This is a genomic window from Marinobacterium aestuariivivens, from assembly GCF_042661465.1.
Lineage (GTDB): Bacteria > Pseudomonadota > Gammaproteobacteria > Pseudomonadales > Balneatricaceae > Marinobacterium_A > Marinobacterium_A aestuariivivens.
In genome coordinates, this window is sequence record NZ_JBHSWE010000001.1 from 1,079,076 (window position 1) to 1,136,746 (window position 57,671).

Annotated in this window: 48 protein-coding genes and 12 pseudogenes (2 of these 60 cut by a window edge); 10 read left to right on the plus strand and 50 right to left on the minus strand. The window is 62.0% G+C overall.

The features are described from left to right. The 21 genes and pseudogenes from ACFQDL_RS05625 to antA all read right to left on the minus strand — a co-directional run. Window positions 1–356: pseudogene (locus ACFQDL_RS05625) on the minus strand (amidohydrolase); it reaches 1,329 nt to the left of the window's first position. Window positions 357–402: 46 nt separating this feature from the next. Continuing rightward, window positions 403–1,658 (minus strand): annotated as a pseudogene (locus ACFQDL_RS05630) (TRAP transporter large permease). Then, window positions 1,655–2,203 carry a TRAP transporter small permease gene (locus tag ACFQDL_RS05635; protein WP_379908175.1) on the minus strand — a complete coding sequence of 183 codons (549 nt, stop codon included), beginning with the start codon at window positions 2,201–2,203 and terminating at the stop codon, window positions 1,655–1,657. Before ACFQDL_RS05635 ends, ACFQDL_RS05630 begins: the two are co-directional and overlap by 4 nt. Before the next feature lie 63 nt (window positions 2,204–2,266). Continuing rightward, window positions 2,267–3,139 (minus strand): TRAP transporter substrate-binding protein, encoded by an 873-nt coding sequence (locus tag ACFQDL_RS05640; protein ID WP_379912899.1) that lies wholly within the window; start codon window positions 3,137–3,139, stop codon window positions 2,267–2,269. Between the two features lie 543 nt (window positions 3,140–3,682). After that, window positions 3,683–3,946 carry a hypothetical protein gene (locus ACFQDL_RS05645; protein ID WP_379908177.1) on the minus strand — a complete coding sequence of 88 codons (264 nt, stop codon included), beginning with the start codon at window positions 3,944–3,946 and terminating at the stop codon, window positions 3,683–3,685. A 12-nt stretch (window positions 3,947–3,958) separates the two neighbouring features. After that, window positions 3,959–4,249: pseudogene (locus tag ACFQDL_RS05650) on the minus strand (DUF6537 domain-containing protein); the annotation flags it as partial. Further along, a pseudogene (locus tag ACFQDL_RS05655) lies at window positions 4,147–5,280 on the minus strand (indolepyruvate oxidoreductase subunit beta family protein); the annotation flags it as partial. The pseudogenes ACFQDL_RS05650 and ACFQDL_RS05655, both read right to left, overlap by 103 nt. Further along, entirely contained in the window at window positions 5,277–5,699 is a 423-nt protein-coding gene (locus ACFQDL_RS05660) for a hypothetical protein (RefSeq protein WP_379908178.1), read from the minus strand. The pseudogene ACFQDL_RS05655 and the gene ACFQDL_RS05660, both read right to left, overlap by 4 nt. Further along, a complete protein-coding gene (locus ACFQDL_RS05665; protein WP_379908179.1) occupies window positions 5,699–7,441 on the minus strand; it encodes a thiamine pyrophosphate-dependent enzyme in 1,743 nt (580 codons plus the stop codon). Before ACFQDL_RS05665 ends, ACFQDL_RS05660 begins: the two co-directional genes overlap by 1 nt. A gap of 21 nt (window positions 7,442–7,462) precedes the next feature. After that, a pseudogene (locus ACFQDL_RS05670) lies at window positions 7,463–8,661 on the minus strand (alpha-hydroxy acid oxidase). Between the two features lie 41 nt (window positions 8,662–8,702). Continuing rightward, complete coding sequence (gene dctP, locus ACFQDL_RS05675) at window positions 8,703–9,461, minus strand: TRAP transporter substrate-binding protein DctP (protein ID WP_379908180.1); 759 nt, start codon at window positions 9,459–9,461, stop codon at window positions 8,703–8,705. A 375-nt stretch (window positions 9,462–9,836) separates the two neighbouring features. Next, window positions 9,837–11,152: pseudogene (locus ACFQDL_RS05680) on the minus strand (TRAP transporter large permease). Then, window positions 11,152–11,673, minus strand: coding sequence for a TRAP transporter small permease (locus ACFQDL_RS05685; RefSeq protein WP_379908181.1), 522 nt, complete (start codon window positions 11,671–11,673; stop codon window positions 11,152–11,154). The pseudogene ACFQDL_RS05680 and the gene ACFQDL_RS05685 overlap by 1 nt, the downstream one beginning before the upstream one ends. 37 nt (window positions 11,674–11,710) lie before the next feature. Further along, window positions 11,711–12,139: an acyl-CoA thioesterase gene (locus tag ACFQDL_RS05690; RefSeq protein ID WP_379908182.1), complete on the minus strand. Its 429-nt coding sequence runs from the start codon at window positions 12,137–12,139 to the stop codon at window positions 11,711–11,713. A gap of 17 nt (window positions 12,140–12,156) precedes the next feature. Beyond that, a complete protein-coding gene (locus ACFQDL_RS05695; RefSeq protein ID WP_379908183.1) occupies window positions 12,157–12,600 on the minus strand; it encodes a MarR family winged helix-turn-helix transcriptional regulator in 444 nt (147 codons plus the stop codon). A gap of 208 nt (window positions 12,601–12,808) precedes the next feature. After that, window positions 12,809–13,731: pseudogene (locus ACFQDL_RS05700) on the minus strand (catechol 2,3-dioxygenase). A gap of 3 nt (window positions 13,732–13,734) precedes the next feature. Further along, window positions 13,735–14,109: a 2Fe-2S iron-sulfur cluster-binding protein gene (locus tag ACFQDL_RS05705; RefSeq protein WP_379908184.1), complete on the minus strand. Its 375-nt coding sequence runs from the start codon at window positions 14,107–14,109 to the stop codon at window positions 13,735–13,737. Next, on the minus strand, window positions 14,078–14,872 hold the full coding sequence (locus ACFQDL_RS05710) for an FAD-binding oxidoreductase (protein WP_379908185.1): 795 nt from the start codon (window positions 14,870–14,872) through the stop codon (window positions 14,078–14,080). The genes ACFQDL_RS05705 and ACFQDL_RS05710 overlap by 32 nt, the downstream gene beginning before the upstream one ends. After that, window positions 14,866–15,096: a 2Fe-2S iron-sulfur cluster-binding protein gene (locus tag ACFQDL_RS05715; RefSeq protein WP_379908186.1), complete on the minus strand. Its 231-nt coding sequence runs from the start codon at window positions 15,094–15,096 to the stop codon at window positions 14,866–14,868. Before ACFQDL_RS05715 ends, ACFQDL_RS05710 begins: the two co-directional genes overlap by 7 nt. A 33-nt stretch (window positions 15,097–15,129) precedes the next feature. Beyond that, window positions 15,130–15,618 carry an anthranilate 1,2-dioxygenase small subunit gene (antB, locus tag ACFQDL_RS05720; RefSeq protein ID WP_379908187.1) on the minus strand — a complete coding sequence of 163 codons (489 nt, stop codon included), beginning with the start codon at window positions 15,616–15,618 and terminating at the stop codon, window positions 15,130–15,132. 3 nt (window positions 15,619–15,621) lie between these two features. Further along, window positions 15,622–17,016, minus strand: coding sequence for an anthranilate 1,2-dioxygenase large subunit (antA, locus tag ACFQDL_RS05725; protein WP_379908188.1), 1,395 nt, complete (start codon window positions 17,014–17,016; stop codon window positions 15,622–15,624). Between the two features lie 291 nt (window positions 17,017–17,307). Here antA and ACFQDL_RS05730 point away from each other — a divergent pair, with 291 nt between their 5' ends. Continuing rightward, complete coding sequence (locus ACFQDL_RS05730; RefSeq protein WP_379908189.1) at window positions 17,308–18,315, plus strand: AraC family transcriptional regulator; 1,008 nt, start codon at window positions 17,308–17,310, stop codon at window positions 18,313–18,315. Between the two features lie 18 nt (window positions 18,316–18,333). On the opposite strand, the gene ACFQDL_RS05735 is transcribed toward ACFQDL_RS05730, so the two are convergent. From ACFQDL_RS05735 to bioB, 6 genes are all read right to left on the minus strand, one after another. After that, entirely contained in the window at window positions 18,334–18,546 is a 213-nt protein-coding gene (locus ACFQDL_RS05735; protein WP_379908190.1) for a hypothetical protein, read from the minus strand. 412 nt (window positions 18,547–18,958) lie between these two features. Beyond that, complete coding sequence (bioD, locus tag ACFQDL_RS05740) at window positions 18,959–19,648, minus strand: dethiobiotin synthase (RefSeq protein ID WP_379908191.1); 690 nt, start codon at window positions 19,646–19,648, stop codon at window positions 18,959–18,961. Window positions 19,649–19,790: 142 nt separating this feature from the next. After that, on the minus strand, window positions 19,791–20,630 hold the full coding sequence (locus ACFQDL_RS05745) for a methyltransferase domain-containing protein (RefSeq protein WP_379908192.1): 840 nt from the start codon (window positions 20,628–20,630) through the stop codon (window positions 19,791–19,793). Beyond that, window positions 20,563–21,402: an alpha/beta fold hydrolase gene (locus tag ACFQDL_RS05750; RefSeq protein WP_379908193.1), complete on the minus strand. Its 840-nt coding sequence runs from the start codon at window positions 21,400–21,402 to the stop codon at window positions 20,563–20,565. Before ACFQDL_RS05750 ends, ACFQDL_RS05745 begins: the two co-directional genes overlap by 68 nt. Beyond that, entirely contained in the window at window positions 21,399–22,565 is a 1,167-nt protein-coding gene (bioF, locus tag ACFQDL_RS05755; RefSeq protein ID WP_379908194.1) for an 8-amino-7-oxononanoate synthase, read from the minus strand. The genes ACFQDL_RS05750 and bioF overlap by 4 nt, the downstream gene beginning before the upstream one ends. An 18-nt stretch (window positions 22,566–22,583) precedes the next feature. After that, window positions 22,584–23,627: a biotin synthase BioB gene (gene bioB / locus ACFQDL_RS05760; RefSeq protein WP_379908195.1), complete on the minus strand. Its 1,044-nt coding sequence runs from the start codon at window positions 23,625–23,627 to the stop codon at window positions 22,584–22,586. A gap of 148 nt (window positions 23,628–23,775) precedes the next feature. Here bioB and ACFQDL_RS05765 point away from each other — a divergent pair, with 148 nt between their 5' ends. The 7 genes and pseudogenes from ACFQDL_RS05765 (at window position 23,776) to ACFQDL_RS05795 (ending at window position 30,626) form a co-directional block, all read left to right on the plus strand. Next, window positions 23,776–24,480, plus strand: a complete 705-nt coding sequence (locus ACFQDL_RS05765) for a ComF family protein (protein ID WP_379908196.1) — start codon at window positions 23,776–23,778, stop codon at window positions 24,478–24,480. 147 nt (window positions 24,481–24,627) lie between these two features. Further along, window positions 24,628–26,088 carry a Na/Pi cotransporter family protein gene (locus tag ACFQDL_RS05770; RefSeq protein WP_379908197.1) on the plus strand — a complete coding sequence of 487 codons (1,461 nt, stop codon included), beginning with the start codon at window positions 24,628–24,630 and terminating at the stop codon, window positions 26,086–26,088. A gap of 229 nt (window positions 26,089–26,317) precedes the next feature. After that, window positions 26,318–27,063 (plus strand): annotated as a pseudogene (locus ACFQDL_RS05775) (sulfite exporter TauE/SafE family protein). A 211-nt stretch (window positions 27,064–27,274) separates the two neighbouring features. Then, entirely contained in the window at window positions 27,275–27,988 is a 714-nt protein-coding gene (gene tsaA, locus ACFQDL_RS05780; RefSeq protein ID WP_379908198.1) for a tRNA (N6-threonylcarbamoyladenosine(37)-N6)-methyltransferase TrmO, read from the plus strand. A gap of 70 nt (window positions 27,989–28,058) precedes the next feature. Further along, complete coding sequence (bioA, locus tag ACFQDL_RS05785; RefSeq protein WP_379908199.1) at window positions 28,059–29,348, plus strand: adenosylmethionine--8-amino-7-oxononanoate transaminase; 1,290 nt, start codon at window positions 28,059–28,061, stop codon at window positions 29,346–29,348. Between the two features lie 211 nt (window positions 29,349–29,559). After that, window positions 29,560–30,099 carry a glycine zipper 2TM domain-containing protein gene (locus ACFQDL_RS05790; protein ID WP_379908200.1) on the plus strand — a complete coding sequence of 180 codons (540 nt, stop codon included), beginning with the start codon at window positions 29,560–29,562 and terminating at the stop codon, window positions 30,097–30,099. Between the two features lie 95 nt (window positions 30,100–30,194). Then, entirely contained in the window at window positions 30,195–30,626 is a 432-nt protein-coding gene (locus ACFQDL_RS05795; protein ID WP_379908201.1) for an acyl-CoA thioesterase, read from the plus strand. 60 nt (window positions 30,627–30,686) lie between these two features. Here ACFQDL_RS05795 and dnaB read toward each other — a convergent pair. The 9 genes and pseudogenes from dnaB to ACFQDL_RS05840 all read right to left on the minus strand — a co-directional run bounded on the left by dnaB (window position 30,687) and on the right by ACFQDL_RS05840 (window position 37,499). After that, window positions 30,687–32,083 (minus strand): annotated as a pseudogene (gene dnaB, locus ACFQDL_RS05800) (replicative DNA helicase). A 285-nt stretch (window positions 32,084–32,368) separates the two neighbouring features. Then, on the minus strand, window positions 32,369–32,815 hold the full coding sequence (rplI, locus tag ACFQDL_RS05805; RefSeq protein WP_379908202.1) for a 50S ribosomal protein L9: 447 nt from the start codon (window positions 32,813–32,815) through the stop codon (window positions 32,369–32,371). Window positions 32,816–32,853: 38 nt separating this feature from the next. Continuing rightward, window positions 32,854–33,702, minus strand: coding sequence for a hypothetical protein (locus ACFQDL_RS05810; protein ID WP_379908203.1), 849 nt, complete (start codon window positions 33,700–33,702; stop codon window positions 32,854–32,856). Window positions 33,703–33,717: 15 nt separating this feature from the next. Then, window positions 33,718–33,945 (minus strand): 30S ribosomal protein S18, encoded by a 228-nt coding sequence (gene rpsR / locus ACFQDL_RS05815; RefSeq protein ID WP_379908204.1) that lies wholly within the window; start codon window positions 33,943–33,945, stop codon window positions 33,718–33,720. Window positions 33,946–33,978: 33 nt separating this feature from the next. Further along, a complete protein-coding gene (gene rpsF / locus ACFQDL_RS05820; protein WP_379908205.1) occupies window positions 33,979–34,392 on the minus strand; it encodes a 30S ribosomal protein S6 in 414 nt (137 codons plus the stop codon). A gap of 218 nt (window positions 34,393–34,610) precedes the next feature. Beyond that, window positions 34,611–35,021 (minus strand): OsmC family protein, encoded by a 411-nt coding sequence (locus ACFQDL_RS05825; RefSeq protein WP_379912901.1) that lies wholly within the window; start codon window positions 35,019–35,021, stop codon window positions 34,611–34,613. Between the two features lie 24 nt (window positions 35,022–35,045). Further along, window positions 35,046–35,854: pseudogene (gene trpC / locus ACFQDL_RS05830) on the minus strand (indole-3-glycerol phosphate synthase TrpC). After that, complete coding sequence (gene trpD / locus ACFQDL_RS05835) at window positions 35,854–36,894, minus strand: anthranilate phosphoribosyltransferase (RefSeq protein WP_379908206.1); 1,041 nt, start codon at window positions 36,892–36,894, stop codon at window positions 35,854–35,856. The pseudogene trpC and the gene trpD overlap by 1 nt, the downstream one beginning before the upstream one ends. 11 nt (window positions 36,895–36,905) lie before the next feature. Then, the gene (locus tag ACFQDL_RS05840) at window positions 36,906–37,499 is read right to left on the minus strand and encodes an aminodeoxychorismate/anthranilate synthase component II (RefSeq protein WP_379912903.1); all 594 of its coding nucleotides are present in this window, start codon (window positions 37,497–37,499) and stop codon (window positions 36,906–36,908) included. 169 nt (window positions 37,500–37,668) lie between these two features. On the opposite strand from ACFQDL_RS05840, the pseudogene ACFQDL_RS05845 reads away from it, so the two are divergent. Further along, a pseudogene (locus ACFQDL_RS05845) lies at window positions 37,669–38,756 on the plus strand (zinc-binding metallopeptidase family protein). A 37-nt stretch (window positions 38,757–38,793) separates the two neighbouring features. Here the strand turns inward: ACFQDL_RS05845 and ACFQDL_RS05850 are convergent. From ACFQDL_RS05850 to rpe, 11 genes are all read right to left on the minus strand, one after another. After that, entirely contained in the window at window positions 38,794–43,095 is a 4,302-nt protein-coding gene (locus ACFQDL_RS05850; RefSeq protein WP_379912905.1) for a calcium-binding protein, read from the minus strand. A 592-nt stretch (window positions 43,096–43,687) separates the two neighbouring features. Then, entirely contained in the window at window positions 43,688–44,245 is a 558-nt protein-coding gene (locus tag ACFQDL_RS05855; RefSeq protein ID WP_379908207.1) for a hypothetical protein, read from the minus strand. A gap of 16 nt (window positions 44,246–44,261) precedes the next feature. Next, window positions 44,262–44,747: a beta-barrel domain-containing protein gene (locus ACFQDL_RS05860; RefSeq protein WP_465263949.1), complete on the minus strand. Its 486-nt coding sequence runs from the start codon at window positions 44,745–44,747 to the stop codon at window positions 44,262–44,264. Window positions 44,748–44,782: 35 nt separating this feature from the next. Further along, a complete protein-coding gene (locus tag ACFQDL_RS05865) occupies window positions 44,783–45,652 on the minus strand; it encodes a hypothetical protein (RefSeq protein WP_379908209.1) in 870 nt (289 codons plus the stop codon). 128 nt (window positions 45,653–45,780) lie between these two features. Further along, on the minus strand, window positions 45,781–47,808 hold the full coding sequence (locus tag ACFQDL_RS05870) for a type I secretion system permease/ATPase (protein WP_379908210.1): 2,028 nt from the start codon (window positions 47,806–47,808) through the stop codon (window positions 45,781–45,783). 214 nt (window positions 47,809–48,022) lie between these two features. After that, window positions 48,023–49,705 carry an electron transfer flavoprotein-ubiquinone oxidoreductase gene (locus tag ACFQDL_RS05875; protein WP_379908211.1) on the minus strand — a complete coding sequence of 561 codons (1,683 nt, stop codon included), beginning with the start codon at window positions 49,703–49,705 and terminating at the stop codon, window positions 48,023–48,025. A 329-nt stretch (window positions 49,706–50,034) separates the two neighbouring features. Beyond that, window positions 50,035–50,976, minus strand: a complete 942-nt coding sequence (locus tag ACFQDL_RS05880; protein ID WP_379908212.1) for an electron transfer flavoprotein subunit alpha/FixB family protein — start codon at window positions 50,974–50,976, stop codon at window positions 50,035–50,037. Continuing rightward, window positions 50,976–51,725 carry an electron transfer flavoprotein subunit beta/FixA family protein gene (locus ACFQDL_RS05885; protein ID WP_379908213.1) on the minus strand — a complete coding sequence of 250 codons (750 nt, stop codon included), beginning with the start codon at window positions 51,723–51,725 and terminating at the stop codon, window positions 50,976–50,978. The genes ACFQDL_RS05880 and ACFQDL_RS05885 overlap by 1 nt, the downstream gene beginning before the upstream one ends. Before the next feature lie 331 nt (window positions 51,726–52,056). Beyond that, the gene (gene trpE, locus ACFQDL_RS05890; protein WP_379908214.1) at window positions 52,057–53,538 is read right to left on the minus strand and encodes an anthranilate synthase component I; all 1,482 of its coding nucleotides are present in this window, start codon (window positions 53,536–53,538) and stop codon (window positions 52,057–52,059) included. A 185-nt stretch (window positions 53,539–53,723) separates the two neighbouring features. Further along, the gene (locus tag ACFQDL_RS05895; protein ID WP_379908215.1) at window positions 53,724–54,401 is read right to left on the minus strand and encodes a phosphoglycolate phosphatase; all 678 of its coding nucleotides are present in this window, start codon (window positions 54,399–54,401) and stop codon (window positions 53,724–53,726) included. After that, window positions 54,401–55,069 carry a ribulose-phosphate 3-epimerase gene (rpe, locus tag ACFQDL_RS05900; protein WP_379908217.1) on the minus strand — a complete coding sequence of 223 codons (669 nt, stop codon included), beginning with the start codon at window positions 55,067–55,069 and terminating at the stop codon, window positions 54,401–54,403. Before rpe ends, ACFQDL_RS05895 begins: the two co-directional genes overlap by 1 nt. Window positions 55,070–55,160: 91 nt before the next feature. On the opposite strand from rpe, the gene ACFQDL_RS05905 reads away from it, so the two are divergent. After that, on the plus strand, window positions 55,161–56,159 hold the full coding sequence (locus tag ACFQDL_RS05905) for a DUF3530 family protein (protein ID WP_379908218.1): 999 nt from the start codon (window positions 55,161–55,163) through the stop codon (window positions 56,157–56,159). A gap of 95 nt (window positions 56,160–56,254) precedes the next feature. On the opposite strand, the gene djlA is transcribed toward ACFQDL_RS05905, so the two are convergent. From djlA to ACFQDL_RS05920, 3 genes and pseudogenes are all read right to left on the minus strand, one after another. Continuing rightward, window positions 56,255–57,097 (minus strand): co-chaperone DjlA, encoded by an 843-nt coding sequence (djlA, locus tag ACFQDL_RS05910; RefSeq protein WP_379908219.1) that lies wholly within the window; start codon window positions 57,095–57,097, stop codon window positions 56,255–56,257. Then, on the minus strand, window positions 57,087–57,458 hold the full coding sequence (locus tag ACFQDL_RS05915) for a glycosyltransferase family protein (protein WP_379913478.1): 372 nt from the start codon (window positions 57,456–57,458) through the stop codon (window positions 57,087–57,089). Before ACFQDL_RS05915 ends, djlA begins: the two co-directional genes overlap by 11 nt. A gap of 89 nt (window positions 57,459–57,547) precedes the next feature. Beyond that, window positions 57,548–57,671, minus strand: a pseudogene (locus tag ACFQDL_RS05920) (nucleotidyltransferase family protein) (its annotated part continues 98 nt past the right edge of the window); the annotation flags it as partial.

A 57,671-nucleotide genomic window follows, 5' to 3' on the forward strand; every position in this document is an offset into this window, starting at 1 on the left:
GCGATTCGATCCAGCAACTGCGGCAGGGCTGTCAGATCACTAGTCTGTATCTTGCCGATATTCGCACCGACCTCGTCGAGGTGAACATGGGTATCGATAAGCCCCGGGACAACCACCTTGCCGTTGGCATCGATTCGCCGGGTGCCGGGGCCAGCCATGGCGAGTATGTCCCGATCGCTGCCAAGCGCCAGAATGTTTTCCCCTGCCACGGCGATGGCGGTGGTTTTGCCGCCACCGGGCTCCAGCGTGTGAACCCGCGCACTATGAACGATCAGATCGACGGTCGGCGCCGCCACGGCCTTTTGCAGCCCACCGAGCACCAGTAGCCCACCGAGCGTCAGCGTCAGTTTATTCATTCTTGTATGAGTCCCTGTTAACCATCCATATCGAAAGAAGCTGCGGTCAGAGCAGCATCGTCACCAGCTCGGCTTTCCAGCTCAGCAGCACCAGGGTCAGCAGGGTCGCGATCAGGAAAGGCGTCAGCGCACGGAAGATACGCATCGGCGAGGCGCCGGTCATGGTCGAGGCGATGAACAGTCCCGCGCCGACCGGTGGCGTCAGCAGGCCCAGCACCAGCGTCAGACAGACGACGACACCGAACTGGTAGGGGCTGATGCCGAACTGGGACTGGGCAATCGGCAGCAATATCGGCACCACCAGGATCAGTGCGGCGATGCCGTCGATCACCATGCCGACCAGCAGCAGAATGCCGACGACCATCATCAGGAACGTGAAGGGATCCGAAGTCTGGGCCGCGATCCAGATCGCCGCATTCTGCGGAATCTTCTCGAACACGATCACCCAGCCGAACACGCCGGCTGCCGCGATCAGCATGATCACCATGCCGGAGTTGAAGGCGGTTCGCTTGAGCACTTCGAACAGATGGGAGTACTTCAGGTCCTTGTAGACGTACTTGCCGATCAGCAGCGCGCCGAGCGACGCCAGCGCCGCCGATTCCGTCGGCGTCGCGAGCCCTGTCAGGATGCCGCCGATGATGATCAGCGGAATCAGCCCGGCCGGCAGTCCCATCACGAAATAGTCCCTTGCCTGGCGCCGGCTTGGCCATTCCCCTTTCGGATACTGATAGACAAGCCCCATCAGGCTGATGGCAAGGAAGAACAGGAACGCCATGATCAGGCCGGGGATGATGCCGGCAATGAACATTTCGGCAATCGGCACCTGGGCCAGCACGCCAAAGAGTACGAACAGCATCGACGGCGGAATGATCGGCGACAGCAGGCCGCCGGCGGCGGTGATAGCCGCGGCATAGGGCTTGTCGTACCCCTCTTTTTCCATCGCCGGCACCATGGCCCGCGACATGATGGCGATCTGCGATGCCGCCGACCCCATGATCGCTGCCATCATCATGTTGGCCACCAGATTGATGTAGGCCAGCCCCCGCGGAAGCCGCCGACCAGGATCCGTGCCAGGTTGATCAGCCGGGAAGTCAGCCCCTCGTTCATCAATTCACCGGCCAGCATGAACAGCGGAATCGCCAGCAGTCCATAACTTTCGATGGCGCCGAACAGCTGCTGCGGATAGGAGTCGAACAGCACCGCATTACCCGAATCATTGATGTACCACATGGCCGTCAGCGCCAGCACCAGCGAAATCGGCACGGCCGCGAACAGCAGAAGCAGGAAGACGGCAAAAGTCATACGGTTTCTCCCGCTACGGCAGGTGAGGGCCGCAGCTGATCAATCAGATTGCTCAGCGCATGGACCGACAGCGAAAATGAAAACAGCGGCAGCGCCAGCCATACCCAGAACTTCTTCAGTCCCAGGGTGTTGGTGTTTTCGGCATACATGAAGTTGAACGTCTGTGCCTGGAACGCCTGCAGGTCGAAGCCCTGCTGAATCAGCGTGAGCGGGTCGTACCATTTCCAGCACAGGTAGAACAGAAAGGTCGCGAAGAGCAGCACCATCAGGTCGCTGAACACCGCCAGCCACTGACGGATGCCGGCACCGAACCAGTCGGTCAGAATCGTCACCGAAACGCTCTGGCGTTTCTTCAACAGTACCGAAGTGGTGAAAAAGGTCATCCAGACCATGCTGTAAATCGCCAGCTCATCCACCCAGTAGATCGCATGTCCCATCGCGCGACTGACGATATTCAACAGCACCAGCAGCGTCACCGCGCCCGCCAGCAAGGCTGCGATAAAAGCCTCCATGCGCGCAATTCGGTTCGAGACAGCTTTAAGCATGACAGTTCCTCCAGAGCCTCCCGGAGCCTGAGGCGCCGGGAGGCTGTTAGACGTTGAGCCCTATCAGCTGCCCTTGATCTCGGCAGCCGCCTTGCGGAGGTCTTGCAGTGCACCGGCTTTCTGCGACCAGGTGCCCTCCCAGGTCTCGATGGCATCGGCGAAGTCCGCACGACCGGCTTCCTTGATCGTGATATCGAGCTGGCGCAGCTGCTGCTCCTGGTCCTTTTCCTGCGCCTGGAAGCGGTCGATAACCGAATCGAGGTGTGCCTTCATCGTGGTCTGGATCAATGCGCGGTCCTCGTCCCCGAGTTCACGCCAGACCCGGCCCGACACCACGCCGACCATCGGAAACATCATGTGGTTGGAGATAAGCAGGTTCTCGGCCCGCTCGTAGAATTTCAGGATCAGGATCGAGTCGAAATCCATATCGATGGCATCGACCTGGCCGTTGGCCAGCGCATCGTAAACCCCCGGCAGCGGCAGCGGGGTCGGCGCCGATCCCAGGGCGGTATAGAAGTCGCGGATCGGCTCGAACGGCGTGATGCGCAGTTTCTTGCCCTGCAGTTCGGCAGGACCGTCAACCGCATCGCGGCTCAGCACCTGGCGCATGCCCGCCATGCCATAGCCGATGCCCACGACACCGACAGCCCCCGGCAGCTGGTTCAGCATGCCCGTTGCGGTCTCGGAGCGCAGCAGCGCAGCCGCCTGGTCGATGTTGTCCACCAGGTAGGGGGCATAGAGGGCGCCGAAATCCGGCACCCGGTTGGAGATCTCGGCGATGGTCAAAAAGGCCATGTCCAGGGCACCGGTCTGCAGCTGCTGCACCATCTGGGCTTCGTTACCGAGCTGCTGGGCCGGAAATACCGACACGCTGTGCGCGCCGCCGGACTTCTCGTTGAGTTCCTTGCCGAAGTCGTTGGCCGCCTGGGTCCAGATATGGGGGCGGCGTGATCAGGCCGAGACGGAAATCGCGGGCCTCGGCGGTAAGCGTGGTGGCGACCAGTGCAGCCGTGGTCGTGGCGCTCAGTAACAGACGTTTGAAGCGAGTCATGGGTAACTCCATTGTTGTTGTAGTGGTTTCCGCCAGAAAAGAAGACGGTTTGTCGGGTCACCGTCAAAGCGCTGAAGTGCGTTGCGGTTACGGGTTTCAGTTCCCCTATCTGACCAGAGGTGGCAGCCCCTGGACTATCCCGATATTCCACAACCTCTATCCTGTTTTTAAGCACAGGAGGTACGGTCATCGTCAGTTGCTCCTAAAATGACGATGCTTCGCGTATCCATTCGGTGCGGTGCGGAAACGGCCGGACAGACGACAACAACTTGAAAAAATCACTTTTAGTGTGGCAGTGCTACGCCCACCAAGGAAGCTGAAGCGGTGCTGCAGCGCAGCACCGGGCAGGATTCAGGCCAAACGTTTGAGAAGTGCATCGTCCAGGGAAGGCTGCGTGGGCCTGCCGATCATATTGGGGGATAGGCCTCCTAGGTTGCCATGGCTTCCGGTGTCATGACTTGAACGCCACCGGAACCCGGGCCGGGCGCGACCATTGCGGTGAGCTCACCCAACCCGCTGGACCTGAGTCCGGCTACCAGTTCCGAACCATCTTCGCTCCTGAGCGCATCGGCTTTCAGCTGGCGCAGGATATCAGCCCCGCGGGCCTGCCCTCTGAGCCGCTCAGCTGCCGCGCTGAGAACACCAAAAACCCGCAGTCCCCTCTCCCTTGTCTTGCTGTAGCCCTTGATCAACTCCGGCAGAGTCGCGACTTCGCAGGCCAGGTCGTAATCGACCGCAATGATCGCCTCCAGCTGCGAAAGCCAGTGTTCGATCCGTGCCTGCTCGATGGAATCTCGCAACGTAAGGTGCCGTAAGGGGCGCAGACAAGCCACCAGGTAGAGCGACAGAAAGCCGCCGAGGCTCTGGGTGGAAACTTTTTCGGCCCTGCCAAGAGCCTCTCCGCCAGCTTCGAGGCCCAGCGGGTGCGCAGTACCCAGCGCCCCAGGGACGCCGGCAGCGTTTCCGCCACCTCCTCGATACGGGGATGCAGATATTCTCGGAAGTAGGCTACCTGCTCGGCGTCGATGCCAACCTCTTCGTAGAGCCCGTCAAAGCGCCGGACGCGGGTCTTGATATCGGCGACACGGATCGTATCTTCGTAGGCCATCCACAGCGCCAGTCGCGACGCCACCTGACAACTGAAGCGCCAGCCGGTCGCAGCGCCGCCTGCGTGGCGCTCGTCGAGGTCGCGTATCTGGCACATCCGTTCGCAATAGCGCGTCGCATAGCGAAGGTCACTGTGATCCAGCAGGCGACGAATCCCTTCGGCCAAGGGCGCCACCAGAAATTCCGGGAACTCGCGCTCGAGCCGTTGCAGCAGCGCCTGAATTCCGGGGTTGCTGCCACGGTAATGCCATTGACTGACCACCGGGCCCGGGATTTCCGGCGGCCGCCCTCCCTGCCGGGCGTGTTCGGCGCCGGCCGCGAAAGCCGTAAGACTGGCCTCGACACCGACACCGCCGGACCGTATCGCGTCTTCAAATGCCTCCCTGGCAAACGGCAACACACCGCTGCCAAACACCGCGCCGAACAGTACCGCGCTGACCACACTGCCGGTCTCTTCGGCCAGCGCAGCCATGTCGAAGCTGATATAGCGCTGCGCCATATCGCCGGCAGCCCGGTGGACGGCGCCGGAGTCCGCCAGGGCGTTCCCCAACGACTCCTTTTCCGTCACCGCATAGGCGCGATGCGACGAGGCAATCAGCGTGGTCCGGTCGGGCGTGACGAAGCCGCGCTGTATCGCCCGCCCGGCCTCCATCAGTTCCGCCGCCACGACCAGGTCGACATCCCCGCTGGCCGGCGACAGCGACAGCACCGGAAGGGCATCGGACGCCCCGCGCCGGAAAAGTTCCAGATAGTACACGGTAGCGCCGGTGCGCTGCGCCACGCCAGGTACCGACGTCGACTGTGCATGCCAGCCCGCCGTCTCCGCCAGACTGACGATCCAGTCGGCCAGCACGCCGCCGCCCTGTCCGCCCATAGCCGTAATCGCGATATTAATGCGATTCTTGACCACCTCGCTCATCCTGACACTCCTTCCAGCAGATTCATTTCATGGCGCTTTTCCGCCCGCCGCTGCAACCAGCCGATCAGGCGCCGCGACAGGCGCTGGCGCAGCCTCTCCATAATGCCGGCATTGCGCACCACCTCGACCTTCACGAAGGAGGGACAGAGGATGTCCGCATGAACGTTTTCACCGCACAGGCCGCAACCGACGCAGCTGTTATCGATATGGGTGACCGGATCGGAGCGCCAGGGATCGGGGTTGGGCTTGACGGTCAGCGACGGGCAGCCGGACAGCCGTATGCACGCCCGGTCGCCGGTACAGGTCTGGCCGTCGATTGCAAAACGGCTCTCGACCACCCGCTTGCCGGCCTTGATATCGGCACGGCGGTCGCGTTTTTCACGCCGCTGCCGGTTCAGCATGCACTCGGACTGCGCCACTATGACTTTTGGCCCCTGCCCCTGGTTGCCACGGCTTCACGCAGTGTCCTGAGCATTGCCGAGACATCATAGGTACGCGTCAGAGTCCGCACCCATTTCACGCCTACACCTTCGACAGCCCGGGAAATGGGGTTGTTGGTGGAGCGGTTCGGGTGGGCCGCTTTCGACGACAGTATGTCCTGACCACCCGTCGCGGCCGTGTAGGCGTTATCGATGATCAGATTGACACCCTCGCTGCGGTTGAAGACCGCATTGCCGATACCACTCGTCAGGCCGTTGTGCCAGAAGCCACCATCCCCCATGATTGCTATAGCAGGTTTCTCGGACGCGACGTTGAAAGCCGAGGTCGAAGCACCACCCAGGCCGTACCCCATTGTCGTGGCGCCGATATTGAACGGCGGCAGAATCGAGAACAGGTGACAGCCGATATCACAGCTGACGTGGAAATCCCCTTTCTCGCGCTGCAGCAGCTTCAGCGCCGAGAATACCGGACGCTCGGGACAGCCTGTGCAGAAGCCTGCCGGACGGGCCGGCACGACGTCAGCAAGGGTTTCGACCGAAAGCGGCTTCGAAGGCACGAAATTCAGCGCTGTTTCGTCCTGCAGCAGATCCAAAGTCTGCTGCTGGATAAAGGCTCGAAGCCCCTTTTTCAACACGTCGCATGTATATTCGCCACCCCTCGGCAGCACGGCTTTGCCCTGGAGACGCGTGGTGCAGCCGGAACGCGCAAAAAGGCTGTTGATCTCATGTTCGATGAACTCCGGACTGCCCTCCTCTATCAGCAGCAGGGCGGACTTGCCCGTGGCGAATGCGAGCAGCTCGTCGTCGACCAGTGGAAAAGCCACATTGAGTACATAAAGCGGAATCTCGGAGTTGCCGTAGGCGTCGGCCAGTCCCAGGTGCTCCAGCGCTCTGACGGTGGTGTTGTAACAGCCGCCCTGAACGACAATGCCGATATCATCCCGGCTGCCGGCAAAAAACTCGTTCAGGCGATGCTTTTTGATGAACTCGACCGCCCTCGGCAAACGCTCCTCGAGCTTTTCCTTTTCATGCAGGAAAGTCGAGGGCGGCAGCACGATCCGACTCAGATCGCGTTTCGGGTTCGCCAGCGCTTCGGACAGCGTGAAGGCGGGTCTGACATTGTCGCGGGCGGTGAATTGCCCATGCACATGACAGGCCCGTATCCGCATCTGGACCATGACCGGCGTATTGCTCGCCTCGGACAGCTCAAAACTCTTCTCTACGACTTCAACGATACTCGGCAGGTTGGGGCGCGGATCCAACAGCCAAATATGGGACTTCATCGCGAACGCATGAGTACGCTCCTGCATGATCGAAGACCCTTCGCCATAATCCTCCCCTATGATGATGACGGCGCCGCCGGTGACGCCTCCGGATGCCAGGTTGGCCAATGCATCCGACGCCACATTGGTGCCAACGGTCGACTTCCAGGTCACGGCGCCGCGAAGGGGGTAGTGTACCGATGCCGAGAGCATCGCTGCCGCCGTCGCCTCGCTGGCACTGGTTTCGAAATGGACCCCCATGTCGTCAAGGATTTCCTCCTTGGCGTCGGCCAGCACATCCATCAGGTGAGAGATCGGCGAGCCCTGGTAGCCACCCACATAGGCCACACCCGACTGCAGCAGGGCCTTGGTCACGGCCAGGATTCCCTCGCCATGAAACTGCTCGCCGCCACCGGCGTGGAGTTTTTTCACTTCCTTTTTAAACGAACGTTCAGCCATCTAAACCATTCTCCTGTACTTTTAGCGGCGCACGGTCCCGTCAGGATCGGCGTTCCACTGTTTCAGCGCAGCGATATCGGGGCATCGGATCATCTGCATCGTGTTCTCCACTTCCTCTTTGAGGAGCCTGATCACATGATCCGCTCCCGCCTCGCCCAGGGCGGCGATGCCGTACATGAACGTCCGGCCGAGCAACGCAAAATCGGCGCCCATGGCAATGGCCCTGGCGACATCAAGACCGGAACGCAAACCGCTGTCGACAATGATCGGAAAATCCGCACCTACTGCCCGTCGTATTGACGGCAGGACCCTCAGCGGCGCGGGACAGGCATCGAGCTGGCGCCCGCCGTGATTGGACACCAGGATTCCATCGAGGCCCATGTCCCTGCAGCGCAATGCATCCTCGGCACGGAGCACTCCCTTGACCACCAGCTTCCTGGCCACAATCGCCGATAGTGCGCCAGACGCGACCAGGGCACGGCCCCCTCGATCCTGGCGGGCAGGTAGTCGTTCGAACGACGCCGGTATGGCTGCAGATTGCGGAAACAGGGGATACCCTGCCGGGCCGAAGCCAGCGCCCACTGCGGGCAGCTCATCAGCTCCATAACGGTACGAGGACCGAATCTTGGCGGCAGTGCCAGGCCGTTACGGATATCCAGCTCCCGGCGTCCACCCACCGGTACGTCTACGGTAACCACCAGGACCTCATACCCGGACCGGCGAGCTCGATCGATCAGGTCGGTTTCGATGGCCCTATCGCTGAACGGATACAGCTGGAACCAGGCTACCCCGGGCGCGAGCTGCGCAACCTCTTCAAGACTGGCGGTGGCGAAGGTACTGGCGGCCACCGGACACCCCTGCTGTCGTGCCGCCTGTGCCAGATAGCGGACAGCGCCTGGCCAGATCAGCCCATCCATGCCGATCGGCGCGATGCCGAACGGCAGCCGATAGGACTGCCCCATCAGCTCGGTACTCAGATCAACGCTGCCGCACTCATCAAAGTAGCGAGGCACCAAATCCACCTGATCGAAGACCCGCCTATTGCGCTGTACCCCGGACTGACGTCCACTACCGCCCTGCAGGTAGTCGAACACGAAGCGGGGCAGGCGTCTGGCTGCCCGCTCCTCGAGATAGACCGATGACGGGAAGCGCTGCATCAGTTTTCTTTCAAGCATGCTCGATATCCAGTCAGCCGCCCGTATGGGCGGCTCTGCTCCCATTGAAGTGGCCAACCCGGAGGGCGGCGCCCAGCGATAACCGCTCAGTCACCGAATCGACTTTTCAAGCCCTTGACCTGGTCCGGGCTCAGTTGCTCCAGCGCCTGCCAGCCGGCCTGCTGAGCCAGGGCCTGGAAACGCGAGGCTTCCTCGACCGGCAGTTCAATCGGTGTAATGCCGGCCTTCAGCTGCTGCGCCTTCTCGGCTTCGACACCCTCTACCGCTGTGGCGTTGAGCGACTCGATCCAGGCGACCTGGCGTTCGAGAAACGCGCGCTGGGTCTCATCCAGCTTTTCCCAGCGGCTCCGGTTCATGAACAGGCTGACCTCGACGTTGTAAAAGCCGGGCTCCACCCGGTAGGCCGTTTTTTCCTGCCAGCCAAGGTCGAAGATCCCCACCGAGGGCCAGCCGTAACCGTCGACTACACCGCGTTCCAGAGCAGTGAAGACCTCTCCTGGTGCAACCTGCAGCGGTGTAGCTCCCAGTGCCTGGAAAAAGGGCCGATAGACCGGCACTCCCCTGAGCTTGAAGCCGCTGAAGTCGGCCGAATCGACCGCCTTGTTGCTGTATATGTGGTATTCGAGCCCGTCCGACAGGCGCGCCAGCCAGACCATGTTCGCCTTGTCGCGGTGCAACTTGTCCATCAGCGCATAGCCACCGTTGGCCCTCAGCTCCGCCATCGACTTGTTGGTCAGCGTCATGGCCAGGGTTTCCGGCACCAGGTTTGCATGGAAGACGCCCGTGCTGTTGGCCATATCGACGACGCCGGTCCTGACGGCGTTGCCGACCTCGAATGGTGGCATCGATTCAGGCCCCCCACGACCTGAATCTGAACGAGTCCCTCGCCTTCGGCATTCACCCGCTCGACGAACTGTTTGAACCGCTGATTGAAGTACGTATCCTGCCCGAACGCCGAAACCGCTTTCAGCGTGACTTCAGATGCCTGTGCCATTAAAGGGCTCAGCATCACCAAACTACCGCACAGCATTTTCTTGACTTTATTATTCATCTGTTTGCTCCACGTTCTATTGCATGCTCGTTGTTACAGACCCGGTCACACCTGGTCACCGGTTTTCCGCCGAGACCCGCTGGTGTCGGCACGACCCCGGGATGCACGGCAGCCTCCTGCCACGCCAGCTTGCCGCGCGGCAGGTTCCGTCGCGACTCAATTGAAGCGATTACCCCATCAGACCGGGAAGCCACGTCGCCAGTCCCGGGAGCAGCAGAATGCCCCCCAGCACCAGGCCTTCAATCAGCAGAAACGGCACCGCCGCCGCGTAAATCTGCGGCAAGCGTACCGATACGGGCGCAACACCCTGCATCACCATCAGCAGTAGACCAAACGGCGGCGTCAACAAACCCAGTTCCATGGCGATCAACATCATCACCCCCAGCCAGATCGGCTCGACACCGGCCGCGGCCGCCAGGGCATGAAGAACGGCAACGTGACCATCATCATGCTGATCTGATCAACCACACAGCCCAGCAGCAGAATCACGGCCAGCATGCCGACCACCAGCCAGAACGGCGACAGGTCGTAGCCGGAGATCAGCGACAGCAGACCGCTGGTCGCGCCGGAAAAGCTCAGCTGCTGCGAAAAAGCGGTCGAGGCAACCAACACGAACAAGATGATGACCGAAACCCGCGCCGTCTCCAGTAATGAACACAGCAGGTTCTGAGGTGTAAGCGCGCGGTACGTCAGGGTAGCGATGACAGAGGCCAGGACACCGATCGCCGCAGACTCGGTTGGAGAGGCCCAGCCGGCCAGCATGCTGCCGACCACTGCGACGAAGATAGCCAATAGAGGCACCACATCACGCAGGAACGGCCACCATCGCTGCCAGCCACGTGCTGGCTCCGCGCCGTCCTCATCGTTGCCGGTGGCCGGCTCGGAACGGGCACGAATCACGACGTAGGCAAGAAATCCCGTCGCCATCAGCAATCCGGGGACGATACCGCCTACCAGCAGCCCGCTGATGGAAACACCGGCAAGGCTCCCCAGCATCACCGCCAGTGCCGATGGCGGTATCAGCATCGCGATACCGCCAACGGCCATGATCGGCCCCATCGCCAGTGTCGGGTGATAACCACGCTTGAGCATCTCGGGCAGAAGTGCACTCCCCATCATCGCGGTATTGGCGATCGTGGAGCCCGAGAGCGCGGCAAAAGTGGTGCCGCCAAGTATCGATACGATGGAAAGCCGCCCGGGCACACCCGCAATCAGCCGCTCGATGCTCGAGATCGCCCGGAACGCCAGACCGGTATGGAACAGCAGCTCGCCCATCATTACGAACAGCGGAATCGGGGTAAGGGAAAAGCTGCTGATCGAACTGACCGAGTTACGTACAAGCTGCCCTATGCCTGCTTCGCCTCCCATGAAGAGCCAGGCACCGAGCAGATTCACACCAAAGAATGCGAATGCCACCGGCGTACCCAGGAGCATTAATCCGAACAAGGTGCCGAGCATGACCAGAAGTGCCAGATACCATTCCATCAGCACAGCTCCCCGGCACTCTGCGAGCGCATGAACAGGCGGCGACCGAACTCCAGAGCCAGCAGTGCAAAGCCGACGATCATCGGCAGATTCAGCCACCACTCGGGAAACACCAGCACCTTGAACACCAGACTACCCTGACTCGCGCTGTCGAACGTCACCCTGAGACAATATGCTGTCAGCACTCCACAGATCAGCATGCCCAACAGGTTGATGGCACGCTCGACTGCAATACGCCAGATTAGGGGCAGTAGCCGCAATACGATATCGATGCGTATATGGTTGTCGCAATAGAGCAACCAGGGAGCCGCAAGCATAGTGGCAGACATCAGCAGATACTCGCAGACCTCCACAGTCCAGGGCATTGAGTAGGCTGTCAGGTTGCGTAACAGGATGTCGCCACAGACCAGCAGCGCCATTGACGCGAAACTCAGTGCCGCCACCAGCCCGCATCCCGAGAGCAGCCGGTGATAACAGCGGTTGACGGACACTAACGGAGGATTTTCGATCACAGTATCCATGCGTGATTACCTTTTGTTGTTATTGTGGGAACCGGCATCAAGCGCCAACGGACGCTTCTGTCCGAATGTATTTGGCGACCTGGCGGCGGATTTCGAGTGGTATCGACAGCTTGCCAATGGTTTCGCCAACCGTGGTAAAACAAAGGACGATCCTGGCTTCAAGGACGGTTTGCCCCCTGCGTGCGCCCTCGATAGCGATCTCGATAGAGCTGTCACCCTGTTTCAGGCAAGACAATGCCAGCAACAGCCGTTCACCCTGGCGGCAGGGTTGCGTGAAGCGGATATTCAGGTTGACTGTCGGAACTCCGGCACCGTAGCGCCCCTTCATCTCCTGAAAGGGAAACCCCATTTCGTCGAACCAGTCCTCGACTGTGTCGTTGAGCATCTCCAGATAGCGTGGATAAAAGACGATCCCTGCCGGATCGCAGTGCCTGAACCGGATCAACTCTTCTCTCAGATACCGCATCTGTCGCTCCCATCGTCCTATTGCAGCCTGTGTTTAAGCACTTTGCTCATCTGCACCAGGTTGCGGTGCAGGATGTCGAGATCCTCGGCACTGATCTCATCCAGCAACTGGGCGATCCATTCCTTATGCAGCTTGGCCATCCGCTCGAACGTATCCGCGCCTTCCGCGGTCAGGCTGATCAGCTTGACCCGACGGTCATCGGGCAGCGCTTTTCGTTCCACCAGGCCATCTCGTTCCAGACGATCCACCACCCCGGTGATGTTGCCGTTGGAGACCTTCATCCACTGTGAGAGCGCTGACATTTTTTCGGTGCCTCCGGCATGATTCAGCGCAGCCATCAGGTCGAACTGCGGCAGCGTGACATTGAACTCCCGCACAAAGAGTGTGCGCAGCTCCTGCTCGATCAGTGCCGTGTTCGACAGCATCCGGAACCAGGTCTTAAGCGATAAATCGTCTTTCATTGCTCTTCCCGTCAGAGACAGCCCAGGGGCCGCTATCCACTTTGCTTCACATATTAATATTTTATACTTAAAATATTCAAGCAAAAAATATATCGCGCAGATACGCGGGAAACCGATAAGATTCGTGGGAGCCCGGCCTCCGGGCGAATCGGAATTCGCCCACAGACTGGGCTCCCACAGGAGCCTCCTGCAGGAGCCCGCTGCCGGCTCAGGTCAACGCGGTCAGGAAGCGCTCGTTGAGCTGCCGGTCGTGGTAGAAGATCGCCTTGCCGAGCTTGTCGGCATCCCAGGTGATCGGCGGATGATCCGGATAGAAGGCGTCGCCGCCGCAGAACACTTCGTTGCGGTTGCCGGACGGGTCGAAGAAGTAGATCGTCTGGCCGTGGGTGATGCCGTGGCGGGTCGGGCCGATGTCGATCGAGGTGTCGGTCATCGAGATCAGGTCGCCGGCCCGCAGCACGTCCTCCAGGTCTCGAGGAAGAAGGAGGCGTGGTGGAATTTGTTCTTCTCCGGATGCTTGATGAAGGCGATATCGTGGGCCTTCATCGACACGGTGAGGAACTGGGCGACACGGTTGCCTTCGGGGTCGACCACCTGTTCGCACAGATCGAAACCGAGCACCTTGTTGAACAGCTTGTAGGTGCCATCGATGTCGTCACCGTAGAGCAGGCAGTGGTCGAAGCGCTGCGCCTTCATGCCCTTGAGGTCACGCGGCCAGGCTTCCGGATTGTGATTGCCGATGCCGTAGCGGCCGGTCTGCTCCTTCTCGGCGAACAGCTCGAACGAATGGCCGGTCGGCGCTACGAAGCGGATACGGCGACCGCAGCCATTGAGCTCGCCGGCCGGGATCTGCTCGACCGCGCAGCCGTACTCGACCAGCTCGCCGTGCAGCCGCTCCAGCACTTCATCGTTGAGCACCTTGAACGCCATAAAGTCCATGCCCGGCGCATCGGCTTCACGCAGCACCACCGAGAACCTGTCGACCTCGGTCCAGCCCTTCAGATAGACACGGCCCTGGCGGTCGGTGTCGACTTCGATCAGCCCCATCAGGTCGCGGTAGTGGGCGACGGCTTCGTCGATGTCCAGGACGCGAATCTGTACGTGGCCGGGTCTCATTACACCTTTTTTCATCGCTTATTCCTCGTTGTTATTGTCCGGTTCCGCGGCGTGCTGCCTCGGATCCCGATAGTGGTCGGATTCGATCACCAGATCGCTGCGCGCAAAGATGCGGCAGGCCAGCACGATGCCTTGTGCCTCGTCCTGCTCGCTGATATGCGCCCGACTCATGCGCTTGCTGTCGTAACGGCCATCCAGCACCCGGATCCGGCAGCGTCCACAGCCTCCGCCGCGACAGCCAACGTCGATGGTCCGGGCACCGGACGCTTCCATCGCAGCCAGCAGGGTCCGGTCCGGCCGGGCAGCAAAGCTCTGCTGCCGGTTGTCGACCCGGATGCTGAAGCCGGCTGGCCGCGGGGGATCAGCTGGCCGAGAACTTCTCGTAGTGGACATCGCTGTTATCCATCTCGCGCTGATCGAGCCAGCCCTTGACCGCGTCCACCATCGGAGGCGGACCGCAGAGATAGGCATCGACTTCGCCACCGTTGAAGTGATGCTCCTCGAACAGGTCGGTGACGACACCGACCGGCCCCTGCCAGCCCTCGCTCGCCTTCATCACGATGCTGTGATAGCTGAAGTTCGGCAGCGTCTCGGCGTACTTCTGAATGCGCTCCATCTCGCACAGATCGACGACCTGGGTGACGCCGTAGAACAGCGTGACCGGCAGGGTACAGCGTGCCGGGTCCGCCGCCATCTCATCGAGCATGCCAAGGAAGGCCGCCAGTCCGGTACCGCCGGCCACCAGGATCAGCGGGCGCGTTACCTTGTGCAGATAGAAAGCGCCGAGCGGCGCCTTCAGGCGCAGCTTGTCGCCGGGCTGGGCTCGGTCGCGCAGGTAGTCGCTCATCACGCCCTGGGGCAGCAGCCGGATCAGGAACTGCAGCTGGTTGCCGTCATTGGGCTTGCAGGCGAAGGAATAGGAACGCCACTCGTCGGTGCCCGGTACCTGCACGTGGGCGTACTGCCCCGGCAGGAAGTCCAGCTGGCCAGCCCTGGCTCCCGCGTCGATATGCACGATGGCGGCCGATTCGGAGACGATCTCGACCTCCTTGACAATGGCTTCGACCTCTTCGGGGCCGGCACTGGTGCAAAGCGTCGAGTCGAAGTCGAACTTCACCGCGCAGTCGGAGGCGACCCGCATCTGGCAGGTCAGCACGCCCCCTTCTCGAGATCGGCTTCGCTCAGCGCGTCCTCGTCGACGTACTCCAGCTGGTAGTCACCGGACTGGCAGGTTCCCTTGCAGGTCGCGCAAACGCCTTCACGGCAGTCGACCGGGATGGTGATACCCTGGCGCAGGGCGGCATCCAGCACGGTCTCGCCGACGTTGACATCGATAAAATGGGTCCGTCCGTCGCTGAAGTTCAAGGCTACTTTATACATTGGGCACCTCCTGGGTACTTGAACGCCGCCCGCTTAGACGTGATAGAAATCCAGTACGTGACGGATCTTGTCGTTCAGCAGGATCGACTGCTTGCGACGGATCTTCCAGCTGTCGCCGTCCGGGCGCAGCCGGTACTCGGCACGGCCGAAGAAGGCTTCGGATTCGCCGAAGCGATAGAAGTGGGTCACCCAGTTGACCTTCACCTGCCAGGTACCGTCCTCCTGCTCTTCGCCCTGAACGTTGCTGATCAGGTGCAGGGTGCGCGGCATCGGGCTGCAGGCCGCCGACTTGCCGGTACGGATGCGGTAGACGCGATCCTCGAGGCCGGCACGATCGGGGTAATAGATCAGCGACATCTCGCGCTTCGGATCGGTGGTATGCACATGCTCCGAGTCCCACTGCGGGATATGGAACTCGCTGTCCTCGTCGAACTGCGCCAGATATTCATCCCACTGCTGGCGGTCGCAGAACTCGGACATGCGATAGAGAAACTGCTCGATACTGGTCAGTACGTTGCTCATCGCTTAGTCCTCCTGTTCCTGCTGCAGCTTGGCGTCCAGCCCCTTCAGCAGATAGCGCTGCCAGTTCGAGTGCTGGTTGACGTAGAGCCCCTCGTGGGTGAACTCGGTACCGGTAATGGCCGGATGGATCCCCAGGGCTTCGGTATTGGCCGTCGGCTCGCGGGTCCACTTGTCGCAGCCGCGGGAAATGTCGTTCCAGCGCTCCAGTCGAGCCTCGAAGCCTTTCTGCGCTTCGCGGAATTCGACCAGATCGTCCGGCGTGCCCATGCCGGATACGTTGAAGAAGTCCTCGAACTGGCGGATGCGGTTTTCCCGATCGGCGTCGGACTCGCCCTTCACGCCCAGGCAGAAGCTGTGCACCTCTGTCTTGTTCCAGGCCTGCGGCCGCACCACGCGCAGCTGAGAACTGATCTGATCCATGAAGAACAGGCTCGGATAGATGTTCAGGTTGCGCAGGCGATGCATCATCCACTCGGCGCGTTTTTGACCGTATTGCTCGACCAGACGCGGCATCACGCTGGCATAGCCCGGACGCACTTCGGGGTTCGGCATGTCGCTGAAGAGAATGGTGTGGCCGTTGTCGAAGGCGAACCAGCCGTCGTCGGTCTCCTTGTCGCCGGCGCCGAGCTTGCTGTAATCGAGCGTCTTCTTGCTTTCGCCGTTCTTCTGCGCTTCCTGCTGCTGCCGGTACTGCACGGTCGCCACATAGTTGTAGTGCACGGTGCTGACGTGATAGCCATCCAGGCCGTTCTCGTTCTGCAGCTTCCAGTTGCCGTCGTAGGTGTAGGACGAGGAGCCCGGCAGCACTTCCAGCTCGCCGCTTTCGGACTGGGCCACCATCATGTCGAAGCCGATACGGGCGTCGCCGAGGAAGTCCTCCAGGGACTGCTCGCTGTCGGTATTCAGGTTGATGAAGACGAAGCCCTTGTAGCTGCTGATCAGCGCCTTGCGCAGGTTACGGGTCGACTTGTCGAAATCCTCCGGGTACTCACCCGGCGCCTTGACCTTGACCAGGCGGCCATCGGACTTGTAGCACCAGGCATGGAACGGGCAGGTGAAGGTTGACTGATTGCCGCGGCAGACGCGGGTCAGAGTGGCGCCGCGATGCTGGCAGGCGTTGATCAGCGCATGCAGTTCACCCTTGCCGTCACGGGTGATGATCATCGGCTGGCGGCCGGCCTGCAGGGTGAAAAAGTCGTTCGGGTTCGGAATCTGGCTTTCGTGACAGGCGAAGATCCAGGTGTTCTCGAAGATCAGTTCCATTTCGAGATCGAACAGCTCGCGATCGGTGAACATCTCGCGGGCGACCTTGAAATGGTTCTGTTGCGGACGGAAGTCCACCCAGCTCTCGATCTTGTCGCGCCACTTGGTCAGCGCTTGCTTGTTATTGTCACTCATGATTTGAGTCTCCACTCACAGTCTCTATGAGCCCGATGCCAGAATTTTCCGGGGCACCGAAGCAGTAGTGACATGAAACCAGAGCAGGCCTTGCGCCATCTATCCTGATATCCGAGGAGCTTTATCCGCTTTTTCACAGTCGCGGACGTCAGCCGCCGCCAGCGGCCCTTTCATTGACCGAAGCGATTGACAGGTGATATCTTTTTAATTCCTTCCAGCCGACTAAACGTCGCATCCGGACCTGTACCGAACTCGTGCGGGGACTATAAAATAACTAAACGGAATCGAGCTATGCTGGGTACTCGCCACGTCATCGGCAGCAGTGATGACAGGGAGATCATGACCGATATCCTTGATGCCGAAGGCGCCCGCTCCTGGATGGAATCGATATGCGGGCCCCACGACCTCAGGGTCAGGAACCCCAAGACTCTGCGCTTTCGCCACGTAGGAAGCGTGCTCTCATCGACCACGACGACCATCGGTCATATCGAGTACGGCACCGATGTCTCCGTCGAGATCGACGATCTGCAGAACAGCTACAGCATCAGCCTGCCGCAGAGCGGTTTCCAGGAACTGCAGACAGCCGATGCCCAGGCGCAGTCCGACCTGGCCAGCGGCGTCATCATATCGCCGTCCCGGCCCTGCATCCTGCATATGAGCGGCAACTGCCGCAAGACCCTGGTGCGCATTTCACGCCAGGCGATGGAGTCCGGGCTGGAAAAGCTGATTCGCCGACCGGTCTCGGATCCACTGGTATTCGCCCCGCAGATGGAGGCCGCCCTGGGACCCGTCAGTGCCTGGTGGCGCACCGTGCGGCACATCGAAGAAGAGCTGCGCAATCCCCACAGCCTGTATTTGAACGGGCACTTCGTTCGCGAGATGGAGCAGGCGCTGATCAAGGGCATACTGCTGTCACAGCCGAACAACTATTCGTCGGTCATCGAACTGGCCGTCAGCCAGACCCTGCCGGGCTACCTGGCCCGCACGGCGGACTTTATCCACCGCAACGCCCAGGAAAGCATCAGCATCGAGGATATCGAAAACACGGCCGGCGTCTCGCGCAACAAGCTCTACAACGACTTCAAGAAATACTTCGGCGAGCCACCGACCGCCTATCTGAAACGCATACGTCTCGAAAGGGTCCGGGAGGATATCCTGCAGGACCACGGCTACGAAAACATCTCAGGCATTGCGATGAAGTGGGGCTTCAACCACCTCGGCCGTTTTTCCGCCGACTACAAGAAGCAGTTCAACGAATCACCCTCCGAGACGCTCCAGCGCACCAAGCCAAAGGTCTGATGAAGTAGCGGATCTATTCTAGGCGTGGGTATCGATCAGGTTGCCCAGCACTTCCCGGGCCTGGTCGACGACCTGGGTTTTCGGAGCTGCGTGATTGCCGGCTTCGGAAGCCTCGATCACGGCATCCGGCTCGCGACCGGATGCCAGCTCCGGCTGGTCCGGCCTGCCTGAGCCGACCGGATCGCCGGCCGCCTTCTGGACATTGTCAATGCCGCGATTGATACCGAGCAATCCGGTCTGGGGGCGGATGTGACGTTCATGGCTTTACCTCCCTGTGCCTGAAGGGAAAGTGGAATAACGAGCAGTATAGCCTTCCCGGAAGATAAAGGCGTCTACCTGCTGCAGCAATGGCACTGTTAGTGGGAGATTCTATGGTTCATGGCCACCCCTGATCGTGGCAGGCGCCATGGTCGATATCGTAGGAGCCTCGTACCCAAAGGGCACTTCCCCGAGGCGAAAGGCTCCGGTAGCGAGGTTGTTCGCACCGGGGCGGCGCTCCTACGGCGGGCGCTGAAATTTCCGTGGGAGCGGCTTCAGCCGCGAATAGTCACCCGGCGCTCTCCGCCTTCGCGGCTAAAGCCGCTCCCACAAAAATGCTCCTACGGCCGCTATGACAGCCCGAAGTAAGCGGCTATGCCCCCCATTAATGATTCAGCAGCACCGAAAGATCCAGATGATCCGCCGCCGCCCCGGCCGAGGGCTCCGCCAGATGCGGGATCTCGCCGAGCAACGGCGCACGGAACATGCCCTTGAGCGTCTCGAGATTCTCGTCATAGCAACTCATCCGGGGATCGATACGGTTGGCCACCCAACCGGCCAGCTGCAGACCGTCGCGCACGATCGCTTCGGCCGTAAGCACCGCATGGTTGAGACAGCCGAGCTTCATTCCCACCACCAGGATCACCGGCAGCTCCAGCAACTGCGGCAGACGCGACAGCATCTCGCGACTGCTCAGCGGCACGCGCCAGCCTCCGGCGCCCTCCACCAGCAGCAGATCGGCCGGTTGCATCATGCTGCCCCGGCATAGCGCCGCGAGACGATCGGCGGACAGTGCGCGCCCCGCCTGCGCGGCGGCTATATGGGGCGCGATCGGCGGCCGCAGCGCCACCGGATTGACCTGGTCGTAACCGAGCTTGACCGAAGCGGCCTGCTGCAGCAGCAGCGCGTCGGAATTGCGCAGCCCGTCCGGGGTTTCATCACAGCCGGCCGCAACGGGTTTCAGACCGAGGGTGCGCAGCCCCTGGCGGTTGCCCCATTCGAGGATGCCGGTCGACACCAGGGTCTTGCCGGCATCGGTATCGGTACCGGCGATAAAGAAACTGTGTTTGGTCATGGTGTTGTGAGTCGTAGGAGCGGCGCCTCGCCGCGAATCTCTTTGTAGGTTGGGTGGAACGGCGCAGCCGTGGAACCCAACACCCGCGCCGACCGAGACCAATCGCTCTGTAATGCAATCGATATGATGGGTTACGCGATGCCTATACCGCGTGCAAGCCGTTGACATCGGTGAAGATGCATCGCTGCACCCATCCTACAGCTTTTCTATATCGAGGTAATACACTTCGTAGGTCGCCGGCAGCAGGCCGGCGGCGTTGCGTTGCGCCTCGTAGGCGTCGCGGAACGCCTGCATGCGTGCGCGCCCGGTCAGCCCTGTCGGCTGCCCCTGATTCATGTTGTGGGCGCCGATCCCCTTGAGACTGTGGGTCAGCTGGCGCAACTCGGGATATTCCAGCACCGAGGTTTCGACCCGGAAGCCTCTGACACCCAGCCCCTGCGGCATCGCCGTATGCAACCGATCCCAGGGCAGGAAGCGGTTGACGTGTGTGTGGCCGTCGACGGCCGCCCAGGAGCGGCGCAGCTCCTGCAATGTCTCGGGTCCCAGGGTGGCGGCGACGAAGCGCCCCCGGGCGTAGCACCCGGGCAATTTCGGCGAACAGCCGGTCGGGCTGTTCGCACCACTGAATCGCCAGGCTCGAGAACACCAGGTCCAGCGAGCCCGACGCCAGCGGCAGTTGCTCGGCATCGCCGCAGACCCAGGCGGTGCCTTCGCCGGGTCGATGTCGACGGGCGTACTCCAGCATGCCATGGGCCAGGTCCAGGCTGATCAGGGTGCTGCCTGGAAAGCGCGAGCGCAGCAGCGGCGTGAAATAGCCGGTGCCCGATCCCAGATCGAGCAGCGTCCCGGGCTCGGATGGCGGTATCAGCTCCAGCAGCCGGTGACCGACCTGCCGCTGCAACTCGGCGGCGTCGTCATAGCTGACCGCCGCGCGGGAAAACGACTCGGCGATACGGTGCTTGTCGAGCAGGGCTGCGTTCATGGCAGATCTCCGGTAAAGCCACGGAGGTGGTCGACAAAACGGTCGGCATGGGACAGGAACGGCAGATGTCCCGCCCCTCGTAACACTCGATGCGGGCCTGTGGCACAGTCCCGGCAAGTTCCGTGACCAGGGCGGCCGGGACCAGCCGGTCCTCGCTGCCGAAGATATGCAACATCGGCTGCGGCAGTGACGCCAGCGTCTGGCGGCCGTCTTCGGCCAGCAGCTTCAGCGCCAGCGCCAGCGCTGTCGGTTCGAGAGTCCCGATCAGGGATTTCAGCAGACGCAGCGCTTCGCGCCCGCCCTCGGCCCCCTGCGTCTGCAGCAGCGCAAAACTGGCGAGCGTCCGGCCGGGGTCCACCGCAAGCCGCCGGACAAAATCGTCGAAGGTCTCCGGCGGCATCGCGCAGGACCAGCCGTCACGCGCGACAAAACAGGGGTTGGACGCGACGGTGACCAGCGCAACGACACGCTGCGGCGCCTGCCGGGCCGCTTCGCACGCGACCAGGCCGCCGAGGGACCAACCGAGCCAGACGGCCTGTGCCGGTGCCTGTTCGAGGATCGCCGCGGCGACGTTTTCCAGGGTATAGGGCTCCGGGTACGCCTTCGAGCGCCCAAGGCCCGGCAGATCCACGCGGGTCAAATCGAAATGGGGTTCCAGAGCCGGCAGCAGCGGCCCCCAGACATCGCTGCCCAGACCCCAGCCATGCAGCAGCACCAGCGGCGGTCGGCCACTGCCGGCCTTCCTGCCGCTGCGCTCGACATGCAGGCTCATGCCGTCATCCCCCGCGCCTTGTCCAGGGCATCGAGCAGACGGTCGAGCTGTTCGTCACTGTGCTCGGCACTGAGCGTCACCCGCAGCCGGGCACTTCCGGCCGGCACCGTGGGTGGACGAATGGCGCTCACGAAAATGCCCTGGGCTTCCAGTGCCGCGCTCATCGCCATCGCCTTGCCGCTCTCGCCGACCAGGATCGGCTGAATCGGCGTCGGCGAATCCATCACTTCGAGGCCGAGCTGCCGGCAGCCATTACGGAACCGGGCAATCAGGCTGTTCAGCCGTTCGCGGCGCCAGTCCTCGCGCTCGAGCAGGCGCAGGCTCGCGAGGGTCGCGCAGGCCACTGCCGGCGGCATGCTGGTCGTGTAGATATAGGTGCGGGCGAGCTGGATCAGCGTCTCGATCAGGGTCTCGGAACCGGCGACGAAGGCCCCGGCGGTGCCGAACGCCTTGCCCAGGGTCCCGACCAGTACCGGTACCTCGTCATTCCCCAAACCGAAGTGATCGACGATGCCACGCCCGCCGCGGCCAATGCAACCAAAGCCGTGGGCGTCGTCGACCATCAGCCAGGCCCCCTGCTGGCGTGCGACCAGGGCCAACCCCGGCAGATCGGCCAGATCGCCATCCATGCTGAAGACGCCGTCGGTGACTACCAGCTTGCGTCTTGCGTCCGCTTTCGCCAGGCGCTGCGCCAGGCTGTCGGCATCGTTGTGCAGGTAGCGCTGGAAGCGGGCGCCGCTGAGCAGGCCTGCGTCCAGCAGCGAGGCGTGGTTGAGCCGGTCCTGGAAGATGGCATCCTGCTTGCCGAGCAGCGCATTGATGGCGCCGAGGTTGGCCATGTAACCGGTCGAGAACAGCAGCACCCGCTCGCGCCCGGTGAACTCGGCCAGGGCGTCCTCGAGCTCGTGATGCGCCGCGCTGTGGCCGTTGACCAGGTGCGGGCCGCCGCCGCCGACGCCGTAGCGTGCGGCGCCGTCACGCATCGCGGCGATCACCTCGGGGTGGTTGGCCAGTCCCAGGTAATCGTTGGAACAGAAGGCCAGAAAACGGCGACCGTCGACCTGCACCTCCGGTCCCTGGGCGCTCTCGAGCACCCGGCGCCGGCGGTAGAGATGGTCGCGTTTGCGCTGGTCGAGCTCGGCCTGCAACTGGTCGAAAGACATGGCGATTCCCCTACCGGATCAGGCTTCGTAGAAACGCGGGCTGTCCTGCTCGGCCTGCAGGTTGCGCATGATAGCCTGTTCCTGGGTCTCGTCGGCCTCGGAAATGCGCTGCTCCGGATTGATCCCCAGGCGCTTGAATAGCTGCAGGTCGCGGTGGGTTTCGGGGTTCGGCGTGGTCAGCAGGCACTCGCCGTAGAAGATCGAGTTGGCACCGGCGAAGAAGGTCATCGCCTGCATCTCGTCGCTCATCTGCTCGCGTCCGGCCGACAGCCGCACATGGGACGCCGGCATCATGATGCGTGCCACGGCGATGGTGCGGATAAAGTCGAACTTGTCGAGGTCTTCGGCATTCTCCAGCGGCGTGCCCTTGACCTTGACCAGCATGTTGATCGGCACCGACTCCGGCTGCTGCGGCAGGTTGGCCAGTTGGCGCAGCAGGCCGATACGGTCGGTGGCGGTCTCGCCCATGCCGAGGATGCCACCGCTGCAGATCTTCATGCCCGACTCGCGGACATGGTGCAGGGTATCGAGGCGGTCCTGGTAGCTGCGGGTGGTAATGATCTTGTCGTAGAACTCGGGCGAGGTATCGAGGTTGTGGTTGTAATAGTCGAGGCCGGCATCCGCCAGCCGGTCGGCCTTGTCCTGATCCAGCATGCCCAGGGTCATGCAGGTCTCGAGTCCCAGCGCCTTGACGCCCTTCACCATCTCGATGACATAGGGCATGTCCTTTTCCGCCGGATGCTTCCAGGCCGCGCCCATGCAGAAGCGGGTCGAGCCCGAAGCCTTGGCGGCGCGGGCTTTTTCCATCACCTTATCGACCTGCATCAGCCGCTCTTTCTCGAGGCCGGTGTTGTAATGACCGCTCTGCGGACAGTACTTGCAGTCCTCCGGACAGGCACCAGTCTTGATCGACAGCAGCGTGCTGACCTGGACTTCGTTGGGATTGAAGTACTGGCGATGAACGGTCTGGGCCCGGAACAGCAGATCGTTGAACGGCAGTTCGAACAGAGCCCGCACTTCTTCTTCGGTCCAATCGTGGCGAATGGCAGCCTTGTCTTGCATCTTCCTGAATTCCTGTCAAAAATTCTGTCAGGCGCAACACAGCCGCCAGCCTCGCCGTTATCGGACAGGAAACCGGTCGGCAGACTACGGGGCGCGCCGCTCAATGGATAAACGTCCATCATACGGCGACAGAAGGAACTGTCAACCGATGTATTTTTCAAATATAAACAACTGGTTATTTTTTAACCGATCCTGTTATCTCTGCCGGCTTGCCGACGCACTGCCCCAGGGTCTCTGCAGCGCCTGCCTGGATGACCTGCCACGCATTGCTCCGGCCTGCCGCCGCTGCGCCCTGCCCCTGTCGGCCGGGCCGGACCTGGTCTGCGGGCGCTGTCTGCGAAAGCCCCCGCCCTTCGACAGCTGCCTGGCCGCCTTCGCCTACCGGTTCCCGCTCAGTCAGCTGATCCCGCAGATCAAGTACCAGGGACAGGCGGTCCATCTGGGATGGCTGGCCGACGTGATGGCACTGGAGATCGAGACCCGGCAGCCACCTTTTCCGCAGATACTGATCCCGGTACCTCTGGCGCCACCCCGGCTGCACAGTCGCGGTTACAACCAGGCCGCCCTGCTGGCCGGGCGGCTGGGACGCCGGCTCGAATTGCCGGTCGATGACAGCAGCCTGGCCAAACCAAAGGATACGGCGCACCAGATGGAACTGGCGGGCAGCGCCCGCAGACGCAACCTCAGGAACGCCTTCAGCTGGAAGGGGCCCGCGTACGGCCATGTCGCCTTGATCGATGATGTAATGACGACGGGCACCACCGTCAGCGAAATCTGCCGGCTGCTGAAAAAATCCGGTATCGGCCGTGTCGATATCTGGGTGCTGGCGCGAACGCCTGCACCGCAGGACTGAAAGCCCGACGAAACCGCAGCCACTGGACCGGAGACCGGCCGCCCGCCTAATATTGACAAAAGATGTCGGCCGGGAGCAGCACATGGAGTTCACCCTTTTCGGAGACCTGGTGGGGGAGTTGGCCTGTTTCTGCTGGGCATGCACCTGATGACCCAGGGTCTGCGCAAAGCGGCTGGACCTGCCCTGAAACAGATCCTGCGCTCGGCCACCCAATCGCGGATACGGGGGCTGGTATCCGGCACCCTGATCACCGCTCTGGTACAGTCCTCGACCGCCGTCACCGTGGCCGCCATCGGCTTCGTCAATGCAGGACTGCTGACCTTGTCGCAATCCGTTGCCGTCATCTATGGCTGCAACATCGGCACCACCACGGTCGGCTGGCTGATCGCTCTGATCGGCTTCAAGGTGCAGGTCAGCGCCTTCGCCCTGCCACTGATCGGTGGCGGCATGATGCTGCAACTGCTGGGCCGGGGCGGTCGCATGGCACACCTCGGCTTCGCGCTGGCGGGCTTCGGCGTCTTCTTCATCGGTCTGGACTTTCTCAAGGATGCCTTCGCCGGGCTCGAGCAGCACCTGGACCTGACCAGCCTGTCCTACGAAGGCCTGGGTCTGCTGCTCTTCCTGATCGCGGGATTCGTCCTGACGCTGCTGATGCAGTCTTCGGCCGCCGCCATTGCCGTCACCCTGTCGCTGACAGCCTCTGGCGCCATCCCGCTGGCACCGGCGGCGGCCCTGGTGATCGGCGCCAATGTCGGCACCACCTCGACCGCCGTGATGGCGGTAATCGGCGCGACGTCCAACGCCAAGCGCATCGCCGCCGCCCATGTGCTGTTCAACCTGCTGACCGGCCTGGTCGGCCTGGCACTGCTGATGCTACTGTCGGCTTGGCTGAACGGCGTCGACGCGGGGCAGTACGACCTGGTGATCCTGCTGGCTCTGTTCCACACCGCATTCAACCTGCTGGGCGTCCTGCTGCTCTGGCCATTGACCGACCGTCTGGTGGCGGTGCTGGAGAACCGTTTCCGCACCCAGGAGGAAGACGAGGGCCGCCCGCGCTTTCTCGACGACACCCTGGCCCATACACCGACGCTGGCCATCGAGGCGATGGCCAAGGAGATGGAACGCCTCGACGGCATTTGCAGCCGCATGGCCCGGGAGGCGATCAGCACCAGCGGCAACGGCCAGCGCCTGCGTGCCCAGCAGCTCAGCGTCGATCAGCTGGTCGCCAGGATTGGCAGCTTTTGCCAGCGCATCGCCGAAAACGATCTGAGTGCCGAAGTGAGCGGCATACTGCCGACGGCGCTGCGGGTCACCCGGTATCTCAACGAAGTCAGCCGGCTCGCCTGCCTGCTGCCGGAATATTATGATCGCATCGACCTCGTCGTCGACGATGCGATACGGCATCGCGTGCAGGAATACCAGAAGGCCAGCGTCGAACTGATCGATGCCTGCGAGATCAGCAGCGATGCCGATACCAGCGCCGACGACGCCCACCGCGTGCTGCACGACCTGGAGCGCCAGTACCAGAACCTGAAGGCCGCCATTCTCGAGGCCACCACCGACCGGCGGCTGCCCCGGACGAAGCGGTATCGCTGCTCGATGCGCTGAGTCACATCCACAGGCTCAACGAGCAGGCCGAGAAGGTCTCGCGCTACTGGAGCGGCATCACGCCGCTGCAGCACCGCAAAGCCGCACAGAAACGGGAAGCGGCCGCGACTCAGGCGTGATTTCCTCCGTAGGTGCGGCTCCCACAAAAGCCGCTCCGCGGGTAAGTGCCACGGTCGATTTTTCCGCTTGCAGCCCGTACGATAAAGCCCCCACAGGCACGGACGTTGTTATGATCGCTGATCCCTTTTTCTACCTGGTCGCCATACCGGCGGTTCTCATCGTCGGCATTTCCAAGGGTGGCCTGGGCGGCGGGCTCGGGCTGGTCGCGGTGCCGCTGATGGCGATGGCGGTGCCGCCGACCACGGCAGCCGCGATCATGCTGCCCATTCTGTGCCTGATGGACCTGGTCGGGCTCTGGAAATTCCGCGGCCAGGGCGATCGCAAGAGCCTCGGCATACTGCTGCCCGCCGCGCTGGCCGGGATCATTCTCGGGGCGTTGAGTTTTCGCTACCTGACCGACGATCATATCCGTCTCATCGTCGGCACCATCGCCATCACTTTCACACTCAACTACTACCTGCGCAGGAGAAGTCGTCAGGTCCGCAGCGCGAGCCGGATACGCGGCAGCTTCTGGGGCACGCTGTCGGGCTTCACCAGCTTCAGCGTCCACGCCGGCGGCGCCCCCTCAACGTCTACCTGCTGCCGTTGCGGCTGGAAAAATCCGCCTATATCGCGACCACCATCGTCTTCTTTGCCGCCATCAACTACATCAAGCTGGTGCCCTACACCCTGCTGGGCCAGTTCAACACCGGACTGCTGCTGACTTCGGCCGCCCTGGCGGCTCTCGCCCCGGTCGGTGTGCTGACGGGCGCCTGGCTGCAACACCGTATCAACGAGCGGCTGTTCTACCACCTCTGCTACGGCTTTCTGCTGCTGGCCGGCATCAAGCTGTTCTACGATGCCCTCGGGCATTAACTGGACATCCGGGCTGTAGGAGGACGTAGGGTGGCAATGAGCGAAGCGAATTCCACCGGGATCAGTCAAACCGGCTCAGGGAGCAACCCGAAAACTCCGGTGGAATTCGCCTTCGGACTCATTCCACCCTACGGAGGCGGTGCACATTGCCGCCAACATAGTCCGCATTTGCGGCTATAATCATCGGTTTTGCGACGGGTGGATCCGAACCATGAACGCCATCGAATTCGAACCGATCGGAGTTATCCACAGCGGTTACAAGGAAAAGTTCGGCATCCCACGCCAGCCCGGGCTGGTGCATTCGATCACCGCGACGCTGGAACTGCTGCCGCCCTATGGCAGCCGCGAAGCGGTGCGCGGCCTCGAGATGGCCAGCCATATCTGGCTGCTGTTCCTGTTCAGTGAATGTGTCGGCAAGGGCTGGAAACCGACGGTGCGGCCACCGCGCCTGGGCGGCAACCAGCGCCTCGGGGTTTTTGCCACCCGCTCGCCCTTCCGGCCCAACCCCATCGGCCTGTCGCCGGTACGCCTGGAGGCGATCCGTTTCGAGCGCGACCGGGTGCTGCTGGATATCAGCGGCGCCGACCTGCTGGACCAGACCCCGGTGTTCGATATCAAGCCCTATCTGCCCTATTCGGACCGCATCGATGCCGCCAGCTTCGAGCTGGCCGAGCAGATCGAACTGCTGGACCTTCCCGTCCTGTTCAGACCCGACGCCGGACGTTTCTGCGAAGAGTACAGCCGTCAGCGCCGGGAGCCCTTGCGCCGACAGATTGAGGAGTTGCTGCGCTGCGATCCGCGACCGGCCTATCAGAAGCAGCAGAGCGGACGCGAATACGGCATCCGGCTGCATGACCTGAACATCCGCTGGCGCATGACCCCGGAACAGATCGAGGTGCTTGAGATTATCCCGACAGGCGACTGAGATCGACTTGCGCCCCGTGACTGGGTTAACCTTTTCGGTACAGTCATGACCACAGGGAGCCCGGTTTCACATGTCTCAGTTAACAGCCGAACAGATTGCATACGACCAGCAGCATATCTGGCACCCATACTCCTCGATGATCAACCCCCCACCGGCCTACCCCGTCGTCGCGGCACGGGGCGTGCGGCTGCAGCTGGACGACGGTCGTGAACTGATCGACGGCATGGCGTCCTGGTGGTCGGTCATTCACGGCTACAACCACCCCGAACTCAATGCCGCGGCCCATGGCCAGATCGACCGTATGGCCCATGTCATGTTCGGCGGCATTACCCATCCACCGGCCATCGAGCTGAGCCGGCGCCTGGTCGAAATGGCACCGGCCGGACTCGACCGGGTCTTTATCGCCGACTCCGGCTCCGTCTCGGTGGAAGTGGCGATCAAGATGGCGATCCAGTACTGGCATGCCCGGGGCCAGACCCGCAAATACAAGCTGCTGACGATCCGCGGCGGCTACCATGGCGATACCTTCGGCGCCATGTCGGTCTGCGACCCGGTCAACGGGATGCACGAGATCTTTACCGGCGTGCTGCCCCGGCAGTTCTTTGCGCCACGCCCCGATATCGCCTTCGATGGCGACTGGCACGACAGCGACATCGCCGGACTCGAACAGCTGCTGGCAGAGCACCACCAGGAGATCGCCGCGCTGATCCTCGAGCCCATCGTGCAGGGCGCCGGCGGCATGCGCTTCTATCATCCGGAATACCTGCGCCGTGCCCGGGCACTGTGCAATCAGTACCATGTCCTGCTGATCGCCGATGAAATCGCCACCGGCTTCGGCCGCACCGGCAGGCTGTTCGCCTGCGAACACGCGGGTATCACGCCGGACATCCTCTGTGTCGGCAAGGCCCTGACCGGGGGCTACATGACCCTCGCCGCGACCCTGACCCGGGCCGAGATCGGCGAGACCGTCTCCGCCGGCGGCGCCGGCTGCTTCATGCACGGCCCCACGTTCATGGCCAACCCGCTGGCATGCTCGGTCGCCGCCGCCAGCCTGCGACTGCTGCAGGAGCAGGACTGGGCCGCCAGCGTCGCCCGCCTCGAACAGGGCCTGGAGCGGGGCCTGGCGCGGGCCGCCGAACTGGACAGTGTCGCGGAGGTCCGCGTACTCGGCGCCATTGGCGTGGTGGAGATGAAGGAGCCCGTCAATACCGTCGAGATCCAGAAGGCTTTCGTCGCCGAGGGCCTCTGGATCCGCCCGTTCGGCAAACTGGTCTACGTGATGCCGCCCTACGTAATGAGCGACGAGGACCTGGCCACCCTGACCGGCGGGATGGTGCGGGTGCTCGAGCGGTATCGGTAAACCGGGAGGACTGGCTGGATGTAGGGTGCTGGTAAGCGAAGCGCACCGCACCATCTGTCTCGGTGCGCTTCACTGCGTTCAGCAGCACCCTACGCCCTGTTCGCTGTAAGCTGGTAACTGTTAACTCCAGCTCCATTCAACTCCGGTACAGGCGACGGGCCTTACCATGGCGCCAAACTGAACCGACATCCGTCCAGACAGGAGCAACCCCATGAACAAATCGATGCTGGTCGGCACCGTTCTCGGCGTTACCATCGCAACGGCCGGTGGCGGCATTGCCGGCTACCAGTGGATGAACGCCGCGCCGAAACATGCAGATGTACTGAAGGTGAGCGAGGCCTTCAGGAACATCCAGGTCCCGCGGGAAGTCTGCGAGGACAAGGTGGTGACCCGCCAGGCACCGGCCAAGGATGAGAACCGCATCGCCGGCTCCGCCCTCGGCGCTGTCGTCGGCGGTCTGCTGGGCAACCAGGTCGGCGGTGGCAGCGGCAAGAAGCTGGCCACCATCGCCGGCGCCGCGGCCGGCGGATATGCCGGCAACCAGGTGCAGAAATCGATGCAGGAAAAGAACACCTACAGCACCACCGAGCGGGTCTGCCATACCGTCACCGACAGCAGGAAGGAGCTGATCGGCTACGACGTCGAATACCGCCTCGCAGACCAGGTCGCAACCGTGCGGATGGATCACGACCCCGGCGACCGGATACCGGTCAAGGACGGCAAGCTGGTACTCGAATCGACGACGAACTGAGCGGCCGGGAAGGCTCTGCCGACAGCACCCTTCCCCTCTTCGCTCCGGCGCACTATGCTGTGGGCCTGTGATGATGTTTTCCACAGGGAGCTGCAATGCCACGTCTGAAGATCGAGATGCCGGAGCATTTCACCTTTACCACCGAACTGCCGATCCGCATCGGCGATATCAATTACGGCGGCCACCTCAGCAATGACGCCATCCTGTCGCTGATCCACGAAGCACGGGTGCGCTTCCTCAACCAGTACAACTATGGCGAGCTCGATGTCGAGGGCGTCGGCATGGTCATGGCGGACTCGGCGATCGTCTACAAGGCCGAGGGTTTCCACGGCGATGTGCTGCAGATCGACGTCGGTGTCGGCGACTTCAACAAGTACGGCTTCGACTTCTACTATCTGCTGAGCAACCGGAAAACCGCCGTCGAAATCGCGCACGCCAAGACCGGCATGGTGTTCTTCGACTACCGGCAACGCAAGGTGGTGAGCATGCCGACGGGCTTCCGCGACCGGATGCTGAAGACCGCCTGAGCCCTTCGTAACCTGGAATGAGCCCCCGGCGAATTCCGGGTCCAGTGTGTCCAAACGACATCAGCCGCTGTCGAAACCGCCGTATTCGTCATAGTGATGCGCCGCCAGGTTCTCGAAGCGGGTGTACTTGCCGATAAAGGCGAGGCGTACGGTGCCGATCGGGCCGTTACGCTGCTTGCCGATGATGATCTCGGCAATCCCCTTCTGCTCGCTGTCCTCGTTGTAGACCTCGTCACGGTAGATGAACATGATGACGTCGGCATCCTGCTCGATGGCGCCCGATTCACGCAGGTCGGAGTTGACCGGGCGCTTGTTGGGCCGCTGCTCGAGGCTTCGGTTGAGCTGCGACAGCGCCACCACCGGGCATTCCATCTCCTTGGCGATCGCTTTCAGCGAGCGTGAAATCTCCGAGATCTCGGCGGTGCGGCTCTCGACCTTGGCGCCCTTGATCTGCATCAGCTGCAGGTAGTCGATCATGATCATGCCGATATCGCCGTGTTCGCGCTTGATACGCCGCGCGCGCGAACGCATCTCGTTGGGGCTGATGCCGGGAGTGTCATCGATAAACAGCGGCTTGTCCCGCAGCATGTTGACCGCCGTGGTCAGACGCGGCCAGTCCTCCTCCTCGAGCTGACCGGTACGCACCTTGGTCTGGTTGATGCGCCCAGGGACGACAGCATACGGGTGACCAGCTGGTCGGCGGGCATCTCGAGACTGAACACCAGACAGGGACGGCCGGTGCCCATCAGGGCGTTTTCCACCAGGTTCATCGCGAAGGTGGTCTTGCCCATGGACGGACGGGCCGCAACGATGATCAAATCCGATGGCTGCAGACCGGTCGTGCTCTCGTCGAGGTCGTCGAACCCGGTGGTGACGCCGGTCATCGCCTCGGAGTTGTTGAACAGCGTATCGATGCGCTCGACCGCCTTCTTCAGCAGCGGGTTGACCGGCTCGGGACCGCCCTGATTGGGCCGGCTTTCGGCGATCTGGAAGATCTTGCGCTCGGCATCGTTGAGCAGATCCTCCGGCGCCATGCCTTCGGGGTTGAAGGCACTGTCGGAGATCTCCTGGGCCACCGTGATCATCTGCCGCAGCAGCGCCCGGTCGCGCACGATCTCGGAATAGGCACGGATGTTGGACGCACTCGGGGTGTTGCGCGCCAGCGCCACCAGATATTCCAGTCCGCCGGCACCTTCCAGATCGCCGACCCGGTCGAGTTCCTCCGAGACCGTCACCACATCGACCGGCTGACTGGCATTGATCAGTTTTTCCATCGTTCGGAAAATCACCCGGTGATCGCGGCGATAGAACAGATCCTCCGTGACGATTTCCGACACCGTGTCCCAGGTGCCGTTATCGAGCATCAGCCCGCCGAGCACGGACTGCTCGGCCTCGATCGAATGCGGCGGCAGCTTGATGCTGGCCAGATCCTCGTCATGCAGTTCAGCGATATCCATGGAAATCCAGAAACCAGTTAACAGTCTTGAGTTGACAGACCCGTGCGATACGTAGGGTGCTGGTGAGCAACGCGAACCGCACCGGAAATGGTGCGGTGCGCTGCGCTTACCAGCACCCTAAGTACGGGGAGCGCACCGCACCGATGTCACGCGTAATGCGTCACCCCTCAATCGCCGCTCCTGCGCATCCATGCGCCCGCGGCATACCGTACATCCTGCACATAAAAAAGCACCGCGCAGTTATTCTACGCAGTGCTTTTTCGGCAAACAATTTGTCGCGGGCGATTATTCGCCGACGACGTTCAGCTTGATGGTCGCTGCGACTTCCGGGTGCAGCTGCAGGCTGATTTCGAACTCGCCGGTGGTGCGGATGGCACCTTCCGGCAGACGAACTTCGCTCTTGGCCACTTCGACACCGGCACCGCTGATGGCATCAGCGATGTCCTTGGTACCGATGGAACCGAACAGCTTGCCTTCGTCACCGGCCTTGGCGACAACGGACAGTTCCAGTTCGTTCAGCTTCTCGGCGCGAGCCTGAGCATCGGCCAGCTTGCCGGCAGCCGCCTGTTCCAGCTCTGCACGACGCTCTTCGAACTTTTCGATGTTCTCTTTGGTCGCGGATACAGCCTTGCCCTGGGGAACCAGGTAGTTGCGGCCGAAACCTGACTTGACGTTGACCTTGTCGCCCAGGCCGCCCAGCTTGCCTACTTTCTCGAGCAGAATAACTTCCATCTCGTTAACCTCTATCGTTCTGCAACGCGGTTGCAGTCCTAAGTCTTGGCCGGTATGCGGCGGCGTATATCGACCAGGCTGTCGACAACGGCCAGCAATACCAGCAGCGTAATCACGTAAGGGCCCAGTATCACGACCGCCATGTAAAACATGAACAGCCAGGTACCGCCCAATTCCCGTTTGGCCACACTGCCGTGGACCAGTGCCAGTCCGGCAAACGCCAATGGCATCAGCAACAGTGGCAACCAGCGTACCGGATCGAGGCCCAGCTGCGGTCCCAGCGCCAGCACCGCCATGATCAGCAGCGCCAGAGCCGGCTTGAGTCGGAGCTGATGAAACTCCTGGCGAAAGCCGCCAGGGTTGTACAGCGTCGACTGCCACCAGCGTGCCAGTACCAGACTGCCCAGCATCATCGCCGCATGCGCGGCGCCGAGGCCGCCGGCATACAACTGATGCCACCAGTCGGCATCCAGCTCGATACCCTGTAGCGTCTGGGGCGAATCCGCCGTCATTTCCCGGGTGACCTGGACCAGTTGATCCAGCATATCGCCCAGCATCAGTTCGAGACCGATACCGGCGACGACACCCACGGGCAGCAGCACCGTCAGGGTCTGCTGCCAGGAGACAGTCCGCCTCAATACCACTGCCAGCACAAAGGTGCCGACGATTACCGTCAACGGGGTCGGATCCCCGTTCAGTGCCCAGGCACCCGCCGGAAGCAGACTCCAGACCAGAAGTCCGGTCCCCGCCGAGGGGCCCCGCCTGAGCGTGACCAGTCCAACGGCCGCCGCGCTGAGCCAATACAGCAACGGCAGCATGGCGGCGATGACCGCCACCAGAATCGCCTGCGTGCGGCCGCGCATTATCAGCTCAGCCAGCTTACGCATGACGTTTACACCGACTTACTGGTGGCTGTCGGTGTACGGCAGCAGTGCGACGAAACGTGCACGCTTGATCGCAGTCGCCAGCTGGCGCTGGTAGCGCGCCTTGGTGCCGGTGATGCGGCTCGGTACGATTTTACCGGTTTCGGTGATGTAGCTTTTCAGGACGTCCAGATCCTTGTAATCGATCTCTTTGACACCCTCGGCCGTGAAACGGCAGAACTTGCGGCGACGGAAAAAACGAGCCATGTGATCTCTCCTCAATCAAAAATCAGGTGGGGTTTACTCGGCGGAAGCTTCTGCAGTCGCTTCGGCCGGCTTCTCGTCCTGCTTTTCAGCCTTCGGCTCTTCGCGACGCGGCTTGCGCTCTTCGCGGGCTTCGGCGGCCTTGATCGGAGAAACCTCGGTGATCGCTTCTTTGCGACGGATAACCATGTTACGCAGAACGGCGTCGTTGTAGCGGAACATGTTTTCCAGCTCGTCCAGGGATTCCTGGCCACATTCGACGTTCATCAGAATGTAGTGAGCCTTGTGAGCGTTGTTGATCGGGTAAGCCAGCTGGCGACGACCCCAATCTTCCATGCGGTGGATCTTGCCGTCAGCACCTTCGATCAGACCGGTGTAACGCTCGACCATCGCGGGAACCTGCTCGCTCTGGTTCGGGTGAACCAGAAATACGATTTCATAGTGACGCATTGTAGCTCCTTTCGGTTTTACAGCCTTCGGGAGACCGGCCTCATACCGGGCACGCGAAAGCAAGGAGGTTGAAGATGTACAAAAGGACGCAGCATTCTACGCCTATCGAAACGTTGCTGCAATAGACAGGATAGCGTAGAAGCCCGGTCTCCGGGCGAACCGCATCGGTGACTGCCGATTGTTCGCCCACGGAGTGGGCTCCTACAGGAAAGCGGTGATCAGGCGTCGGCTTCGACGATCTCGTAGCTGTGGCTCATTTTTACGCCGCCCTTTTCCAGCATCAGCGACACCGAGCAGTACTGTTCGGCCGAGAGCTGAACGGCGCGGCGCACATGGGCTTCCTTGAGGTTGCGGCCGGACACGACGAACTTGACGTGGATCTCGGTGAATACCGCCGGCACCGCATCGGCGCGTTCGGCGGCAATCTCGGCCACGCAACTGACGACATCCTGGCGGCTCTTGCGCAGGATCGCCATCACGTCGACGCTGCTGCAGCTGCCGAGGCTCGCCAGCAGCAGTTCCATCGGACGCGGGCCGTCCTTCAGGTCCCGGTCGATCATGACATCGAAACCGGAACCGGTGGTGGCCTTGAAGCGATCATCCCCATCCCACTGAACAGTGGCGTGCATTGTCATTTTCAGCTTATTCCTTAATCAGTCGAAGAGTTCGGCCAGTTTCTGTCCGGGATCGTCGGCACGCATAAAGGTCTCGCCCACCAGGAAGGCGTGAACATCGCGCGCCCGCATCGCGGCCACGTCCTCGCGGGTCAGAATGCCGCTCTCGGTGACCACGATGCGGTCATCCGGAATCTGATCCAGCAGCTTGTAGGTGTTCTCCAGCGAGACGTCGAAGGTATGGAGATCGCGGTTGTTGATACCGACCAGTCGGTTGCCGAAACCCAGTGAGCGCTGCAGCTCGGCTTCGTTGTGCACCTCGATCAGCACATCCATCCCCAGCTCCAGTGCCAGCGCATTGAGATCGGCCATCTGGCCGTCTTCCAGCGCCGCGACGATCAGCAGGATGCAGTCGGCCCCCAGCGCCCGGGCTTCGTAGAGCTGATAGGGGTCGATGATGAAGTCCTTGCGGATCACCGGCAGCGCACAGGCCTCGCGGGCCTCCTGCAGATAGGCATCGGCGCCCTGGAAAAATCCACGTCGGTGAGTACCGACAGACAACTGGCGCCACCGCGCTCGTAGGAGCGTGCAATCTCGGCCGGCACGAAGGGATCGCGCAGCAGGCCCTTGGACGGGCTGGCCTTTTTCACCTCGGCGATCACGGCGGCCCGGCCGGCGGCAATGGTACGCGCCAGACTGTCGACGAAGCCGCGCGGATCGGTCACACCGCCGGCCTGGCTGGCGATGCGCGCCTCGAGGTCGGCTATGGAGACCCTGGCCGAACGCTCGGCCACCTCTTCGGCCTTGCGTGCGAGAATTTTCTTCAGAACGGTGGGGGTATCGCTCATTACTGCTCCTTCGCCAGTTGCTGGCTGAACGCCGCCAGCTCTTCCATCTTCGCCAGTGCCTGGCCATTTTCGAGCTGCTGACGCGCCAGCGCCACGCCATCCGCCAGGGTCGAGGCCCGACCGGCAACATAAAGCGCCGCACCGGCATTCAGCGAGATGATCGCCTGCGCCTTGCGCGCGGCGGCGCTGTCGTCATTCTTGAACGCTCCCATGATCAGGCGCAGGGACTCATCGGAGCTCGCCACTTCCAGGCCGATCAGGCTCTGGCTCTCGATGCCGACATCCTCCGGCGACAGGCTGTATTCCTGAATATCGCCGTTCCAGAGCTCGGCGATTTTGGTATGGGTCGCCAGACTGATTTCGTCGAGGCCGTCGTTGGCATGTACCACCAGCACATGCTCGCCTCCAAGCTCGCGCATCACCTCGGCCATCGGACGGCACAGCGCTTCGCTGAACACGCCGATCACCAGGCGCCTGGCGCCGGCCGGGTTGGTCATCGGCCCGAGGATATTGAACAGGGTACGAATGCCCAGCTCGCGGCGCGGGCCTATGGCATGTTTCATGGCGCCATGGTGGCCTGGTGCGAACATGAAGCCGACACCGGTCTTTTCGACGCAGCGCGCCACCGCGTCACCGCTCAGGGACAGATCGACGCCACAGGCTTCGAGCAGGTCGGCGCTGCCACTGGAGGACGAGACGGCCCGGTTGCCATGCTTCGCCACCCGGGCGCCGGCCGCTGCGGCGACAAAGGCGCTGGCACTGGAGACGTTGAACAGATTGGCACCGTCACCACCGGTACCGACGATGTCGACCAGCGGACCCACACCGATCTGCACCGGGGTGGCCAGTTCGCGCATGACCTGGGCGGCACCGGTGATCTCTTCGATGGACTCGCTCTTCATCCGCAGTGCCACCAGAAAACCGGCGATCTGCGCATCGGTGCACTGGCCGGTCATGATTTGCTGCATGACTTCGATCATTTCACTGCGGCTCAGGTCCAGGTGGTCCACTACCTTGCCGATCGCCTGTTGAATATTCATCTGTGTTCTCCTTAGGCCGCCTGGGCGCGGCGTTTGAGAAAATTGGCCAGCAGTTCATGGCCCTGCTCGGTCAGAATGGATTCCGGGTGGAACTGGACGCCCTCGATGTCCAGGGTCTTGTGACGCACGCCCATGATCTCGTCCAGGCTGCCATCCTCGTTCTGTGTCCAGGCAGTGACCTCCAGACAGTCCGGCAGGGTGCTCTGCTCGATCACCAGCGAGTGATAGCGGGTCACCTCCACCGGATTGGGCAGGCCCTCGAAGACACCGGCATTGTTGTGGTAAACCTTAGAGGTCTTGCCATGCATCACCTGCTTGGCGCGCACGATGCAGCCACCGAATGCCTGACCGATGCTCTGGTGACCGAGACAGATACCGAAGATCGGCAGCTTGCCGGCAAAATGCCTGATCGCCGGTACCGAGATGCCGGCCTCGTTCGGTGTACAGGGCCCCGGCGATATCACCAGTTGCTCGGGCTTGAGCGCCTCGATCTGGTCGAGGGTGACCTCATCATTGCGATAAACGCGGACATCGGCGCCCAGCTCACCGAGATACTGCACGACGTTGTAGGTAAAGCTGTCGTAATTATCGATCATCAGCAACATGTAGAGCCCAACCTTCTGATCCTGTTTTGCTGTATAAAGCCCCGCTCCGCCGACAGGCCGCCGCGTACCGGAGCGGAAATAATACACGACTTCCCCGGTCATCACGACAAGGCGGACCGGGGCGATCGGCGCGACGCAACTATACTCATAGCGCACCAGGAGTCCTCCGATGAAGATATTCACCTGCGACCATTGCGGCCAGACGCTCTACTTCGAGAATGTCGAATGCACACGCTGCCACCACGTCCTCGGCTTTCTGCCCGACCGGATGACGCTTGCGGCGCTTGAGCCGGCAGGAAACGGGTGCTGGCGCCCGGCCGGCACGGCCCAGGATACCGCGCACTATCGCCAGTGTGCCCATTACAGCGGGGCAGGCGTCTGCAACTGGATGATTCCGGCCGGGGACACCGAATCCCACTGCCTTGCCTGCCGCCTCAACCAGACAATTCCGGACCTGGGCGTTGCCGGCAACCTAGAGCTCTGGCGCCGCCTCGAGGCGGAGAAACGACGGCTCGTTTACAGCCTCGAACAGCTCGGACTGCCGCTTGCCGGCAAAAGCCAGGACGCCGAGCGCGGCCTTGCCTTCGCCTTCCTCGCCGATGATCCGACTACCGCCTTTCGCGAGGATGGCCGCGTCCTGACCGGACACAATGCCGGCCTGATCACAATCAATATTACCGAGGCCGACCATGCCATACGCGAGCAGATGCGCCAGCAAATGGCGGAACCCTACCGCACCCTGCTCGGCCACTTCCGCCATGAATCAGGCCATTACTACTGGGACCGGCTGGTGCGCGACAGCCCGTGGCTGCAGGATTTCCGCCGTCTCTTCGGCGACGAGACCCGGGACTACAAGCAGGCCATGCAGTACCATTACCGGCAGGGCGCCCCGACCGGCTGGCAGGCCGCTTTTGTCAGCGCCTATGCCAGCAGCCACCCTGGGAGGACTGGGCCGAAACCTGGGCCCACTACCTGCATATCGTCGACACCCTCGAAACCGCCCATGCTTTCGGCCTGCGCGTCAACCCCCGGGTGGCGGAAGGTAACGATATCAGCGCCGGTATCTGCTTCGACCCCTATCGCAGCGAAGACTTCGACCCGCTGATCAATCAGTGGCTGCCGATCACCTATGCCCTCAACAGCCTGAACCAGAGCATGGGGCAGCCCGATCTTTATCCCTTCGTACTGGCCCCGACCGCCGTCGAAAAGCTGGCCTTCGTGCACCGGCTGGTGCGGCAGCAGACTCGCCAGTCGTAAGGTCGCGTGATGCGTAAGGTGGCGTCCCACCGGGTGGCTAAGCCACCGGCTGCCAACTCGCAGCCAGCACCGGCTGCAACTGCTCGCGCACATCCTGCGGCACGATCTCGCCGGCGCCGGTCGGTGCATCGAAAGCCGCCATGGCCGATACCAGACGTGCCAGGTCGTCCTCACAGGCTACGAAGCCGTCGAGCTGCAGCCCGTCGATAACCGATGGCTCCGTGCCCCAGCCGGAGACGCTGATGCTGCCTTCTGTGCCGACAAAACCCACCAGCAGATCGTCCCCCTGACGGGACAGCCACAGTTCATCCGGTGCGAACCCGGACAGTGACAGCACATCCTGCCCCCGGCCGTCCCGGGCGGCCGTCAGGATCAGGTCGTCCCCATCTCCCGGGGCATATCGATAGCGGTCATTGCCGTTACCGCCTTCAAGGATATCGTCACCCGCTCCGCCTTCCAGATCATCGTCGCCATTGCCACCGGACAGGCTGTCGTTGCCCTGGTCACCGTGCAGGCGGTCGTCACCGTTCTCCCCTTCGAGCCGGTCGTCCTGGGCGCCCCCCGACAACAGATCGTCACCCTCCCCGCCATGGAGCAGATCCTCTCCAGAGCTGCCGAACAGGCGATCCGACTCGGCTCCGCCATCCAGCACATCGGCGCCCTGGCCGCCATAGAGCTGGTCCGCGCCCTGCCCGCCGAACAGCATGTCGCTGCCGTTCTCGCCGAATATCAGGTCGTTGCCCTGATCCCCCGAGATCAGGTCATTGCCGCTTCGGCCGTAGACGATATCGTCTCCGCCGCGGGCCGCGATGCTGTCGTCCGAACCGTAGCCCTCGAGGTAATCCGCGCCCTGGGTGGCCTGCAGCGTCATCGCCATGACATCCTCGATCGACAGCAGCGAGCCATCGGCAAAGCGGATCTCCCCAAGGGCGCTGTCGCTGACGCCATCGCCGCTGAAATAGCCGGCGATCTGCACGCTGTCGGCATTGCGGTCGATGCTGATCAGCAGGTCGTCGCCGACCCGCAGCAGGCGCACCTTTTTACGACTGACCGAAGCGTCGAACACCAGTGCATCCCGACCCAGCCGGTCGCTATTGACGATCAGGTCGTGCCCGTCTCCGGCGGCAAACCGGTAGAGGTCGTCACCGGTGCCGCCCTGCAGGCGGTCATTGCCGGCACCACCGCTCAGGTTATCGTTGCCATCCTCGCCAAAGAGGCGGTCATCGTCGGCATCGCCATACAGCTGATCGTCGCCGCCGGCGCCATGCACCTCGTCGATGCCGGCCAGCGAATGGATCTCTTCGCCGCTTTCGAAACCGTAGATGACATCGTCCAGTTCCGTCGTGGCATACAACTTGTCGAGCGCGTCCAGCGCGCGCACCTCGGTACTGCCGTCGGCCAGCACGAAACGGACCTGCTCGATTCGGTTGGTCGAGACCCGGTGATCCTGATAGGCCTTGGCAACGGTGATGCGATCGCCGGTCGGGCGGCCGTCCGGATCGAACAGATGCAGCACCAGGTCTTCGCCATCCGGCCCGGCACGCTCGATTTTGACATCCGTGGGCAGGATGCCGCCATAGAACTCGATGGTATCGACGCCGGCGTTCTCGTAGATCAGGTCCTGGCCGTGCCCCGGCGCGAAGCGATAGACATCGTCTCCGGCACCGCCATAGAGGGTATCGTGCCCCTGCAGGGCCTCGAAGCGGTCAGCGCCCTCGGTGCCGAACAGGGTATCGTCGCCCTCCGTCACCGGCTGCTCGATGCGCTCGACAATCTGGCTCAGGGAAAGCGACGCGCCATCCTGGAAACGAAAAGCCTCGATCGCCCCTTCCCGCAGGCTGCCGTCGAAATCGAAGACATTGTCGATCCGGACCGAGTCGCCGGTCGGAACGCCGTTGGCGTCCAGCAGGGTGACCAGAAGCGAGCTGACGCCGCGGGTGATTTTCAGGCTCTGAGCCGAAACACCTGCGCCGAACGATAATGTATCGACCCCGGCCGAATCGTATATCCGGTCGGCGCCATCGCCCGGCTCGAACAGATAGGTATCGTTGCCGACCTTGCCGAAGAGGCTATCGTCCCCTTTTCCGCCCACCATCAGGTCATCGCCGCCCGTGCCCGACAGGGTGTCGTCGCCATCGCCGCCGGCCACCAGGTTGTCGGCCAGAATCGGCGCCAGAACCGGGTTCGCCCTCAGTTCCGTGGCGACCTGCTCCATCGCGATCGAGTACAGTCCAAGATCCCGCAGCACGCCATAGATCCGGGATACCTCGACGACGTCTCCGGCTTCGAGCAGTTGCTCCAGATAACCGCTGAAAGCGGCGGTGTCGGGTACGAACGCCAGCGATTGCGGATCGTAACGCACACCGATCAGTTCGAAGGCATCGGCATAATGGGACTGCGCCATCAGCTGCCCGTAGACGAACGCCTTGAACGTCTCGTACTGGGCGATCAGTACCGGAGCGGCACGACCATGGGGATTGGGGTCGCGCTGCCCCCAGCACCAGGTCCCGAGATAGCCCCGTCCGACCAGTGCTTCCAGCGCCTCGAGCTGACGGGCGTCCATCACATGGCCATAGACCCGGCTCGGATCCCGGCTGTAGGGATCGACATCGGCCACACCGGTCCACTGATAGATCAGGCCGTCGAGCATGGCGCGCCGCGCGCTGTCGTCGCTTTCGTCGACGAAGGCCTGCACCATCGCCTGCAGCAGCGGGTCCCGCGCCATGGCCTGATCGAGATCGTGCACGTTGCCGAAGCCGCGCGCATTGGGAAGGGCCCGGATCCCGTCGCCGGGTTCGAGCCGGTCCCGCGTGATCGTCAGGGTACGGTCGACACCGAACCAGACATCGGCGAGCTGGGCGGTCGAACCATCGGCCAAGGTCGCATTGCCGCGCTGCCGGATGGTATTGCCGTTGTCGTCGACTTCGCTGGCGGGCTGCCACTGCACCGACAGGGCGGAAACACCGACCTCCTCGAGTGTCAGGAGCTCGCCGTCGTCGACCCGGGCATCGGCGTCCAGATCCTGCCAGATCCGCAACCGGCCGTAGCCTTCATCCTGCGCATCGACCACGCTGTCGAAATTCTGATCGAGCGCCGCCAGTGCCTCGAAACCATTGGCGGCATAACGGCCGTCCTGCAGCCGGGTATTGTTGCCGAACAGCTCCTCGCCGTTGCTTATCCGGCCATCGCCGTCCAGATCCATCACCAGCAGTCCATCGTCCGGCGCGACCCAGCCGGTGAGTTCCGAAAAGCCGTTATTGTCGTGGTCGAAGTAGATGAATTCCGAATGGGACAGCGTTTCTATGCCTTCGCCGTCGAGGTCGAGCAATAGCGGCGAGGTGATCTGCTCGGGCTTCTCGAACGATGGTTTATTGCCCCCGCCCTCCGAGCAGCTCGCCGGATCCTCGAGATCCGAGATGGCCTCGAGGTCGTCCAGCATCAGGTCCATGTAATTGCGCAAACCCTGCAGGGTATTGTCTACCAGCACCTCGAGTCGGCTCTTCCTGTCCGGGTTATCCTGGGACGCATCGGATGCCGTATCGACGATCAGGTCGACGGGATAGTTTTCCAGAAAGCTGCGTACATCCCGGTTCCAGGCCTCCACCTTCGCATGGGAGTATTCACACTCGACCTCGGAGTGCTCTTCCGCCACCTCGGGCGGTAGATCGTCCAGCAGGTCGTCGATAAACTCCCGGATCTCCTCTTTGGCTCTCTTTTCCAGCTCCAGCTCGACATCCGTTCTGGCCTTGTCGATCGTCGGTTCGGCAGCATCCCTCGCATCCGCCGGATAGGCTTCCTGCTTGTTTTCCAGCGACTTCTTCAGCTCGCTGTTGGACGCTGCCGCATTCCGCTCCGACTCGCCCTGCTGTCGATAATCCTGTTCGGCAGTCTCGAGATCCGCGGCCAGGTCTTCGGCATAGGTGCCGGTATCGCTCCTGTCGATCAATGCCAGCTCATCCCCGATGGTCTGCAGGGCCTCTGCCTCGACACCATCGGTCGCGGCATCCAGTTCTTCCGAATAGAGCTCCAGCAACCTGTCGGCGACATAGTCGTCAATGGCCTCGAAATAAACGGAAGCCTCATAATCAAGCCTCGAGGCTATCTCGCTGTCGCCATACTCCCCGGTCAACTCGTTGAAGGGTCCGAGCATGTGCTCATGGAACGCGATATAATCCTCCGCCGTGACATTCTCCTTCTTCTGGATCACGTCATCATAATATTCCTGCGACAGCTGTTTCTTGTCCGATATGTATATCGCCACGCCTTCTTCAAAGCTGGACTCGAGCGAACGCTGCTGCCATTGTGCCGAAACTTCAGCCACCAGCTCGTTATATGACATCTCGATCAAGGCAGCCTCTTCTTCGACCTTTTGTCGGAATGCATCAACCGCATCTCCGGCATAGATATCGATCTGATGATTAAATACATCAAACTGATCTTCAAACGCCTGATACACGCTTTCTCTTATTTCATCAAAAGATGGTAGAGAAATTGCCACAAATCCAGTGACCGCAGAAATCATCTCGAACAGTGCTTCAAATGCCAAAGTGTAAATATTTTTCGCTGGAACGGCTGATAGCACTGACGAAACAAGCCCAAAGGCAGCGGACGCAAATTCAAAAACATCTTTAGCTACTAAGTCTTCTTCTTCGTTTCTATAGAGAGCAACGAGATCATATGCTTCATTTATAAATATAGAAATATCTGAAACAACCCCCAACAAATGCGTGTTATTTACCAGCCCCAATTGCTTTATATTATCCAATATATCTGCCGAAACCTTGAGAGCCGCGATCGACTTGTCAATGCCATCAGCTTCCGGATCATCAATTGAACTAATAAGCCCAAGAATAGAGCTTATTTTGGCGGAATAGCTTGAGGTTGATTTAAAATCATCAAGATAATTTTCAATCGCATTTATATATCCTTCCTTATTTAACATATCCAGCCCTCCTTAGCGAGATATATAAAACAAACGGAAAAACCCAAAAAATCGTGACAACCACTACTAAAAACACAGAAAAATACACAACATTCCTTGTTCTATCACGAAGATTATTTAGCTTTTTCTTTATATTTTCCACCTCCTCCCCGTTGTAAATAAATGTTAATACAGATCGCCGATCAACCATTTTGTCTAAAAGCGTACTATGATAGTACAAAACAAGTATCTTTCTATCCTCCACATCGCGATTACTTAATATATCTTCAAGTATATCTGGCCTTGGTATCCCCCTATAGTAAAGGCGTCTACTTTCAACCAAAGAATAGCCATATATACCGTAGCGCTGACCTTTTTTCGGACTAAAATTCAATCTGTCAACATAGAACAAATCCTGTTTCAAATCGTCTTCGTCGGGCATCGTAAAAACAGTACTAAAGCCAAGCACAGGAAAAACAAGAAATATAAAAAGAAACATCCAATAAGCTCGTTCTAGCCTATACAAAAAACATCCATATTTAACATAAAAGACTAAAATCGTTTTCACTACCGACACCCTCCTATTAGCGCTCCTCGACACTATCGCTCTTATATCTCAACAGCGGCGCCGTAATATATTCGATCAACAGCCGCTTCCCGGTTTTTACTTCGGCGCTCACGCCCATTCCCGGTACCAGCTCCACCATGCGCCCGTCGATATCGAGTGCGGTCCGGCTCAGCCGGACACTGGCCTTGTAGATCAAGCCCTTGAGTTCATCCGCCGTGGCGTCGGCCGACAGTTTTTCGATCGTGCCGGGGATGACACCGTATTTGGTGAACGGGAAGGTATGCACCTTGATTTCGGCGGGCTGGCCGGCTTCGACGAAACCGATATCCTTGTTTTCGAGCCAGACTTCGGCCATCAGCGGCTGGTCGAGCGGGACGATTTTCATCAGCACTTCGGCCGGACTGACGACACCACCGGTGGTATGAACCGCCAACTCCTGGACGATGCCGTCGACCGGAGCGGTCAATTGCTGTTTCCGGCTCAGTTCCCGGGCTTTGATCAACTCTTCCCGCAACGCGCTGCGCTCGCGCTCCAGCTTCAGCAGCTGCTGGAGGGCTTCCCCCGCGTAGCGGCGACCAGCGACGCCCGCTGTTGCCGCAGCTCCTCGACCTCTGCGTCCAGCTGACGGGCACGGGCCTTCGCCGCACTCAGTTCGTACTGCTGTTCGATGCGGTTCTGTTCCAACTCCAGATAGCTGACCCGTGCGACCAGCTGCCGCTCGCTGAGGGACTCGAGCGCCTGCGTTCGCTGGGTGATCAGCGGCAGCGTTCTGGTAAGCCTCGCGATCTTGGCGTGATTGATCGCCTGTTCGGCCCTTTTGCTCTCAAGCTTTCGGGTCAGCTGGGCAAGCTGGGCCCGATAGCTGCCGACCTGCTGTTCCAGCAGCTGCCGATGAGGGCTGACCTGGTCCGCAGACGCCGCGTGCGACCATTCCGGAGGGGCAACAGCGGGCCGCGAGCCGCTCTCTGCCAGGCTGCTCAGGTAGGCTTTCAGTCGAACAATGCCCAGCTGACTCTGCAACAGGTCCTGACTGAGCCGGCTCTCATCGGCTCCCGTCAGGGTGTTGTCGAGATCGACCAGCGCATCGCCCCGGCGTACCTGCTGACCTTCGGATATGTGGATACGGGAGACCACGCCCCGTTCGTATGGCTGAATCAGCTTGACCTGCCCGGACGGGACAAGCTTGCCCTCGGCCGTTGCGACAATATCCACCTGTCCCAGGCAGGCCCAGAGCAGCCCGGAAGCAAAGAGCCCCATCAGCAACCAGGCAGTGACCCGGTTGCCGGGATGGGGTGGACGTTCGCGGATCTCGAGCGCCGCCGGCAGGAACTCCAGCGTCAGCGCCGAACGGCGCTGATCGCCAAGTCGATGGCGATGGGTCCAGGCCGCCTTCAGTATCCTGAGCATCGATCCGCCTCCCTACCCCGCCTTGACCGCTGCGCCGTCGCTCTGGCAACAGTAGAGGCGGTGATAGTGTCCCTTTAGTGCCAGCAGTTCGTCATGGCTGCCCATTTCCGCTATGCGTCCGCGATCCATCACGACAATCCGGTCGCAACGGCGCACGCTGTTGAGCCGGTGGGCGATGATGAAGAGGGTTCGCCCCTGGCAATCGCCGCCATGTTCTGTCGGATCACCCGCTCCGACTCGTAGTCCAGCGCACTGGTCGCTTCGTCGAAAATCAGAATGCGGGGATCGGTGATCAGCGCCCTGGCAATGGCGATGCGCTGACGCTGCCCACCCGAAAGATTGCAGCCGTGCTCGCCGACCGGACTGTCGTAGCCCAGTGGCAGCTCCAGTATGAATTCATGGGCGCCGGCCATCCTCGCAGCCCGGATCACCGCCGGCATGGGCAGACCCGGGTTCGAAAGGGCGATGTTTTCCCGCACGCTGCGACTGAACAGAAAGCTTTCCTGGGGAACGACCCCGATATTGCGTCTGAGCCAGGCCGTATCGACCATCGCGAGATCGACACCATCGATCAGCACACGGCCCGACTCCGGCACATGGAGGCGCTGTAACAGTTTGGCCAGGGTGCTTTTGCCGGAACCGGAGCGACCAACAATGCCGATCACCTCGCCCGGACGCACTTCGAGTGAAATATCGCCCAGAATCCTTGGCCCGTCCGGCCGGTAGCGGAACCCGACATGCTCGAAGTTCACGCGTCCCTGCAATTGCGGCAAAGTACTGCGATTGGGGTTGTAGCCGGATTCTGTCGGGGTATTGAGGATATCGCCGAGGCGTCGGATCGATATACCGGCCTGCTGAAAATCCTGCCAGAGCTGCACCAGCTTCAGAATCGGTCCGCAAACGCGTCCTGCGATCATGTTGAAAGCGACCAGTTGCCCGACCGTCATGACGCCGTCGATGACGAGGTGGGCGCCCCACCAGACGATCAGCAGGGTCGTCATCTTGCTGGTAAAGCTGGCGATCTGGTTGGCGACATTGTTCAGGTTATTGCTGCGAAAGGTGGCCGTAACATGGCGCGCCAGCTGGTCTTCCCAACGCCGCTGCATCTGCGGCTCCACGGACAGGGCCTTGAGGGTTTCGACACCGGTCACCGCCTCCACCAGGAATGCCTGATTCTCCGCGCCGGCCCGAAATTTTTCGTCCAGCCGGTGACGCAGTATCGGCGTGATAAAGATCGACAAGCCGATATAGACCGGTAGCGTGCCGAGCACGATCCAGGTCAGCAGCGGGCTGTAGAACCACATGACGGCAAAGAACAGCAGCGTGAACAGCAGGTCGATCACCAGCGTCAGCGCCGTCCCGGTAATGAAGTTGCGGATGGTGTCGAGCTCGCGCACCCTGGCCACGCTATGCCCGGCCTGGCGCGCCTCGAAATAGGAAAGGGGCAGCGAGATCAGATGATGGAACAGCCTGGCACCCAGCTCGACATCGACCCGGCTGGTGGTATGGGCGAACAGCCAGTTGCGCAAACCACCCAGTACCGCATCGAAAGCGGCAATGATGAAAAAGCCGAACGCCAGCACATCGAGGGTGGTAAAACCGCGATGCACCAGCACCTTGTCCATCACCACCTGGAAGAACAGTGGCGTGGCCAGAGCGAACAGCTGAAGAAAGAAAGAGACCAGCAGCACTTCGCCGAAAAGCCGCCGGTACTTGAGCAGCGACGGGATGAACCAGCGGATATCGAAGCTGTCGAGGGCAGTGCCCACCCCGCCGCGCCGGGACAGCAGAATCGTCGCTCCGTCCCAGCGCTGCGCCAGCTCACCCTCGCTGAGCGTGACCGGCTGGCCATCGCTGTCCATGATCAGCGCCCGGCCTTCAGTCGCCACGCGGGCAATCACGAAAAAGTGCCCATCCCTGTCGATGGCGATGACCGGAAGGCAGGCATTATCGAGCTGACGGAAGGTTATCCGGGATTTCCGGGCGCGCAACCCTAGACGGCCGCAGGCGCGCAGCAAGTCCTGGGTGTCGATTGCCTGACCGGGCGCAGCAAACTGGTGCTGCAGCTGTCGATAGTCAGCCGGAAGCTGATACAGCCGCAACACCGTAACCAGTGCAGCGAGCCCGGAATCCCTGGGGCCTTGACTTCGATCCATGAAGTCACCTGCAAAGCTTGGGTGTAAGGGGTTTGATTCAGACTAGGTCAGTGTTCGGCGGAGCGCAAATGCGGCTGGGTGATGGGTGACGCGTGACGCGTGACGCGTGACGCGTGACGCGTGACGCGTGACGCGTGACGCGTGACGGGCAATTATCCGCGGGTGCCGCGATGTGCGAAGACGGGTTACGCGTAACGTGTAACCCGTAACGCTATTACATATTCGGATAGTTCGGACCGCCACCGCCTTCGGGCACCACCCAGTTGATATTCTGGGACGGGTCTTTGATGTCGCAGGTCTTGCAGTGTACGCAGTTCTGGGCGTTGATCTGGAAGCGCTTGCCCTGCTCGTCCTCGACCACCTCGTAAACCCCGGCCGGGCAGTAGCGCTGCGCCGGTTCCGCCCAGGTCGGCAGGTTCTTCTCGAGCGGGATGCTGGCATCCTTGAGCTGCAGATGACAGGGCTGGTCTTCCTCGTGGTTGGTGTTCGACAGGAACACCGACGACAGCTTGTCGAAACTGAGTTTGCCGTCCGGCTTCGGATACTGGATCTGCTTGCACTCGGACGCCGGCTTTAGCTGCGCATAATCCTTGCGGGTATCGTGCAGCGTCACCGGGATCCTGCCGCCGAAGATATTCTGGTCGATGAAGTTGAAGGCGCCGCCCAGCAGGGTGCCGAACCTGTGCATCGCCGGACCGAAATTGCGGCTGCGGAACAGGTCGTCATAAAGCCAGGAAGCCTTGAACTTCTCGCTGAAGGCGGTCAGATCCTGGCCACCCTCGTCGCCACTGGCCAGCGCCTCGAACACCGCTTCGGCCGCCAGCATGCCGGATTTCATCGCGGTGTGGGTGCCCTTGATCTTCGAGAAGTTCAGAGTGCCGGCATCGCAGCCGAGCAGCAGCGCGCCGGGCATGGTCATCTTCGGCAGCGAGTTGAAGCCGCCCTTGGTGATGGCGCGGGCACCGTAGGAGACGCGCTTGCCGCCCTCGAGGTACTGCCTGAACAGCGGGTGGTGCTTCATGCGCTGGAACTCGTCGAACGGGCTCAGCCAGGGGTTGCTGTAGTTGAGGTCGATGATCAGCCCCACCACCACCTGGTTGTCTTCGGCATGGTAGAGGAAGAAGCCGCCGTTGGTATCGCCCTGCTCTTCACCGGACAAGGGCCAGCCGGCGCCATGCAGCACCAGCCCCGGCTGATGTTTGGCCGGATCGATGTCCCAGAGCTCCTTGATGCCGATGCCGTAATGCTGCGGATCCTTGTCCCTGTCCAGGGCGAACTGCTCGATCAGCTGCTTGCCGAGGTGACCGCGACAGCCTTCGGTGAACAGGGTGTATTTGGCGTGCAGCTCCATGCCCGGCATGTAGTTCGGGCCCTGCTCCCCGCTGGCGGTCACCCCCATATCGCCGGTGGCGATCCCCTTCACACTTCCTTTGAGAGGGCCATTCTCATGGTAGAGTACTTCGGCGGCGGCGAAGCCCGGGAAGATCTCGACGCCCAGCGCCTCGGCCCGTTCGGCCAGCCAGCGGCAGAGGTTGCCGAGGCTCGCGACGTAGTTGCCGTCGTTGTGCATCGTCTTCGGCGCCAGCGCATTGGGGATGCGGCGGGCGTTTTCGGCGTCCTTCAGCAGATAGATCCGGTCCTCGGTGACCGCGGTTTTCAGCGGCGCCCCCTGCTCGGCCCAGTCCGGGAAGAGTTCGTTCAGCGCCCGCGGCTCGATCACCGCACCGGAGAGGATATGGGCACCGACTTCGGAGCCTTTCTCGACGACGCAGACCGTCAGCTCCTGCTCGGCTTCCTGCGCCTGCTGCATCAGCCGGCAGGCGGCCGATAGACCCGCGGGGCCGGCACCGACGATGACGACGTCGAACTCCATTGATTCGCGAACGGCTTCGCTCATGGGGAAATCACCTCGTTGTTGTTTTTGCACGACCGGCGCTGCCTTGGCAGGCGGGCGCCGACCGTCAGGAATTCTGTGAATCATTCGTAGGATGGGTAGAGCCGCCACCTGCCATTGCTGTCGACAGGCGATGATCCCCGACGGCGGCGTAACCCATCATAGATCGCAGGATGGGTGAAGCCGCAATGGCACTGTGATCCCAGCATGCAGGGACTTGTCGCGGCGTGCGGACAGCCCAAGATGGGTTACACGGCGCTCAGAATCCGTCAGTGTCGGACATCCCTAGCCCTGCGCCGCTTCACCCATCCTACGATCCTTAGGCTGGTCCGTTACAGCTTGCTTTCCAGCTCCGGTACCGCCTCGAAGAGGTCGGCGACGAGACCGTAATCGGCTACCTGGAAGATCGGCGCCTCTTCGTCCTTGTTGATCGCGACGATCACCTTGGAGTCCTTCATGCCGGCCAGATGCTGGATGGCACCGGAGATACCGACGGCGATGTAGAGCTCCGGCGCGACGATCTTGCCGGTCTGGCCGACCTGCATGTCGTTCGGCACGAAGCCGGCGTCGACGGCGGCGCGGGACGCACCGACGGCGGCGCCCAGCTTGTCGGCGACCTTTTCGATCAGCGCGAAGTTCTCGCCGTTGCCCATGCCGCGGCCACCGGAGATGACGACGCGGGCGGCGGTCAGTTCCGGGCGGTCGGACTTGGCGACTTCCTCGCCGACGAAGCGGGAAATACCGGCATCGTCAGCGGCGCCCACGGCTTCGATGGTCGCCGAACCGCCTTCTGCCGCCGCCGCATCGAAAGCGGTACCGCGCACGGTGATCACCTTGATTGCATCCAGCGACTTGACGGTGGCGATGGCGTTGCCGGCGTAGATTGGACGCTTGAAGGTATCGGCGCTCTCGACGGCGACGATGTCGGACAGCTGACCGACGTCCAGCAGCGCGGCGACGCGCGGCAGCAGGTTCTTGCCGGTGGTGGTGGCCGGCGCCAGGATATGGCTGTAATCCTTGCCGAGCTCTGCGACCAGCGGTGCGACATTTTCGGCCAGCTGATGGCCGTAGGCGGCATTGTCCGCCAGCAGGACCCTGGAGACGCCGGCGACTTTCGCCGCTTCGTCGGCCACGGCCTGGGCGCCTTCGCCTGCGACCAGAATGGCCAGGTCGCCACCGCTTTCTTTCGCAACGAGCGCCGCCGCGGTGACCGCGTGCAGGGTGGCCGGTTTCAGGGTGCTGTTATCGTGTTCTGCAACAATCAGGATGGCCATCAGATCACCTTCGCTTCATTCTTCAGTTTGTCGACCAGCTCCTCGACCGAAGCCACCTTGATACCGCCCTGGCGCTCGGCCGGCGGCTCGACCTTCAGCAGCTCGGTGTGGGCGCGCAGCTCGACACCGAGGTCCGCCGGGGTCTTGACGTCCAGCGGTTTCTTCTTGGCCTTCATGATGTTCGGCAGCGAGGCGTAGCGCGGCTCGTTCAGGCGCAGGTCGGTGGTGACGATCGCCGGCAGCTTCAGGCCAACGGTCTGCAGACCGCCGTCGACTTCACGGGTCACCAGGGCTTCGTCGCCTTCGATCTTCACCTCGGACGCGAAGGTGCCCTGCCCCATGCCGGTCAGCGCCGCCAGCATCTGGCCGGTCTGGTTGTTGTCGGAATCGATCGCCTGCTTGCCGAGGATCACCAGGCCCGGCTGCTCGTCCGCGACCACCTTGGCCAGCAGCTTGGCAACCGAGAGGGATTCCGGCATGGCGTCGGTTTCGATATGGATACCGCGATCGGCGCCCAGCGCCAGGGCGGTGCGGATCTGCTCCTGTACGGCCTTCGGGCCGATGGAGACGACCACCACCTCGGAGGCGGTGCCCGCTTCCTTCAGTCGCACCGCTTCCTCGACGGCGATCTCGCAGAAGGGGTTCAGTGCCATCTTGACGTTGGTCAGATCCACATCGCTGTGGTCCGCCTTGACGCGTACCTTGACGTTGTAGTCGAGCACACGCTTGACCGTAACCAGTACTTTCATGCTGTCCTGCCTTTTTTATTGACTGCATCGCTGGCGCCTTCAGGCTCGACGAATTCAGAACCTAAAAGGACACCACCCCGACCCAGAGGTCATCTACTGGCCTGCCATAGCGTGCAAAGCGCCACAGGCCGGTAATTCGATAGGCACCAGTGTCGCGCCAACAGGCAAGCGGAACAATAACAAAAGGAGACGATTGATTGACAAAAGAGGCCACGGGTTCGAACAGGCCGCACCTCCGCGGAAATGATCCATGGGAGGGCGCTGTCCGGAAAGGAGAGGTTGGGAAAGGATACGCGTGACGGATAACCCGTCACGCGTTACCCGTCACGCGTCAGAGATTATCGAGCCCTTTCTCGACCATGGCGACGGCGCGGAACATGGCCCGCCCCTTGTTCATGGTCTCGTCCCACTCGTTCTGGGGCACGGAGTCGGCGACGATGCCGGCGCCGGCCTGGATATGCAGGGTCTTGTCCTTGATCACCGCGGTGCGGATGGCGATGGCGGTATCCATGTTGCCGTTCCAGGAAAGATAGCCGACCGCGCCACCATAGACACCGCGCTTCACCGGCTCGAGCTCGTCGATGATCTCCATCGCCCGCACCTTGGGGGCTCCGCTCAGGGTGCCCGCCGGATGGGCGGCCCGCAGTACGTCCATGGCGGTGACGCCGTCACGCAGCCGGCCGTTGACGTTGGAGACGATGTGCATGACATGGGAATAACGCTCGACCACCATCTTCTCGGTCAGCCGGACCTCGCCGATACGGGCGACCCGGCCGATATCGTTGCGCCCCAGGTCGATCAGCATCAGGTGCTCGGCCAGCTCCTTCGGGTCGGACAGCAGATCCTGCTCCAGCGCCAGGTCGTCCTCCTCGGTACGGCCGCGCGGACGGGTACCGGCGATCGGGCGCACCGTCGCGATGCCGTCCTCGACCCGGGCCAGGATCTCCGGCGACGAACCGACCACCTGGAAATCATCCAGGTTCAGCAGATACATGTAGGGTGACGGATTGAGGCAGCGCAGCGCGCGGTAGAGATCCAGCGGACGGCTTTCGAACGGAATCGACATGCGCTGCGAGATCACCGTCTGCATCATGTCGCCCGACAGAATGTATTCCTTGATTTTCGCCACCGCCGCCTTGAACGCATCCTCGCCGAAACTGGACTTGAACTCGCTTTCGTCGACATGACGTGCCGGCACGCCGCCCGGTTCCTGGGGTGTGGCGAAGCGCAGCCGGGCGACCAGCTCGTCAAGCCGGCGGTGGGCCCGCCCGAGAGCATCCTCCCGGGCCGGATCAACATGGCAGATCAGGATCAGCTTGCCGCTGAGATTGTCGAACACCACCAGCTCGTCCGAGACCATCAGCAGGATATCGGGGGTACCGATCACGTCCGGCGGCGCGCTCCGTGCGAGTCGCTTTTCGACATAACGTACGCTGTCGTAGCCGAAATAGCCGACCAGCCCGCCATTGAAACGCGGCAGATGCGGCAGGTCCGGCACCCGGTAGCGGTGCTGGAACTGCTCGACGAAGGCCAGAGGATCCTCGACCTCCAGCTGCTCGACGACCTCACCGTCCGTGGTGACCGTTACCTGGTGATCGCGTACCTTGAGCACGGTGCGGCACGGCAGACCGATGATGGAATAACGCCCCCACTTCTCGCCGCCCTCGACGGACTCGAAAAGATAGCTGTAGGGCGCGTCGGCCAGTTTCATATAGGTAGACAGCGGTGTGTCGAGGTCGGCCAGCACCTCGCGCATCACCGGGATACGGTTGTACTGCTGGGCGGCCAGTTCGGAAAACTGTTCAGGCGTCATGTTGGGGCCTCATCAAGAATCGGTAGGAAAGTCCTGGCATTCAGTTGAATCAGAGACGCCATCGCCATCGTTCGCCGACCAGGACCGAGCGCAGATGGATACCGATTTTGATAGAGAGTTGCTTCACGGCCGAAAGTATCAGTCAAATCATTGAGTTGGAGTTACACGATATAGTAGGCCACTGGCTAGAGCAACTGATCGAGACGCTGCACCAGCAGGTCCGGCGCGCTGTCCTCGATCGGTTCGCCATGGTTGTAACCATAGGGCACCGCCGCCACCGGGCAGCCGGCCGCCCGGGCCGCTTTCACGTCGTTGATCGAGTCGCCGACCATCAGCGTACTGACCGGGCGCGCCCCGCACTGCTCGATCGCGCTCAACAGCATCGCCGGATCCGGCTTGCGGGTCGGCAGGCTGTCGCCGCCGAGCACGACCTGGAAGAAGCGCGCGATGCCAAGGCCTTCCAGCACCGGCGTGGTGAACCGCATCGGCTTGTTGGTTGCGATACCCAGCGCGATGTCGCGGGCCTTCATGCCCTCGAGACAGTCGACAACGCCGGGATAGAGTACGCTCTGTTCGGCCATGGCCTCGCCATAGAAGTGCAGAAAGAGCGCGTAGGCCTGATCGAACAGCGCCGAGGGCGCCGGCTCCGCCACGTCGAATCGCCCGACCAGCGCCCGCTGCACCAGCATCGGCGCACCGTTGCCGACCCAGTCCCGTACCCGGTCGATGCCGGCGGCCGGACGATCGAGTGCCGCCAGCATAAGATCCACCGCCCGGGCCAGGTCCGGCACACTGTCGACCAGGGTGCCGTCCAGATCGAACAGCACCAGCTGCGGGTCGCGGCCATCGAATAGCTGTCGCATCAGACTTTCGCCAGCTCGGCCCGCATCGCGTCGATGGCAGACCTGTAGTCGTCAGTGTTAAAGATCGCAGAACCGGCAACGAAGGTATCGGCCCCGGCCGCGGCGATCTCGGCGATATTGTCGATCCCGACACCGCCATCGACCTCGAGGCGGATGTCGAAACCGCTGGCATCGATGCGCTCGCGTACCCGGCGCAGCTTGTCGAGGGTCGACGGGATGAACTTCTGCCCGCCGAATCCCGGGTTCACCGACATCAGCAGGATCATGTCGAGCCGGTCCATCACATGGTCAAGGTAGTGCAGCGGCGTCGCCGGGTTGAACACCAGCCCGGCCTTGCAGCCGCCGTCGCGAATCATCTGCAGCGAACGGTCGATATGCTCCGAGGCTTCGGGGTGGAAAGTGATATAGGTGGCGCCCGCCTCGATGAAATCGCCGATCATGCGGTCCACCGGCTTCACCATCAGGTGCACGTCGATCGGCGCCTCGATGCCATACTGACGCAGCGCCTTGCACACCATCGGGCCGATCGTGAGGTTGGGAACGTAATGGTTGTCCATGACGTCGAAATGCACGATATCGGCACCGGCCGCCAGGACGTTATCGACCTCTTCTCCCAGTCGGGCGAAGTCGGCGGACAGGATGGACGGAGCAATCTTGTAATCGGCCATAGGGGACTCTTTCAGCTGGCATGGATGACTGGACGCTATTGTAACCAAGGCGCCTCTTGCCTGCGACCGGGCAGTTCTGAATAATCCGGCCATGCACAGACAAATACGCACCCTCGCCTTTGCCCTCGCCTGCTCCGGCCTCGCCCTCCAGGTCCAGACCGGCTTCGCGGCCGAATCCGGGGCCGAACCGAGCCAGGCCGGAGCCGCCCTGCCGGCACGCACCCGGGTGGAGCCGGCCCCGCAGTTGCAGGGCATGGAGGCTCTGGCCCGGACACTCTCGGCGGAAACCGAAACGGTCTGGCTCGAGACCAACAGCGACAGGACCCTGACCCTCTACTATCCGGCGATCCAGGCGAACCCCGTCGGCGCGCTGATTCTGCTGCCCGACGAACATCGCCATCCGGACTGGCCGACGGACCTGCACCCGCTTCGCATCGGGCTGGCGCAGCATGGCTGGGATACTCTGGCGGTCTCGCTTCCCGCTGCGGATCCGCCACCGATACCTGAACGGACCCTGCCGGTCTCGTCCGCCAGCGCTTCCCCGGCCCCGAGTTCGACCACGACGGAGCCGCCGGCCCCCGCCACCGGCGCCGAGCCGCCGCTGGAGAGCTACGGCGAACGGGTCGAGAAGATCTGCGAAGCGGCGATGCGGCACCTCGAATCACGTCAGCGCGAACGGCTGATTCTGCTGGGCAGCGGCACAGGGGCGACCTGGGCCGCACAGTGCGCCAAACGCTTCCAGGACAGCCACAAACTGAGCCTCATTCTGCTGGAACCCCGTATCCCCGAAACGCCCCGGGCGCCGGAGCTGACCACGCTGATGCCGGAGTTGAAGATGGCGATACTCGACCTCTACCGCCTGCCGGACACACCGCTGGATCGCGGCGACGACCGGGCCCGGCGCCGCGCCCACGCCATGCAGCGCGCCGGCGCCGGGCAGTATCACCAGAGCCGCCTGCCGCCACGGCTGCCCGACGACGGCGACTGGCTGGTACGGGAAGTGCGCGGCCGCATCGACCGCTACCTGCTGACACCGAAGCCCGTCGAACCTGAGCCCGAACCGACCACCAACCAGCGGCCGGGCGGGTAACGAAGGTTACGCGTCACCCCGACCAAAGTGCCGACCATACCACGCCGCTCCAGCGCATCCCTGCGCCCGCGGCATACCGTTCATCCTGAACATATTCACGCCGCCTTGCGTGCGGCCTTGATGCGGTCGTAGGCGGCCTGGATCTCCTGGGCCTTCTCCTTCGCCAGCTGCATCATCTCTTCCGGCAGTCCCTTGGCCACCAGCTTGTCGGGGTGGTGCTGGCTCATCAGCCGGCGATAGGCCTTTTTCACTTCGGCGTCGGACGCCGACTCGCCGACGCCCAGCACGCCGTAGGCATCCTTCAGCAGACGCGGATCGGAGAAGCCGCCCTGCTGGTGCGAGCGAAAGCTGTGTTCCTCGAATGCCTGCTGCGCCTGCATCCGTGCCACCAGGGCCGCGACCTCCTGCTCGGTCATCATCAGCAGCTGGCAGACCTGACGTATGATGGCGAGCTCCGCCGGGCTGATATCGCCGTCGGCCATTGCGGCCTGCAACTGGATCTCGACGAACATCAGCTTCAGCGGCGCGTGGTAGCGGATCAGCGCGGCCAGCGGGCGCAGCACATCGGCGATGTCGAAATAGTCCTGCTTGCCCTCGTTGAACAGCTCGATCGCCTCCTGGCGGCGCCGTTCGTCGAGGTTCATCCGCGCCATCACCGCGCGGGCATACTGGATCTCGGTTTCGCTGACGCGGCCGTCGGCCTTGGCGATCTTGCCCATTACCGCAAAGGTGCCCCGGAAGAACGCCTCCCGCGGGTTCAGCTTGCTCACCGCGCCCTTGAGCCAGCGATCCAGCATGAAGCCGACGCCGGCCCCCAGCACCAGTCCGAACAGACCGCCACTGATCAGGCCGATCAGGCCTCCCACCACCAGACCGGTGCGATGCCTGCGCAGTGCCTCGCCCAGCCCGGTTCCGAATTGCTCCGGATTAATCGCCATCGATACGTTTCTCCCTCAGATACCTGTCCACTTGTTGCAGCCGCTCCAGGGTCCCGACATCGACCCAGTAGCCGCCATAATGCTCCCCCGTCACCCGCCCCCGCTCCATCGCCCTGCGCAACAGTGGCGCCAGCGCAAAGGCACCGGGTTCGCACCCGTCAAACAGCGCCGGGGACAGCACACTGACCCCGGAAAAGGTATGGCGTTCCGCGCCGTTCGGGTCGACCCGCCCGTCCCGCAGTGCGAAGTCGCCCTCCGGGTGCTGCGGCGGATTGTCGACCAGCACCAGGTGGGCCTGGCCCTCGAGCCGCTGCGGCAGGCGCCCGAAGGGATAATCGGTAAAGACATCGCCATTGACCACGACGAAGGGCTCCCCCGCGGCGACAGCCAGTCCAGCACCCGGAAAATGCCGCCACCGGTCTCCAGCGGCTCGCCCTCGGCGGAATAGCGGATGCGGGCGCCAAAGGTCGAGCCGTCGCCGAGAAAGGCCTCGATCTGCTCGCCGAGCCAGGCATGGTTGATCAGCAGTTCGTCGAAACCCGCCGCCACCAGCCGCTCGACATGGTACTGGATC

Bases quoted from the DNA above. Each gene is read 5' to 3' on its own strand.
- antB (WP_379908187.1), bottom strand. From the start codon at position 15,618: ATGAGCAACGTACTGACCAGTATCGAGCAGTTTCTCTATCGCATGTCC.
- trpE (WP_379908214.1), bottom strand. From the start codon at position 53,538: ATGACGCCTGAACAGTTTTCCGAACTGGCCGCCCAGCAGTACAACCGT.
- rpsF (WP_379908205.1), bottom strand. From the start codon at position 34,392: ATGCGTCACTATGAAATCGTATTTCTGGTTCACCCGAACCAGAGCGAG.
- ACFQDL_RS05905 (WP_379908218.1), top strand. From the start codon at position 55,161: ATGCACAGACAAATACGCACCCTCGCCTTTGCCCTCGCCTGCTCCGGC.
- trpD (WP_379908206.1), bottom strand. From the start codon at position 36,894: ATGAATATTCAACAGGCGATCGGCAAGGTAGTGGACCACCTGGACCTG.
- ACFQDL_RS05865 (WP_379908209.1), bottom strand. From the start codon at position 45,652: ATGCTCAGGATACTGAAGGCGGCCTGGACCCATCGCCATCGACTTGGC.
- ACFQDL_RS05790 (WP_379908200.1), top strand. From the start codon at position 29,560: ATGAACAAATCGATGCTGGTCGGCACCGTTCTCGGCGTTACCATCGCA.
- ACFQDL_RS05695 (WP_379908183.1), bottom strand. From the start codon at position 12,600: ATGAAAGACGATTTATCGCTTAAGACCTGGTTCCGGATGCTGTCGAAC.
- tsaA (WP_379908198.1), top strand. From the start codon at position 27,275: ATGAACGCCATCGAATTCGAACCGATCGGAGTTATCCACAGCGGTTAC.
- ACFQDL_RS05895 (WP_379908215.1), bottom strand. From the start codon at position 54,401: ATGCGACAGCTATTCGATGGCCGCGACCCGCAGCTGGTGCTGTTCGAT.
- ACFQDL_RS05850 (WP_379912905.1), bottom strand. From the start codon at position 43,095: ATGTCATATAACGAGCTGGTGGCTGAAGTTTCGGCACAATGGCAGCAG.
- djlA (WP_379908219.1), bottom strand. From the start codon at position 57,097: ATGGCGATTAATCCGGAGCAATTCGGAACCGGGCTGGGCGAGGCACTG.
- ACFQDL_RS05745 (WP_379908192.1), bottom strand. From the start codon at position 20,630: ATGAACGCAGCCCTGCTCGACAAGCACCGTATCGCCGAGTCGTTTTCC.
- ACFQDL_RS05705 (WP_379908184.1), bottom strand. From the start codon at position 14,109: ATGTCCACTACGAGAAGTTCTCGGCCAGCTGATCCCCCGCGGCCAGCC.
- ACFQDL_RS05795 (WP_379908201.1), top strand. From the start codon at position 30,195: ATGCCACGTCTGAAGATCGAGATGCCGGAGCATTTCACCTTTACCACC.
- bioF (WP_379908194.1), bottom strand. From the start codon at position 22,565: ATGTCTTTCGACCAGTTGCAGGCCGAGCTCGACCAGCGCAAACGCGAC.
- ACFQDL_RS05665 (WP_379908179.1), bottom strand. From the start codon at position 7,441: ATGGCTGAACGTTCGTTTAAAAAGGAAGTGAAAAAACTCCACGCCGGT.
- bioB (WP_379908195.1), bottom strand. From the start codon at position 23,627: ATGCAAGACAAGGCTGCCATTCGCCACGATTGGACCGAAGAAGAAGTG.
- ACFQDL_RS05685 (WP_379908181.1), bottom strand. From the start codon at position 11,673: ATGGATACTGTGATCGAAAATCCTCCGTTAGTGTCCGTCAACCGCTGT.
- ACFQDL_RS05690 (WP_379908182.1), bottom strand. From the start codon at position 12,139: ATGCGGTATCTGAGAGAAGAGTTGATCCGGTTCAGGCACTGCGATCCG.
- ACFQDL_RS05770 (WP_379908197.1), top strand. From the start codon at position 24,628: ATGACCCAGGGTCTGCGCAAAGCGGCTGGACCTGCCCTGAAACAGATC.
- rpsR (WP_379908204.1), bottom strand. From the start codon at position 33,945: ATGGCTCGTTTTTTCCGTCGCCGCAAGTTCTGCCGTTTCACGGCCGAG.
- ACFQDL_RS05730 (WP_379908189.1), top strand. From the start codon at position 17,308: ATGCTGGGTACTCGCCACGTCATCGGCAGCAGTGATGACAGGGAGATC.
- ACFQDL_RS05765 (WP_379908196.1), top strand. From the start codon at position 23,776: ATGTATTTTTCAAATATAAACAACTGGTTATTTTTTAACCGATCCTGT.
- ACFQDL_RS05875 (WP_379908211.1), bottom strand. From the start codon at position 49,705: ATGAGCGAAGCCGTTCGCGAATCAATGGAGTTCGACGTCGTCATCGTC.
- ACFQDL_RS05810 (WP_379908203.1), bottom strand. From the start codon at position 33,702: ATGCGTAAGCTGGCTGAGCTGATAATGCGCGGCCGCACGCAGGCGATT.
- ACFQDL_RS05715 (WP_379908186.1), bottom strand. From the start codon at position 15,096: ATGTATAAAGTAGCCTTGAACTTCAGCGACGGACGGACCCATTTTATC.
- rpe (WP_379908217.1), bottom strand. From the start codon at position 55,069: ATGGCCGATTACAAGATTGCTCCGTCCATCCTGTCCGCCGACTTCGCC.
- ACFQDL_RS05885 (WP_379908213.1), bottom strand. From the start codon at position 51,725: ATGAAAGTACTGGTTACGGTCAAGCGTGTGCTCGACTACAACGTCAAG.
- ACFQDL_RS05880 (WP_379908212.1), bottom strand. From the start codon at position 50,976: ATGGCCATCCTGATTGTTGCAGAACACGATAACAGCACCCTGAAACCG.
- ACFQDL_RS05635 (WP_379908175.1), bottom strand. From the start codon at position 2,203: ATGCTTAAAGCTGTCTCGAACCGAATTGCGCGCATGGAGGCTTTTATC.
- ACFQDL_RS05825 (WP_379912901.1), bottom strand. From the start codon at position 35,021: ATGCACGCCACTGTTCAGTGGGATGGGGATGATCGCTTCAAGGCCACC.
- bioD (WP_379908191.1), bottom strand. From the start codon at position 19,648: ATGACCAAACACAGTTTCTTTATCGCCGGTACCGATACCGATGCCGGC.
- antA (WP_379908188.1), bottom strand. From the start codon at position 17,016: ATGAGTGACAATAACAAGCAAGCGCTGACCAAGTGGCGCGACAAGATC.
- ACFQDL_RS05870 (WP_379908210.1), bottom strand. From the start codon at position 47,808: ATGGATCGAAGTCAAGGCCCCAGGGATTCCGGGCTCGCTGCACTGGTT.
- rplI (WP_379908202.1), bottom strand. From the start codon at position 32,815: ATGGAAGTTATTCTGCTCGAGAAAGTAGGCAAGCTGGGCGGCCTGGGC.
- bioA (WP_379908199.1), top strand. From the start codon at position 28,059: ATGTCTCAGTTAACAGCCGAACAGATTGCATACGACCAGCAGCATATC.
- ACFQDL_RS05840 (WP_379912903.1), bottom strand. From the start codon at position 37,499: ATGTTGCTGATGATCGATAATTACGACAGCTTTACCTACAACGTCGTG.
- ACFQDL_RS05750 (WP_379908193.1), bottom strand. From the start codon at position 21,402: ATGAGCCTGCATGTCGAGCGCAGCGGCAGGAAGGCCGGCAGTGGCCGA.
- dctP (WP_379908180.1), bottom strand. From the start codon at position 9,461: ATGCCACCATTCGAGGTCGGCAACGCCGTCAGGACCGGCGTCGTCGAT.